Below are 55,367 nucleotides of genomic sequence, written 5' to 3'. Positions count from 1 at the left end.
CAGCTGCACGCCCTGCGCCAGGAGCTCGTTGCGGATTCGATCACCCTCGGCCCAGTTCTTGGCAGCGATAAACTTCAGCCGATCGGCGATCGCCTTGGCGATCGCTTCCTCGTCCACCTTGGCCGCGCCCGTATCGAAGCCGAGGAAGGCCAGCGCAGTCTTCAGCGAAGCGGCGGCAGTATTCTCATTGGCACCGGTGTGCTCAACCGCCTCGCCGGCGAGCTGCGTCAGCCGCTGGAAGGCGGTGTAGGTGGCGAGGTCGTCCGACAGCGCTTCCACCACCTCGGCCGGCAATTCTTCTGCCGCCACAGGCGCGAGGTCTGCCGCGCGCTTCCATTTGCGCAGCGTGTTTTCGGCTTCCTCAAGCTTGCGCACGGAGAAGTCGATCGGCTCGCGGTAATGCGTCATCAGCATCGCCAGCCTGAGCACCTCGCCCGGCCAGGCGCGGCCGCCGAAAGTCTCGGTCTCCAGCAGCTCGTGGATCGAGAAGAAGTTGCCGAGGCTCTTCGACATCTTCTGGCCCTCGACCTGCAGGAAGCCGTTGTGCATCCACACATTGGCCATGACCTTGGTGCCGTGGGCGCAGCGCGACTGGGCGATCTCGTTCTCGTGGTGGGGGAAAATCAGGTCCAGCCCGCCGCCATGAATGTCGAAGACCTCGCCAAGATAGGCGGCCGACATGGCCGAGCATTCGATGTGCCAGCCGGGCCGGCCCCTGCCCCACGGGCTCTCCCAGCCCGGCTCTTCGGGGCTCGACAGTTTCCACAGCACGAAATCGCCGGGGTTCTTCTTGTGCGCGTCGACAGCGATGCGCGCGCCCGCCTGCTGCTCGTCGAGATTGCGCTTCGAGAGCTCGCCATAGTCCGGCATCGAGGCGGTGTCGAACAGCACCTCGCCTGCGGCGACATAGGCGTGGCCGCGTTCGATCAGCTGCCGGATCAGCGAGAGCATGTCGGCCTTGCCGTCGGCACGCGGCGCGACAAACTCGGTGGCGCGCGGCTCGTAGGTCGGCTGCAGGCAGCCGAGTGCCGCGACATCCTTGTGGTACTGGCCGGCGGTCTTTTCTGTGACCTTGCGGATCGCATCGTTGAGCGACAGCTTTCCGGCCGCGATGTCGTCGCCGAAGTCGCGCAACGCCCTGGCATTTATCTTGTCGTCGACATCCGTGATGTTGCGCACATACGTGACATGGCTTTCGCCGTAGAGATGGCGCAACAGGCGGAAGAGCACGTCGAAGACGATCGCCGGACGCGCATTGCCGATATGGGCAAAGTCGTAGACGGTCGGGCCGCAGACATACATGCGCACGTTGTGCGGATCGATCGGAACGAAAAGTTCCTTCGCCCGCGTCAGCGTGTTGTAGAGGCTGAGGCCCTTCGATGCGTCCGACATGCGGTTCCCGGTCCTTAATTTGGGTTCACTGGAACCGGCTCTGCGCCGACGGCGCAAATCAGGCTCCAGCCTGCTGGCCGGGGCGTTTTTTCCGATCTGGGGAAAGATGAGGCGAAAACGTCCGGACCAGCGCGAGGCTAGCCAATAATGCAAATGCCACAAATGGCGAAAGACGTTTTCATGGGCGGCTTTATCGCGCCGGCGGGTGTTGCCGTCAAGTCGCTCCGCTCAGGAAACATGTCGTTGGGTCACAGGTAAAGACAGGCCGAAACATTTTATTAAACATGTCGGCACAGTGATGAAACATTCGCCGACTAGACCGCCAGAAGTCACGATTTGGTCGGAATCAGCCGACAAACGCTGAACACGAAACCGTTATCAGGGAGAGAATCATGGCTCGCACCAAGCAGGAACAGGACCGACAAACGCAGCCGGCTCTCGCCAGCCACTACCGCGCGATCGGCCCGGCGGCCATCGTCGCAGCGCTTCTTCACACCGCGAAGAAGAAGAAGCCGACGCAGAAGATCGTCTCGCCGCGCGCCGCCTGACAAGAACGACCGGCACGGTCCCCGACCATGGGGACGCCGGCGATGAGGGCGCAACAAGCGCCCTGGAGATGAAGGCCCCAAAGCAGCCTCTCGAGGCGAGCAGCCTTCGCTAAAAGAGCGTCATCTGGTTTTCGTCCGCGCCGGGCTTCTGGCGCCTGACCTTCTCGGCCTGTGGCCCGACGACGCCCCGTTCCTGAATCTCCGGCCCGGTGTTGGCGACCTTGTTGACCAGGTCTGAAACCGGAATCGCCTCGAAGAAATCGGGCTCGGCGGGCTTCAATAGGTCGAGCACGTCGCGCGGCTCCTGCATGCGGCAATCGAGCCAGCGGGCGAAGTCGCGCTCCTCGATCACCACGGGCATGCGGTCATGGATATGGGCAATGCCGGCATTGGCCTCGGTCGTGATGATCGCGCCGGTATCCATCTCGGAACCGCCAGGTTCGGAGTAAGTCTCGATCAGGCCCGCGAAGGCAATCACCCCACCTCGCTTCGGCCGGATCCAGTAGGGCTGGCCCTTTTTGCCGCCCGACTGCTGCCATTCGTAAAAGCCGGAGGCCGGCACCAGAGCACGGCGGTGGCGCATGGCGGCTTTGAACGAAGCCTTTTGCAGCACGCCTTCGGAGCGGGCGTTGATGAGCAGCGGAAACGCCTTTGTGTCCTCGACCCAGGTAGGAATCAGGCCCCAGCGCACCAGCATCGCCTGACGATCCGGCAGGTTCGAGCCCGGCTCCCGTTGCGGCCCGGCAAGCGCCATCAGCACCGGCTGCGTCGGCGCGATGTTGTAGCGCGCCGGAAATTCCTCCAGTTCGGCCAGGCCGAGCAAGGCGGCGGTCTGGTCCGGCGTGGCGGTCAGGGCAAAGCGTCCGCACATGGATCTGGGTTCTTCGATTGACGTGCCACGAAAGTGGCGATGGAACCGCCAGGCTGCAACGGCTAAAGCTGGATTCGCCCAATCGGTCCACAAAAGGCTGCAGAAAGATCGGCACGCATGGAACAGCGCAAGATCATACCGGCCGTTTCCGTCGCCGTCGTGCGCGGCGGCACCGTGCTTCTGGTCAAGCGCGCGCGGGCGCCGTCGCAAGGGCTCTATGCCTATCCCGGCGGCAAGGTCGAGCCGGGCGAAACGCTTGCGCAAGCCGCGGCGCGCGAGTTGCAGGAAGAGACCGGGCTCGAGGCAACAGGCTACCGGCCGCTACGCGACATCCATATCGACGGCCATGCTGAAAACCACGCGGTCGACTACCTGCTGACCGTGTTCGGCGCTGCCTATGCCGGCGGCGAGCCCGTTGCCAGCGACGATGCCGAGACCGCTGCGTTCTACACGCTGGCGGAAATGGCAGGAATGCCGCTGGCGGGCGACGTGTTCTCGGTCGCCGAGGAATTGCTTGGGTCAGCGCAAGGCACAAGGCGGTGAGCATCCAGAATGGCCTTGCAGGCGAGGAAATGTTTCGCCACAAAGCCCTGCCCTTTCACCGCAAGGCTTTGATGACCCGCGCTCCCGCTTTTCTCGCCGCGTGCCTCGCCGTCAGCATGACCGTCGCAGCGTCCCCGGCGCCCGCCGCCGAGGCGCCTTTCGAGCCCGGGCTGATGCGGCTGGCGGAAGTCCTGGGATCGCTGCACTTCCTGCGCAACCTGTGTGGCGAGAAGGGCGACAAGTGGCGGGTCGAGATGGAAAAGCTGCTCGAATCGGAAAATCCCGATCCTGACCGACGCGCCCGCTTCATCGCCTCGTTCAACCGCGGCTACCGCTCCTTCAGCGGCACCTACACGCGATGCACGCCTTCGGCGACCGAGGCCATCGCGCGTTACATGAAGGAAGGCGAGACGCTGTCGCGCGACATCGCCTCCCGCTACGGCAATTGAGCCCGGCTCGGCCGCTGCGCGTTTTGGGCAGATTTGTTGCGGGCAATCGGCACCAATGTGACGTGCCTTATTGTGTCCTGTCCCGCTCTGGTGCAATCATGTGTTGCACTTGCGCAACAGTATTAATGAAACGTTAGCGCGCACCTGTGGAATTAACTCAAACTGAAGGTTTCGATGCCCCAAGCCGGTCTAATCGGCTAAGCTTGGCATCAATTGAGGGCAGTCTCGCCCGGAATGTGGATTTCGACCGTAAAAATGTCGTATTTACAAAGACTTAATTGAGACTGCGGACGAACTGACAGACCAAGCCGGATCCCTCGTCGGATCGACGCTTGTAGAAAGTGGATATCGCAATGGAACATGGTGTCAGCGACATCGACGCTTTGGTCAGGGAAGAAAAGCGGCTGACTGCCGTGGAGAGCCACAGCGAAGCGTGGGCCGAGGGCCTGTCGGCCGGCATCGAACCGGAAATCATAGCCGAAGCGGCGCTGGAGACCGCTTTCGGCGAGATGTTGCGCGCCAATGGCGAGACCTCGGCGCTTGCCCTGCTCGACCGCATGCGGGAAAAAGTGATCGCCGGCGCGTTCGAGCCGGAACGGCTGAAGCACTAGCCACCCGTTTTGACAGCGACTTTTTGATAGTGACTTTTGACGCGCCGTTTGGGCATCATGTCCATGCGCTCGGACATTCAATGTGCCGGCCGGGCCGAGCCCGGGAACCATGGAGAGGCAAGCGGTGAGATTTTCGATGTCAGGTCGGCCGCGCGGGCTGGCCCTCAGCATCCTGATCGCCGCCTCCTGCCTGGCGCTGCCTCTGTGCCTTACCAGCACGCCTTCCTACGCGCTGAGCGAGATTCAGCGCGAGGACGTGCCTTCGCCGGTCACCCCGCCCGCCAATGGCGACAGCGCCGCGCCCGGCGCTGCCGTGCCGATGCCGGAGGCGCCCGGCACCAAGCCCGCGGACGGCCAGCCGGCCGACGACACCGACAAGTCGGAGCCGGAGACGCCGCCCGCCAATGGCGGCATCACCAGCCCGCGCGCAGACCCTGACGCGCCGCCGCCCGCGGTCGTCTACGACCTCAACACGCTTCCCGAACCAGTCAAGCGCATGCACGGGCTGCTCATCGAGGCCTGCCGGACCGGCGACATCGAGAAGCTGAGGCCGCTGATCGGCAAAGGCGATTCCATGACGCAACTGTCGCTGGGCGACATCGATGGGGACCCGGTCACCTTCCTCAAGAGCCTTTCGGGCGACGGCGGCGGCCAGGAAATCCTCGCCATCCTGGAAGAGGTGCTTTCGGCCGGCTACGTCCATGTCGACACCGGTACGCCGCAGGAACTCTATGTCTGGCCGTATTTCTTCGCGCTGCCGCTCGACAAGCTCGATGCCAGGCAGCGCGTCGAATTGTTCAAGCTGGTCACCGCCAGCGACTATGACGACATGAAGCAGTTCGGCGCCTACATCTTCTACCGCGTCGGCATCACCCCGACGGGACAGTGGCTGTTCTTCGTCGCCGGGGATTGAATTTCGCCCTTACTCGGTAAGGCTGGCGGGACAGCGCCCCCCTCTGTCCTGCCGGACAGAGGGGGGCGCGAAGAAACACGACCATAGCGGATCGTCCTATTGCCGAGGATTGTTGCGATGGCTCAGGCAGTGGTCAGAAGGATGCCGTGACCGAATTCGTCGGCCAATTTCATGATAAGCAGCTTCTCACGCGCCGTAAGGCGCTTTTGGTCGACAAAGCGCCAGTTGCGTTCGTAAAGCGCAAAGGCCTCTTTCGCGGGAATAGGGCGCGCGACATCGCGGTTCCAGGCGAGCGCCTGGAGCTCAGGAAACTCCGCAGGAATGATCGGCGCAATATTCGCGGTCATAGCCTACTCAAGATAATGCAGAGCGCTTAACAAATCCAATGTCGGCGGGATCAGGCCGGCAGCGCCTCGGAGAACTCCACCGCCCTGCCCTGGCCGGGTGTCGCGATCTCGCCTTCCCACATGACGCGCGTGCCGCGCACGATGGTGCCGACCGGCCAGCCGGTGACCTCTTTGCCGTCATAGGGCGTCCATCCGGCCCTGGAGCCGGCCTGCGCGTTGGTGATGGTCTCGCGCCGCTTCATGTCGACGATCGTGAAATCGGCATCGTAGCCGGCGGCGATGCGGCCTTTCCTGGCCATGCCGAAAATGCGCTGCGGACCATGGCTGGAAAGGTCGACAAAGCGCTGCAGGCTGAGCCGGCCGGCATTGACGTGGTCGAGCATGATCGGCACCAGCGTCTGCACGCCGGTCATGCCGGACGGCGAGGCCGGATAGGGCTTCGCCTTCTCGGCCAGCGTGTGCGGCGCGTGGTCGGAGCCAAGGACATCGACCATGCCCTGCGAAATGCCGTGCCAGACGCCTTCACGATGGCGTGGCGCCCGCACCGGCGGGTTCATCTGGATGAGCGTGCCAAGCCGCGCATAGTCGTCGGCGCTCAGCGTCAGATGATGCGGCGTGGCCTCGCAGGTCGCGACATCCTTGTGCTGCTCGAGGAAGACGATCTCCTCGGCCGTCGATATGTGCAGCACATGGATGCGCGCGCGTGTCTGCCTGGCGATGCGCACCAGTCGCTCCGTGCAACGCAGCGCCGCGATCTCGTCGCGCCAGACGGGATGCGACGACGGATCGCCCTCGACGCGCTCGCCGAGCCGTTCGCGCAGGCGGAACTCGTCCTCGGAATGAAAGGCGGAGCGGCGGCGGGTGTTGCGCAGGATCGAGGCGACGCCTTCGTCGTCCTCGACCAGAAGGTCGCCGGTGGACGAGCCCATGAACACTTTTATGCCGGCCGCGCCCGGCAGCCGTTCCAGTTCGCCGACATCACGAGCATTGTCGCGCGTCCCGCCGACCCAGAAGGCGAAGTCGCAATGCATGCGGCCGGTAGCGCGGCGCACCTTGTCGGCAAGTGCTGCCTCGCTGGTGGTCAGCGGATTGGTGTTGGGCATTTCGAAGACGGCGGTGACGCCGCCCAGCACCGCGGCGCGGGAGCCGGTTTCCAGATCCTCCTTGTGCTCCAGCCCCGGTTCGCGAAAATGCACCTGGCTGTCGACGACGCCCGGCAGGATGTGCAGGCCCGTGCAGTCAATGGTTTCGCCGGCCGAAGCCTGGCCGAGATCGCCGATCCGCGCGATGCGTCCGGCCTTCACGCCGATGTCGCGCCGTCCCCCGCCGTCATGGTTGACCACCGTGCCGCCTGTCAGGATGAGGTCGAAGGTGGTTGCCATGGGCAGGTCCAATCTCTTGCGGGGGGAGTGTGGCCGGCTTACGTAATGACCGGACGTTTTGCAAGACAGGCCGATTTCACGCTCATGCCCTTTGCCCAAATCAAAGACCGCGCGCTCATTTCCGTGTCGGGCCCCGATGCCGGGCATTTTTTGCAGAACATCCTCACCACCGATCTCGACATGCTTGCGCCCGGTGAGGCGAGACCCGGCGCACTGCTTTCGCCGCAGGGCAAGATCCTGTTCGATTTCCTGGTCTCGCGCGCCGGCGACGATGGCTTCCAACTGGAATGCCGGGCCGACATCGCCGACGACTTCGTGCGCAGGCTGATGCTTTACCGGCTAAGGGCAAAGGCCGAGATCGCCAAGCAGGATCAGGTGCTTGTCACAGTCGCATGGGGTGATGATTCAACCGCCTCACGTTCTGATTCAACAGCGCTCTCCGACACGCGGTTTCAAGATATCACGGTTACGCGCACTTATGGCGGCGAGGCGCGGGACGGCGGCGACCCGAATGGCTGGCTGAACATGCGCATCGGCAACGGCATTGCCGAAAGCGGCAGCGACTACCAGCTTGGCGATGCCTTCCCGCATGACGTTCTGCTCGACGAGACGGGCGGCGTCGGTTTCAAGAAGGGCTGCTATATCGGCCAGGAAGTGGTCTCGCGCATGCAGCATCGCGGCACCGCGCGGCGCCGTGTGCTGATCGCTTCGGCCGATAGCCCCCTGCCCGCCGCCGGGACCGAGCTCACCGTGGCCGGCCGACTGGTGGGCACGCTCGGGTCTGTCGGCCACCGGACCGGTCTCGCCATTGCCCGCATCGACCGCGTCAAGGCGGCGCTGGATGCCGGCGAGGCGATCACGGCGGGCGAGATTCCGGTAAGGCTCGCCATTCCCGCCTGGGTGAAGTACACCTTCCCTGAAGGTGCGGTCAGCGCGGAGGAGGCCTGATGGCGGCCGACCGGGCCGGCGCGCCGCCGCGCGCCTGGCAACGCATGCTGTCCGGCCGGCGGCTCGACCTGCTCGATCCCTCGCCGCTGGACATCGAGATCGCCGATATCGCGCACGGGCTCGCCCGCGTCGCGCGCTGGAACGGCCAGACCAGAGGCGACCATGCCTTCTCGGTGGCGCAGCATTCGCTGCTGGTCGAAGCTCTCTACGGTGAACTGGCGCCTGCAGCCCCGGCCGAGGCGCGGCTCGCAGCGCTGCTGCATGATGCGCCGGAATATGTCATCGGCGACATGATCTCGCCGTTCAAATCGGTGATGGGCGGTTCCTACAAGGATTGCGAGCTGCGCCTGCAGCGCGCGATCCATCTGCGTTTCTCGCTGCCGGCGGAACTCGCCGCCTCCTTGCGCAACGACATCAAGCGCGCCGACCAGATCGCCGCCTATTACGAGGCGACGCTACTGGCCGGCTTTTCGACCGCTGAGGCGACCGAGTATTTCGGCCGGCCGCGCGGCTTCTCCGCCGATAGCTTCGACTTCACACCAAAATCCGTGACTTGGGCGCAAACAGCTTTTCTCAGGCGTTTCAAGACGCTGGAAACCAGGCGCCAGTTTTCGCGCGCGGTCAATTCCACCCCTTAATAGAACGCTAAATTAACCGGCGAGCAGGACAGTATTTGCGTTCGGTTACGATCCGAAGGCGTGCTCATGCCCGGCGCACATGTCAAGACTGGTTCGTTCGCCGGCAAGCGAAGAGCGGCCGGTGTTGGCCCGGTGCGACGAATAGCCGAAGAACTTCGCGCGCAGAACGAGCGCTTCGCGGCGGCTGTCGAGAACATGTCGCATGGCCTGTGCATGTTCGACGCCGATGAGCGGATGATTATCTGCAACCGCAACTACATCGACCTCTTCCGCCTCGACGCCAAGGTGATGAAGCCCGGCATCCGCTTCTTCGACATCCTCCAGCACAGCGTCGATATCGGCATCGCCTCGCAAAGCGCCGAGGAGCTCTATGCCGTCCGCAAGCCCTATATCGACGGCGCGAAGCCCTCTACCTATGAGGAGGCTCTGGCTGATGGGCGCATCATCGTCATCTCGCACCGGCCGCTGGCTTCCGGCGGCTGGGTCTCTATCTACGAGGACGTGACGGTGCAACGGCGCGCCGAAAAGGAGCTGAAGGAGCAGCACCGCCGCTTCGACGCTGCCTTAGCCAACATGTCGCAAGGCCTGCTGATGTATGACGCCGGCGGCAAGATGATCGTGCGCAATCAGCGTTTTCTGGAGCTCTACAACGTAGCCGCGGCGGATTTCCCGTTCGGGACGACGCACCGGGACGCGCTCAAACGACTGCTGGAGCTCGGCATCTACACAAAGATCGATGTCGACAGCGAAGTCGCCAAGACCGAAGCTTGCCTGCGGGCGGGGCAGATGCATTCGACTTACCGGTATCTTGCCGACGGCAGGACATTTCTGGTTGTCCGTCAGCCGATGAGCGGCGGTGGCTGGGTGGTGACCTTCGACGACGTCACCGAGCGCCGGCGCACCGAAGAGCGTATGACGCATCTTGCGCATCACGACACGCTGACCAACCTGCCCAACCGGTCGATGTTTCGCGAAAAGCTGGACCAGGCGCTTGGCGAGGCAAAGCCGCTGGCAATCCTCTCGCTCGACCTCGACCGCTTCAAGGCCGTCAACGACACGTTCGGCCACCCGGCCGGCGACTGGCTGCTGAAATGCGTCGCCAAGCGGCTACAGCAGGCCGTGCGCAGCAGCAAGGACGTGGTGGCGCGCTTCGGCGGCGACGAATTCGCCATCATCCAGTCGGGCATCAAGAGCGTCGCCGACGCCGAAAAGCTCGCAAAGCGCATCGTCGAGATCGTCGGCAAGCCTTATCGCGACAAGGGGCGAGAGATGCATGTTGGCGTGAGCCTCGGCATCGCGCTCTATCCCGGCGACGGACACGACGCCGACACGCTGCTCACCAACGCCGACATGGCGCTCTACCGGGGCAAGAGCGAAGGGCGCAACGTCTACCGCTTCTTCGAGCAGGGCATGGATGCGCTGATGCGGGAGCGCCGGGCGCTCGAGGCCGATCTCGAGGCAGCGCTGTCCAGGCGCGAATTCGAACTCGACTTCCAGCCGATCCTCGACATCGGTTCCGGCAAAATTGTCGGCGCGGAAGCCCTGATGCGCTGGCGCTCGCGGTCGCGCGGCCTGGTATCGCCGGAAAACTTCATCGCCGCCGCCGAGGAAACCGGACTGATCGTGCAGCTCGGCGATTGGGCGTTGCGCAAGGCTTGCAACGTGGCGGCGAACTGGCCGCCGGAGATGCGCATGGCCGTCAATGTCTCGGCCGCGCAGATCAAGAGCGGCGGCTTCGCTCGCAGCGTGATCTCGGCGCTTGCCTTTTCCGGCCTGCCGGCCAACCGCCTGGAGCTCGAAATCACCGAGACGGTGATGATGGACGAAAGCGACGCGGTGCTGAAGGCGCTGAGCCAGTTGCGCGGTCTCGGCGTGCGCATCGCGCTCGACGATTTCGGCACCGGCTATTCCTCGCTTGGCTACCTTCGGCGCTTCCCCGTCGACAAGATCAAGATCGACCGCTCCTTCATCCGCGATCTCGACAAGCGCGACACGGCGGCGATCGTGCGCACGGTGATCAGGCTCGGCGCCGAGCTCGGCATCACCGTCACCGCCGAAGGGGTCGAGACCGAAGCGCAGCTCGATATGCTTCGCAAAGCCGGTTGCGGCGAGGCGCAAGGCTTTCTGATCGGCGTGCCGGCCAAGGCGTCCGACATTGGCAGGCTGCTGCGCTCGCAGGCGCAGCTGCGCCAATCAGGCTGAGTGACACCGTCCGTCAGCGTAGCGTCCCGACATATTTCGCATGGAAGCTGACATAGCCTGGCTCGACCACCTTGAGATGCCGCTCGATCAGGCGGTGAAATTCCGGCAGCTGATGGAAAGGCACGCCGGGATAGGCGTGGTGCTCGGCATGGTAAGGCATGTTCCAGGCGAGCTTGCGCACGAACCAGTTGGTCAGCGTCGTGCGGGTGTTTTCCAGCATGTTGGCGACGAAGGGACAGCGGCCGTGCTCGGCCAGCAGATAAAGCCTGAGGAACGGTTGGCCGAGCAGCGCCGGCACGATCCAGACATAGAGCAGCACCGAGGCCCTGAACCAGACCGCAAGCGCCAGCAGAACGACATAGAAGGCGATCATCACCCGCGCCTCGGCCTTCACTTTCGGCAAGCCCTTTGGCGGCACGTAAGTGTCGCGGCAGCGCCCCATCGCATTGGTGTAGAGCGTCTTGAAATGCCCCCACCACACCGGCAGGCCAGAGACGTGGACGATGTATTGCCGCATCGTCTCGGGCTTCGGGAAAGCCAGCTCCGGATCGTTTTCGGGATCCTGGGTGAAGCGGTGATGGGCGAAATGGAAGTAGCGGAACCAGTCGGCCGGCAGCGCGAGCGCCAGGCTGCAAAAGCGCGCGACGGTATCGTTCAAGCACTGCGTTTCGAACGCCGTCCTGTGCACCGTTTCATGCAACAGCGTGAACAGGAAGACGATCAGGATGCCCTGCGGCAGCATCAGGACCGGCCAGAAACGCACCTTGGCCGCGATCAGCGCGCCGAGGAGGATGATCGCGCCGAGATGGAGCGCCAACTGAACAAGGGCCGGCCCATCCGATTTGCCAGTCAGCCGGCTGCGCTCCTCATTCGTCAGCGAGGCTATCACGGAGCGATGGTCGATGGCTGCGTCGTGGTCGATTGCGTTCATGAGATCACGATACCCAGAAACAAACCTTTCGAAAAACGAGGATTTCTTCGAAATTGGTAAGGTAGTCTTATCTTTTGGATTGCCATGGCCGCCCTTCCCTCCTTGCGCGGACTTCAAGCCTTCGAAGCGGCGGCGCACGGGCAGCTTTGCCGCCGCGGCGTTGATGCCGCGAGGTACGCAGAATGGCTACTTTGTAGGGCTTTGGTGGTTATGTCACGATGTCTGACTTTTGGGCGCCAGCCATAACGTCACCACTTTCTGTCCCCACTGCGCTTTTGCGGCGTAGCACCAGCAATCCTGCTACTACAATTAAGACCATGCCCGAGATAGATGCCGCGCTGGGTGCTATCCCGAAGAACAAAATGTCCCAAACCGTGACAAATACCAAATAGCTGTACTCGAATGTGGAAACGACGGCAGGCGGCGCAGTCTGGTAGGCCCCTCCCAGCAACATTCCGTTGATAATCGCAAATCCGGCAAGCAGTGTCAGGACAAGCCAATCGTTCAGACCGACTTTTGACCAGGCGCCAAAAATGTACGGATAGGCGTCCGCAAATGTGCCTTGCGGTTGGAGCCAAAGCATCGACAAGCTGACAACTGTCCCGGCCAGCAACATGACGATATTCTGTGACAGCGATAGAGCTGCAAGGGGGACGTTCTGGCACCTCGCCCGTGTCGTGATATGCGCCAGAGCGTAGGATGCAGCCCCGATAATTGGAAGCAATGCCCATGGAGAGAAAGCGTCAGTTCCCGGCTGCAGCAAAACCACGACACCCGCAAATCCGAGGCAAACCCCCAGCCATCCCAGCGGTCCGACCGGTTCTCTAATCGCATATGCGGACAGCAACGTTATAAAAATGGGAGCTATGTAGTTGGCTGCTCCGACGGTCGATAAGCTTAAGAATGGAAGCGCCGCATAGAAAGCCAACAAGCTGGCCGTAATAAACATAGACCGCAGAAGCGGCCACTTACCCAAGGCGGCTTCCAGGATGCCCCGCTGTGCGCCGCTCACCCAGCAGGCTGCGAAGAGCATCGGGATAACCAAAACGCCACGCAAGCAAAATATTTGCCAGAGGGTCAGCTCGCCGCTGAAGGGCTTGAAAACGACGTCCTGGATGGAAATTGCAAGGGCCGCTGCGATAATCAGCGAAATACCACGCGCGATGTTTTGTGGCCGGAGTCCAACGACAGCTGTCAATTTTCCCCCTCTGCTGAAAGTCATTCGCCTCCAGCAAATTGCCGAATGGATGCGGTTTTGGTTATGCCTTGTATACTGAACTCATAATTAAGTATCGTTAAATTATGGAGCGCGTACCGGTCCACGGAATCGAAGTCTTTCTGGCTGGACGAAGGGTTAATGCGTGCAGCTGCAGATGCGCTCGGTGTGCGCGCGGTCGGATCGCCGGCGCTTGGCGCCGCAGCTCATCGCCGTCTTTGACCGAATTGGCCAGGGGCACGACGCGCCGGCTCGGGTATGATTGCCTGCCGAGCCGGTTCGGCACGCGGTCCGTGGGCAAATCCACCCGGCACGAACCCAAGCACTATTATCGCGGCGATGAAGCTGTATTGCAGGATGTCAAAGGCCGGCGGCGGAAGACTGCCGGGAAGAACTGAAATTGCAAGCTTCGGCGCAAGAACGCCGAACCCTACCGCGGCCGGCCAACCAATGTCGCGCACGCGGGCAAATACCATCCAAATGATCGCGACGATGGTGGCAAAGCCCATCGCCACAAGGATGGAGATATAGACCGTGCCGATGGCGGAACTCTTTGCCTCCATGGCGAGCCCTCTGGCGACCATGCCGGAAGCAAGTTGCTCGGCGGATTTCGGCTTATCGTGCATCCCATAGTCCGGCGTCCTCAGTTCCTCGACAAAGGCCTTTTGGCTCAGGGCCATACTGTTGCCGTCAGCCGCATAGATCTGCTTTTGAATGTTCTCCTTGGTTCCGACCAGAAAATGCTGGATAGGATCCTTGGCAAAATCAAACCCAATCAAGAAGACCAGAAGGACGAGGTAAAGAATTTGGCCGCAATTGCCCGATTGAAACAGCCTGATCATCTTTTTAGAGCCTCTGGGCAATCCACAATATAGGCGGAATAGCAAGCCGGGCTTAAGACGCAGTTAGGCAGTTCTGTGCAAATTGAAGAAACGGCGGGCCAGGATATTCGCCTAGAGATGCCCGGCCAGCGCGGTGACCATGTCCTTGCTCGTCGCTACCGGAACGATCTCGAACTCGACGAGGTCGTTCCACTCGATGGCCCAGCGCTGCAGGATCGTGACGTCGTCGGCCTCCACCAGCAGGAAGCAGCGGCTCATATCGGCCGCGATCCAGGAGTGGTGGACAACGAGCTCATCGGGCTTCAGCCGGCCTTTGTCGCGGAAGCGGCGATAGATCTCCTTGCGGTCCGCGCCATGAAAGTCCTCGATCACTAGGAACAGCATTTGTTTCCCTCGGTTTGAGTGATTGCGAATTGGGAATTGAGGAACTGGGGAACTGATGAACTGAGGAGATCAGGAACGAGGAGCTGAGAAAGCGAGGACGGATGGTTCCGCCAGACACTCCATTCTTCAATTCTTCAATTCTTCATTTTCAGTTCCTCAGTTCCTCAGTTCTTCAGTTCCTCTTCTCCCGCCGCTACTTCTCCGGCCTTTCCAGGCGCTCCAGGAACCACTGCGTCAGCCGCACCCAGAGCTCGTCCTTCTCGCCGGAATCCTCCCAGCCATGGTCGAGGTTGGGATTGTCATTGACCTCGATGACGAAGACCCCGTCCTTGGTCTCCTTGAGGTCGACGCCGTAGAGCCCGTCGCCGATGCATTTTGCCGCCCGCACCGCCGTCTCGACGACATGGGGCGGCGTCTGCTTCAGCGTGAACGTCTTGATGCCGCCCTGGTCGGGCTTGCCGCTGGCCTTGTGGTTGACGATCTGCCAGTGCTTCTTCGCCATCAGATAATGCACGGCAAACAGCGGCTGGCCGCCGAGCACGCCGACGCGCCAGTCATATTCGGTCGGGATGAATTTCTGCGCGATCAAGAGATCGGAATCGTCCAGCCATTCGGTCGCGAGCTTGGTCAGCTCCGCCATGTTCTCGCATTTCTTGACGCCGCGCGAGAAAGACGAATCCGGGATCTTCAGCACCAGCGGAAAACCCAGTGTCTGCGCCGCCAACTCGAAGTCGGACGTGCCGGCGATCATCACCGTCGGCGGCACCGGCACCTTGTTGTAGGTCATCAGCTCGTTGAGATAGACCTTGTTGGTGCAGCGGATCATCGACAGCGGATCGTCGATCACCGGCATGCCTTCCTGCTGGGCGCGGCGCGCGAAGCGGTAGGTGTGGTTGGAGATCGCCGTGGTCTCGCGGATAAACAGCGCGTCGTAGTTAGCGAGCTTGGCGAGGTCCTTCCTGGTGATCGGCTCGACTTCGACGCCCATCTTCTCAGCGATCCTCGCCCAATAGCGCAGCGAGGAAATCTCCGACGGCGGCAGTTCCTCATGCGGGTCGACCAGCGTCGCGAACGTGTAGCGCGCCGGCGTGCGGCCTTTGGTGTCGCGCCATTCGCGGTTGGTGTAGGTGTCCAGGCATTGCAGGAAGAACTCTTCCTCATCCTCGGACATGCGGGCAAGCGGCAGGAAGCCGATCTTGCGGATCGAGGCCCATTCGGCGCTGTCCTTGATGTGGACCTCGAGCGCCGGCGCGCGGAACCAGTCGAACAACAGCTTGGCGAAGCGATCCCATATCTTCGATGGACCGATGCCGAAGAAGATCGCTACCTTGGCCGGAAAAATCCCGCCGAGATCCTTGCGGCATTTGTTCAGGGCGAGCTCGAGCTCCGGCAGCGCGTGCTCGTAGAGCTTGCGCTCCGAAAGGTCGATCATGGTCTCGACGGTCGGGATCACCCTGTGGCCGCGCGAGCCGGCCAGCAGCGAGGCATAGTAGCCGCGGCTCTGATAGCCGTAGTTGTTCGACAGGTTGATCACCTTCGGCCGCTGGCCGCGGAACAGCGCCGGATGCGCGAGATAGTCGCGGTTGGTGATGATCTTGTGGGGTGTGGCCACCTGATCGAGATCGTTCTGCCTGCCTGTCAGGATAACCCAGGTCATTGTCTCAGCGTTTTCCCAGAGTGATGGCGGCGCGCAAACCGTCGCGGCCGAACTGCGCCATGTTCATGAAGATGTCGTAGGGTACCGGAATGTTCGCGGCATCGAGGATCGTTTCCTGCCTTTCATCCTCGACCCAGGGATCGTGGATCAGGATATGGTCGCCATCGTCGCCGATGGCCAGCACCCAATGCGGCACCTTCTTGCCGAACATCAGGAAGCCGCTGATCAGGACCACAACCAGCTTGCCCTCGGCAAGGGCGTCACGGATGTCGCCGATGCCGAACGGACGGTAATTGACAGGGATACCGTAGAGTTCGGCGCGACGGCGGAAATCGACTTGGGCAAGCTCCATCACCCGGCGCTTGTCCTCGCTCCTCACCGACTGCAGGAACAACGCGCCGTAAAAGGAGACGAATATCTCGGCCGCGAGTCCGCTCTCGTAGCCGGCGACCGCCAGGCCGAATGGCTCGCAGCCGCCAGGGCCGGACATCATGAAGACCGTGGTCGCCTCGCGCCACAGGCGGATTTCCATGACCGGATCGGGCACGAAGCCAGGATCGAAATTGGCCATCGCCATCATCAGGCAGCAAGGGCCGCAGGTGAACTCGCAGGTCTGCTGGTAGAACGGCACCCTGGTCGCGGTCGGGGTGTCGCCGCGCAGCGTCTTTTCGTAGCGCAGCGCCGTGGCGCCATCCTCGTAATAGTCGGGCTCGCGGCCCAGTTTTCGATAGCCGGCCTGCTCGTAGATACGAATGGCGCGATCGTTGTCCTCGCGCACTTCGAGACGCAGCAACAGCCGGTCGTGCTCGAAGGCCGCTTCCTCGGCGGCCGCCAGCAGAAGTCGGCCGATGCCGAGGCGGCCGAAGAAGGGTCCGACGGCGATGGAATAAAGCCGCGCGACGCCGCTGCCCTTGCGAAACAGCACCACCGCATAGCCGGCGACGCGGCCCTCGTTCTCGGCCACCAGCATCTCGGCGGTGTCGCGTTCGATGAACTGGCGGAAGGAGCGGCGCGAGAGCCTGTCGCCCGGAAAAACAGCCTTCTCGATGGCGGCGAGGTCATCGACGTCTGACGCGCGGGCCTTGCGGATCTCGGCAGGCATGCGGGCTAAGGAAAACCTCGATTGTTTAAGAAACGGCCCCGGTGGATGTGTCGCGAATACTGGCCGAAGCGCCAGTATTCATCAAGCGCTATCGCTCCTTGATTAGGGCTGAATTGTGACAGTTTCCGCGGCGGCGGCAAAGGGCCAAGCGTTTGAACAGAATTGCCGTTCAAAGGAACTGCCGGCCGACGAAAAAACGCAGCCGATTCAGCTCGATATGCCGGCCAGCAGCTGGCCGTAGGCGCTCTTTGCAACGTCCGACAGGCGCTCCGGCGGCAACGAGCCGACGACGGCGCAAGCATAGCCTTTATCCAGCCAGTAGACCGCCTCCGGTTCGCCCCCCTCGGCAGTATAGGTGCCCTTGGACGTCGCCGACGATTCGGCGGTGACGAAGAGCGAGATGCGCTCGCCCTTGGCGTCCTCGTAGAGCAGCATCGCCGCCTTGCCTTGGCCGCCGGCCGGCAGCAGCCGGCCACCGACCAGTTGGAAGCCCTCGGCCGCCAGGTCGGGCGCGACCAGCTTCAGCCCGACTCGGTTCGACAGCCAGGTCTGGAGATGGTCCTTGTCGCTTGCCGGGACCTCGACGGCATGGCGCTTCTCGGCGGCGTACAAGACATGGGCAGCGATCGCCTGCTCGGCGAGCTGGTCGTCGCCGTCGTCGCCGCGGCTGACGCTGTCGATGCCGGCGACATAGCCGCCGAGGCCGCCCACAGCGAGCACAACGGCGGCCGCGGCCGAGAGCCACCAGCGCGAGCGCCAGGGCGATGCTTTTGCAGGCGCCTCGCCAAGCACGACCTGCCGCAGCCTTGCCGGCACCGGCTCTTCCATCACGCCGGCCAGGGCGGCGCGCATGGCGGCGCGGTCGGCGATGTAGCGCGCGGACTTTGCCTTCATCTCGGGATTGCCCTCGAGCCAGGCTTCGTAAGCCATGCGCTCCTCGCCCGGCAGTTCGCCGTCGAGGGCCATATGGATATCGCGTTCGGAAAAATCGCTGCGGGTCATTTTTCGACGATCCTTATCGAGCGGCGGCGCGATGTGTCATCGAGCAATCCTCGCAATTCCTCGCGGCCGCGCGCAATGCGCGACATCAGCGTGCCGGCCGGCACGCCAAGGATGTTGGCGGCCTCGGCATAGGAAAAACCCTCGATGGCGACCATCACCAAGGCCGCGCGGCGATCGGGGCTGATCGCCTGCAAGGCATCCATGATCTCGCGCGAGGCGATGGTCTCGACCTGATCGGCGGGTGCGGCTTGGGCTTCACCGGCTTCGAGAGGCAGCATCGCCGCCTCGCCGCGCCGGTTGACCTTGCGCATCTGGTCGATGAACAAGTGATGCATGATCGTAAACAGCCACCTCCGGGGGCTCTCTCCAGTCTGCCAGTTGTCGAGCCGCACGAGCGCCCGCTCCAGGCAATCCTGGACCAGGTCGTCGGCGGAATCGCGCTCGCGCAGCAGCGAGCGCGCATAGCGCCGCAGCCGCGGTATTTCGCTCAGGATCGCTGCCTTCTTGTCGTCCATGACCGCTTGTTTCGAGGTCGCTTTCCATCCGGATAGAACGCGCCTTTGCGGCGCGGTGCAAGCAGTCAGCGCGAAGCGGCCCAACCGCTGCGGTTACCCAAGCATATTCAAAACGATGGCGCAGGCCGGTTTATTCCCGACTCAAAGTGCGCAGGACGGATTGTTTAATTACGTAATATAGGTATACTAGGTATATCACGTATGAGGTGACCAATGAAGCAATTCACCTTTTCAGATATGAACCGCGCGTCGGGCGAAATCCTCGAAACGGCGATGATTGAGCCCGTCGCTCTCACAAAACGCGGCAAGGAGAAGCTGATCATCCTATCGGCCAGACAATACCGGCAACTCGTCGGTTCGTCTCATGCCGCCGCTTACACGCTGGAGGGCGCACCGGACGAGGTCCACGACGAACTGATGTCGGGGTTGGAAGCCATCTTAGTCGGTGATGAGCCGGATGTTTAAACCCGGCGACCTGCTTCGATACTACTATTTGTGGGCGCGGCAGGCTGATGCTGGTGAAGAATCCGGCCGCAATGCGCGTCCTGTCTGCGTCGTGGTCAGAACTCCGACTACGCCGGCGGCGCTGTTCCTGTTCCCGCTTACGTCGCAGCAACCCGACGCATATTGCAGTCAGTGAGATCGAGTGTCGGAGGGGCGGCTTCGATTTTCCGTCATGGCTGATCCTCGACCAGTACAACCGGGTGCGGACCGACGAAGCTTACGACCTCGTCACGGTGAAACCCATCGGTTCTTTCAGTCCAGCATTCGTTCGAAAGATTGCTGGCCTCATCAAAGAGGCAGCCGACCAGCGCGGGCTGCGCGGGATCGTTCGAAAATAGCCGCAACGACCCAAGGAGCTCCAGCCTCTCACGCTTCCCTCGCCGCCCTTGTCAGCAGCCGCTGATAGAACAGCCCTATCCCGATCAGCACGGCACCCAGACCGATGAAGGACAGCGCGCGCAGCACGCCTTCGAGTTCCGACATGTCGAAGAGGAAGACTTTCAGCACCGCAACCGCGATCAGCGCCGCCGACGCGATGCGCAATACCTGCGATTTCAGCCGGACGCCGGCGGCGAGCAGCGCCACGCCGATAACCAGCCAGAGCGCGGAGTAGGTATAGGTCTCGAGCTGGCCGAGCCCGCTCCACAGGGCGATGAACTCGCCCTTGAACAGGCGGCGCACCGAGAGCGTGGCATAGGCGAAGGCAAGCAGCGCGGCGATCAGTGCGAGCATTGCCGCATACCATCGCGGGCGCTTGTCGCGGACATAGAGTGCCAGCGCCCCGGCGGCGACCGCCGGCAGCAGATAGGCGAGAAACAAAAGATTGAAGACGGGAACCGTGCCGGTCGACTCGTCCGTCAGCAGCGGGTTCAGCACGACGAAATGCTGGACGGCGATCAGGCCGGCCGAAACCACGCCGGCGGCCATCGAGCCATAACGCAGGACCGAGCTCGGCGAACGCATGTCGATGGCGACCAGTATGGCGCCGGCGCCGAGCGCGATCAGCGTGTAGATCGCCTGTTCGGCAAGAGTGACTGTGCCGGTGTCGATGACGCCGCCATGCATGGCATGGCGCACCAGCATGGCAATGGTGAGCAACGCGAACAGCGCGGAGGCCGCCTCCATCGCAAGACGCGGCCGGCCATTGGTGGTGCGGGCGAGCTGCCAGGCGGCGAAACCGAAGGCGAGCGCCGGCACGCCATAGCCCGGCAGCAGCCAGTTCAAGACCGGCGTCCTGGCGAGAGACGCCGCGCCGACGATGGTCGGATCGAAGGCGACGCGGCCGAGCACGGCGACCGCCGCGCCCACTGCGATCCAGCCCAGCACGGGGTAGGTGCGCCAGCGCGTTGCCAGCGCCGGGACGACAGCGGCGGCGCCGAGCAGCAGGGTCGTCCAGCCGGAGCCGAAGGCCATGTGCAGCATCAGCAGGCCTGCGACGCCGGCTCCGCCGAGCGCGAATGACACGGCCGGGCCGCCGGCCAGCGGCGGCTCCTCGGCGCGCGCGATCCATTCGCCGCCGGCGGCGAAGGCGAGCGCCAGCAACAGGGCCGGCAGCGCATAGCCGAGATCGCGGTCGATATCGCCGAAGGTCAGCCACAGCGACAGAAGCACCACCAGCGGTGCAATGACGCCCCAGGCCGCCCAGCAGGCCGCGCGCACTGGAGCGGCAGCGGCGAAGCGGCGTGCCGCCCAGAAACCGGCGGCGAGGAAGATCATGCCGAGCGCGACGCCGATGCGGAAAGTCAGCACGTCGGACGACGCCAAAGGCTGAGCGTCGAGCCCGACATCGAGCGCATTCGGGCCGATCGTGGCGGGCGGAATGATGCCCAGATAGATCATCACGGTCGCGATGCCGGCGGCAAAGACGAGCGGAAGCGCGCCCGGCCGGTAGAGCGCCACCGCGACCAGCGCGGCCAACAGGATCGCCCCGTGCAAGGCATCGCCGGCGCTGGCAAAGGCCGGATCGACGGACAGGCCGAGCGCGCTCAAGGCGATGAAGAAGCCGGGCAGGATCGAAGGCCAGTCGAAGCCGCGCGCCGTATCGTCGCGGCCAGTAACCAAAAAAAGGCCGAGCCAGACGAAAGCCAGCACGGCGAGCGTCGCCAGGCTGATGAACAGGACAGCGGCGAGGTTCACCTCCGGCGCGTCGACCATATAGAGAATGGTCCAGACGCCGGCGCCGGCAAAGGCCGCGGCCACCAGCGCCCTCCAGTCGCGGATGCGGGCGATTGCCGCCGTGGCGGCAAGCACGATCGCGAGATAGACGAACAAGGCCCAGGGATTGGGTGCTTCCGAGGCGACCAGCGCCGGCGTGACCATGGCGCCGACGAGGCCGATGCCGGCCAACGCCAGGCCATGTAGGAGCGAAGCGCCAATGGTCGCGACGCCGATGACACCAAGCAGCGCGAAAGCCGTCGCCGGACCGATGAAGCCATAGATGGTGTGCGCCGCGTAGACCGTGCCGAACAGGATGAAGGCGCCCGCCCCGGTCAAAATCGCGGGGATGTAGGCGCCGGCGGCGCCCTGCACCGGCACCCTGAAGCCGGTGCGGCGGATGAATTCGGCGCCGGCAATCAGCACCAGGCCGAGGATGCCGGCCATGGCGAGGCGCACGCCAGGGCCGAAAATGCCGGCCTCGATGGTGTAGCGGATCAGAAACAGGCCCCCCAGCGCCAGCGCGATGCCGCCGACCCAGACTGCCCAGCGAGTGCCCAGCGCTGTTTCGACATCGGTTTGGCGCGCCGCCTTGGGGGCCTCGGGGGATCCGGCCGCGGCCGTCTCGGCTACGGTGGCGGGTTGCGCCGGTTCGGCGGATTGCACCGGGGCCGCCTTGCCCTTCGTCCAGGGTCCGGCCACGGCCTCGCCTTCGGCAGTCTCGGGCGTCGCGACGACCTCCTCGGCCACGATCGCGCCATCCGCCAACGGCGCGGCAGGCGCCGCGGCTGCCTTGGTCTCCTCGGGAAGACTTTCCTGCGCGGCGTCCGCCGCGCTGGGCGCCGACAGCGAAGCTCCAGGCTGCACAAGGCCGCGCAGGATACCGAGCTCGCGCTCGACCAGCGCAATGCGGTTCTGCTGTCGTGACACGATGACGAAAAGAGCTATGACGGCGGCAATGGCGATCAGGCTGAAAAACATGGCGGTTTCCCTCAAAACCAGACCGGTCGTGGCCAGAGAATGCGGCAATGAGACGGCTGGTGCAAATCAGCGTCTTGCCGGCTAAAGGCGCCTCGCGCCGAAACGGAATCAGGCGACGCGCCTTTAGTCATTGTTTTGGTGCATGTCGTTCCCCCGAACCGCTGTGCATTTTTGGGCGACATGCACTGACAAGATCGAGCATGTTTCGTCGTCGATTGCCAGCAACTTGCCGGTTTATCCAATGTCGGGCCGCCGAGGCGTCGGCATTGCCGGCGAGATTACGTGACCTTTGCCGCGGAATACTCATGCTATTCTCGCGCGGGCGAAGCAAATGCCGCGAGGTGACGGATGCCGCAAAAAAGCGCTGGCCTGCTGATCCACAGGCGCACCGCCGGTGTGTTCGAATTCCTGCTCGTCCACCCGGGCGGGCCGTTCTGGGCAAGAAAGGATGAAGGCGCGTGGACCATCCCGAAAGGACTGATCGGCGATAACGAGGATGAGCTCGAGGCCGCCAAGCGGGAAGCCGAAGAAGAGCTCGGCGTCACCGTCGACGGCGATTTCCGGCCGCTCGGCAGCTACAAGCAGCCGGGCGGGAAGATCGTCATCGCATGGAGCGTCGAAGCGGACATCGATGCGGATGCCGTCAGGAGCAATATGTTCACGATGGAGTGGCCGCCAAAATCGGGGACCATGAAAGCGTTTCCTGAAGTCGACAAGGCCGGCTGGTTTTCGCTGCCCGAAGCCGGCGTCAAAATTCTCAAGGGCCAACGCCCCATACTCGACGATTTCCTGGAGCGACGTGGAGCCGAATAGGCGGCTGCCTCGCTATCCTGCCTCGCCCGCAATCGCCCTCACCGAGGCATGATGCCGGCGCAGCGCGGCGAGGAAGCCGGCGCGAGCATCGGGCGGCTCGAGGCCTCGTGGCTCGTAGACGTGACGGGTGAAGAAGAAGCCGCTCAGCCGGAACGCGTCCTCCAGGGCTGCCGCATCGGCGCGCAGGCCGGAGCCGCGCTGCAGGAAGGCGGGCAGCGCCAGCATCTTGTCGTGCCAAGGCGCGCCGGCTTCGCGCGACACGGCGCGCCCGGATTTCGGCGAGACATAGGCAAGATCCTGCCTGGTGCCGGTCGCCGCGCATTGGCTGAGATCGAGGCCGAAGCCCAGTTCATCGAGGATAAGCAGCTCGAAGCGCGCCACCAGCTCTCCCGCCGCGTCGGCATCGTCCAGGTGCGAAATCATCACGGCGAGCGCCTCATAAAGGCCGCCATGGGCGTCGCGCTCGGGCAGCAGCCTCAGATGCGCGGCCATGGTCTGCAGGCCGTAGACGGCGACGGCGCTGTCCATCAGCCGCGCAGCGTTCATCTCGATCGCTTCGGCCTGGAAGATGCCGAGATGCTCGTCGAGCCGCGCCCGCCACAGAAGATCGACGCGGTTGCCGGGCTGCAGCACCGGCTGCTGCTTGCGCGAGCGCCCTCCCCGCACTAGGCCGAGATGGCGGCCATGGGCACGCGTCATCACCTCGAGGATGGCGCTGGTTTCGCCATGCTTGCGAGTGCCGAGAACGATTCCCTCGTCGCGCCATTCCATAATACGAGCTTTTCACCCGTTGGGTCGCGAAATCAAGAGAGGGAAGAGTTGTGCGCATGATGTGCGTACGCTATATTTGACGTGAAGGAAGATACCCATGCCCAAAATAGCTACCGACAAATCCGAGCGTTTCAACATCCGCATACGGCCGGCGCAAAAGGCCATGATAGCTCGCGCGGCGGCGCTGTCGAACAAGGATATGACCGACTTCATCCTCGACAAAGTGCTGCCCGAGGCTGAGGCCGTGATCAAGGCGGTCGAGAAAATTGAGGTCTCCGAGCACGATTTCAAGCGTATTCTCGATTTGCTTGAGCATCCGCCTAAGCCCAACGCGAAGTTGCGGGCTGCCATCGCAGCGCTTCCTGACACCATATGACGCTGCCAGGTTGGCACGAGGAGCCGATTTCGAAATCGCATGATCGTGCGTCCTTCGACTGCGGCGACGAGCAGATGAACGATTTTCTGCGGCGCTTCGCCAGGCAGAGCCATGAGCAAAACGCATCGAAAACGTTTTGTGCTGTCGAGGGCGCAAATCCAAGCCGCATTCTTGGCTTCTATACGATCGCTCCGTCCGCCGTTGCCCACGAGCAAGTGCCAGCGACCCTGACCAAGGGGCTCGCCCGACATGAAGTGTCCGGTTTCAAGCTTGCCCGCCTTGCAACCGATCTGACCGTGACCGGACAAGGGCTCGGTGGCCAACTCCTCGCCGCAGCGGCCTTGCGCTGCCTGCGGGTTGCGGCCGAAAGCGGCGGCCTCCTGCTGATCATCGATGCCAAGAGCGAGCGCGCCGCTAGCTGGTACCGCGGATATGGAGCCGAGCCACTTTTGGAGCGGCCGCTGACGCTTGTGATGCCACTGGCGTCCTTTGCAGCTGATTTCAGCGGCAAAGGCCTATTGTAGTCCCGTCACCCAGCGCCGATGATCGGCAAGCACCGCGTCGATCACGCGACGCTGCCTTTCCGCCTCGGCCTGGTTGACGTCGTGCCCGGCGACGGTGATCAGCGCCTTCCATAGCGCCCAGCCGCGGCCGCGCGCCCAGGTGCCGTCATCGACGTCGATGCGGCCGCGAAACGCCTCGCGGCTTTCGCCTTCGAAGAATGTCCAGCTTATAGCAAGATCGCAGGACGGGTCGCCGACACCGGAGGTGCCGAAATCGATGACGGCGCTCAAGCTGCCGTCCTCGACCAGAAGATTGCCCGAGGCGACATCGCCATGAAACCACACCGGCGAGCCATGCCAGGTGGCGGCGAGCGCTGCTTCCCAGACGGCGGCTGCGGCTTGCGTGTCGATCCGGCCTTCGAGCGCGGCGATGGCCTGCCGCGCCTCGCCGTCATAGACACTCAGCGATCCACCGCGATGGAAATTGTGCTGGCCGGGCGTGGGCCCGTCCGTCGGTTCGATGCCCCTCAAAGCGACAAGGAAATCAGCGAGCGCGACGGCAAACGCGGGGAGATCGGCAATGCGTGCATTCCTCGCCGTCTCGCCCTCGATCCAGCGATAGACGGACCAATGCCAGGGATACCCCGCCGCCGGCTCGCCCATGGCCAACGGCGTCGGAATGGGCAGCGGCAGGAGCGGCGCAAGTTTCGGCAGCCAGCGATGCTCCTTCTCGACCTGCAGCGAATAGGGGGCCGCGCTTGGCAGCCTGATGGTCATCTCATCGCCAAGATGGAAGGTGCGGTTATCCCAGCCGCCGAACTCGACCGGGCTGACCGGCAGATGCCGCCATTGCGGAAACTGTGCATCAACCAGCCGGCGGACGAGATCGGTATCGATGGTTATCTTTGGATTATGCAATGTCGCTGGCCCGTTGCCGGGTTCTTCTACGCGGCAAGCATCAATGGGGAAACTCCAGCCCCATCTCGCGGTAGCGCTCGGGGTCGTCGCCCCAATTCTCGCGCACCTTCACGAACAGGAAGAGGTGCACCTTCTGCTCCAGAATGCCAGCGATCTCCATCCGCGCGGCTTGCCCGATGGCGCGGATCGTCTCGCCCTTGTGGCCGAGCACGATCTTCTTCTGGCTGTCGCGCTCGACATAGATGACCTGCTCGATGCGCACCGAGCCGTCCTTCTTCTCTTCCCATTTCTCGGTCTCGATATGCGAGGAATAGGGAAGCTCCTGATGCAGCCTCAGATAAAGTTTTTCGCGCGTGATCTCGGCCGCGAGCTGGCGCATCGGCAGGTCGGAGATCTGGTCCTCCGGATAGTACCAGGGACCGGCCGGAAGCGTCTCGGCGAGATAATCGAGCAGGTCCTTGCAGCCGGAGCCGGTCAGCGCGGAGACCATGAAAGTGCGCTTGAACGGCACGCGTTCGTTCGCGGTCGCGGCCAGGGCGAGAAGCGTTTCCGGCTTGACGCGGTCGACCTTGTTGAGAACCAGAAGCATCGGCTGCCTGACGTCCTTCAGCCGGTCGAGGATGGCATCGGCATCGCCCTTGATGCCGCGCTCGGCGTCAATCAGCAGCACTACGACATCGGCATCCTTGGCGCCGCCCCAGGCGGTGGTCACCATCGCCGTGTCCAGCCGCCGCTTCGGCTTGAAGATGCCCGGCGTGTCGACGAAGACGATCTGCGCGTTGTCATGCGTGGCAATGCCGCGCACGATGGCGCGGGTGGTCTGCACCTTGTGGGTGACGATCGACACCTTGGCGCCGACGAGCTGGTTGACCAGCGTCGACTTGCCGGCATTTGGCGCGCCGATCAGCGCTACGAAACCGGAGCGCGTCGCGGGGACTTGAGTGGTTTCCGTTTCTGTCATGCCGCGCTCCATACGCCTTCGCGCAGCAAAAGAGTAGCCGCCGCGGCCTGCTCGGCCTCGCGCTTGGAGCGGCCGCTGCCGACGGCGGGCGCGAAAGAGCCGACTTTTACGCTGACCGTGAACACCGGGTCGTGGTCCGGTCCGTCACGGCCGTCGATATGGTAGGCGGGCACGGCGCCGGCGGCGGCCTGATGCGCCCATTCCTGCAATTCGGTCTTGGCATCGCGGCGGGCAGCGCCCATCGCCTGCGAGCGCGGCTGCCAGTAGCGGTGGATGAACGCGCGCGCCGCGTCCATCCCGCCGTCGAGATAGAGCACGGCGATCAGCGATTCCAGCGCATCGGCGCGCAGATTGGTGCGCTTGCGGCCCTCGAGATTGCGCACATCGGAACCGGCGCGCACCAATTCCGGCAGGCCGATCTGTTCGGAGATTTCCGACAGCGCCTCGGCATTGACCAGCGCGTTGAGGCGCAGCGAAAGCTCGCCTTCGGCGGCATCGGGAAAGGAGGCGAGCAGCATGTCGGCCACGACGAGGCCGAGAACACGGTCCCCAAGGAATTCGAACCGCTCATAGTCAACGCCGGCATGGGTCGAACGAGCGCTGGCATGGGTCAGCGCCCGCTGCAGGCGCTGGCGGTCGGCGAAGACATGGCCGGTGCGCTCGACAAGCGCTTCGGCAAGGGCATCGGCGGTCAAACGCTTGCTGGCCGCCATCGCTCTAGTGGACGAAATGGAACAGGCGCCCGGCGCGCATCAACGACGGCCATTTCCATATCTCGAGCGGGCTCGCCTTGCCGGCGATCGAGAAGAAGATGAGGTTGGCGCGGCCGACAAGGTTCTCGGCCGGCACATAGCCGACGGCAAAGCGGCTGTCGGAGGAATTGTCGCGATTGTCGCCCATCATGAAATAGTGCCCAGGCGGCACGACGAATTCGCGCGTGTTGTCGCCGATCGAATCGGAATTGATGTCGAGCGTGTCGTAACTGACGCCGTTCGGCAGCGTTTCGCGGTAGACATCGATCGGCCGGTTTTCTTCGGTGACATCGGGATTGTCGATCTCGCCGGTCTTCACGCGCGGCACGCCGACGTCATTGATGAAAAGCTGGCCGTCCTTCACCTGAATCTTGTCGCCGGGCAGGCCGACGACGCGCTTGATGTAATCGACCGACGGATCCGGCGGGAACTTGAATACCACCACGTCGCCGCGCTTGGGCTCGGAACCCCAGATGCGGCCCGAGAAGAGATCGGGACCGAAGGGCAACGAGTAACGCGAATAGCCATAGGCCCATTTGGTGACGAAGAGATAGTCGCCTTCGAGCAGCGTCGGCCGCATCGAGCCGGACGGAATGGAGAAAGGCTGGAAGAGCAGCGTGCGGATGACGAGCGCGAGCAGCAGAGCCTGGATGATGACGGAAAAGGTCTCACCAAGCCCGCCGGATTTCTTCTGCGATTTTTCAGCCACGCTCATGTCGTCCTCGATTGTGCGATGTTGGTATAGAGTCTCGGCGGGCGCTGGGCAACGTCATGCCGCTCGTGGTCAGATGGAATCAATGTGGCGCTTGTTCGGCGGGCACTGCCTCGATGATCACAAAGGCTTGAGCAAGCGGGAAATCGTCGGTGATGGTGAGATGGATGAGGGCGCGGTGGCCTTTCGGCAGGATTTTCTCCAGCCTGGCCGCGGCGCCGCCGGTCAGCGCCATGGTCGGCGCGCCGCTCGGCAGGTTGACCACGCCCATGTCGCGCCAGAACACGCCCTCGGCCATGCCGGTACCCAACGCCTTGGCACAGGCTTCCTTGGCGGCGAAGCGCTTGGCATAGGAAGCCGCGCGGGCGGCACGCTTTTCCGACTTGGCCTGCTCGACCTCGGTATAGATGCGCTGGACGAAGCGCTGGCCGTGCCGCTCCAGCGATTTCTCGATACGTCTGATGTCGATCAGGTCGCTGCCGATGCCGATGATCATTCCGCCGGCACTTCCCGTCGGCCCTGCCGCGTTTTCTTCTCGGCACGCTCGGCCATGCGCTTCCGGCGCTGCTCGCGAAACACCGTCATGCCCCAGCGGGTGATGGCGTAGAACACGAGCCCGAAGACCAGGCCGAGCGGCACCGCGCCGATCAGCATCGGCTCCAGAATGGGGTGCCAGAGCTTGGCGAAGGAAAGCTTGTGCATCATTTCGCCCAGATGCTCGGGCGGGCCGTGCTTCGGCAGATGCTCATGCAGCAGCAGCTTCCCGGTCTCCCAGGACGCGCCCCACAAAAGCGGGAAGGTCAGCGGATTGCCGAAGAACACCGCGCCGAGTGCTGCCGCGACCAGATTGCCGGCGATGATCCAGCACAGCACGGCGGCGACGATGAAGTGGAAGCCAAGCGGGAAGAAGGAGGCGAAAACGCCCGCGGCGACACCGGCGGCGACGGAATGCGGCGTCGCCTTCAGCCGCAGGATGCGTTTGGAGAAATACTGCACGGAACGCGAGAACGAGCGGCGCGGCCAAAGATAAGTACGCACCTGTTCCAGGAAGCCATCAGGCTCTCGGCGTCGAAAAAGCACTCTGTTCCAGTTCCCGGTCCAATACGCGCTGCCCCTACCCGCCGGGTTGCGCAAACACATCTTGCGCTTCGAGGGCGCAGAAAGGCAACAAGCTTTGATATAGCGACGACCGGGCCGCGCAACAACGAACGCCGCCGCGATGGTCTGCCGCAGGCTGTAACAACAGCGTCATTCTGGCGAAACTGAGGAAAACGACCGGGATGCAGAGCCGATGATCACCATTCGACCGGCGCGGGCCGAGGACGCCGGGGCGCTGCCGCGGATCGAACAGTCCGCCGGACTGGCGTTCCGCGCCATTGCGGAACTGGCGTGGCTCGCCGACGGCGACAATATCAGCGTCGAGCGGCACCGCGCGCTGATCGCCGCCGGCGCATGCTGGATTGCCGCAGACGAGCAGGACCGGCCGGTCGGCTTCCTGAGCGCCGGGATCGAGGGCGACACGCTGCATATCTGGGAGTTGGACGTGCGCCTCGACCGGCAGGGCCACGGCATCGGCCGCGCCCTGCTCGAACAGGCGGTCGCGGACGCCGGGCGGCGCGGCCTGGCCGCGGTGACGCTGACCACGTTTCGCGCCGTCGCCTGGAACGCGCCCTTCTATCGCAAGGCCGGATTTCGCATCCTGGAAGACGCCGAGATCGACGAACGGCTGGCAAGCCTGCTCGACGACGAGGCCAGGCACGGCATGGCTTCGGACCAGCGCTGCGCCATGCGGCTCGATCTCAGCCGGGTTGATACTCGCTGACCTCGACCAGATTGCCGTCCGGATCGCGGAAATAGACCGACATCATCTTGCCGCGCGCGCCGGTGCGTTCGACCGGACCGACTTCGATCGCCACGCCATTGGCCTCGAGGCTGGCCTGGACCTCGGCAAGCGGCACTGCCGCCACGAGGCAGAAATCGCCGGAACCCGGCGTCGGCGCCTTCGCCTTCGGCTCGAAGGTGCGACCGACTTCGTGCAGGTTGATCTTCTGCGAGCCGAACAGAAGCGCGGTCGGCCGGTTCGGTTCGTCGAGCCGCCGCATGCCGAGCACCCGCCGGTAGAAATCGCAGGTCGCTTCCCGCGAGCGGACCGTCAGCACGAAATGGTCGATCCCGGCGATCATTGTCGCCTCGGCGCGTGTCTCCGACAAAGAGATTCAAGCGACGCGCTCAAGTGCCTGTTTTCATACATCGCGATGTCAGATGTTGCGGCTTCCCGGCTTAACGGCTGGAATCGCGGCAAGTTCCGGCGGCAGGCGGTCGGCGGGATAGGCCGGCACTTCATATTCGGCAAGCGCGATCAAAGGCACGCCGACATCGGTCTTGCCGGCCGAACGGTCGATGATGCAGGCAGCCGCCGCGACGTCGGCGCCAAGCTCGCGCAGGCAGTCGATGGTCTCGCGGATCGACAGGCCGGTGGTGACGATGTCCTCGACGATGACGACGCGCGAGCCCTTGGCAATCTCGAAGCGGCGCAACCTGAATTCGCCCCCTTCCCGCTCGACCCAGATCGCCGGGACGCCGAGATGGCGCGAGGTCTCATAGGCCGGGATCAGGCCGCCGATGGCCGGGCCAACGACGTAGTCTATCCCGCCCGGCACCGCCTTGCGGATCTTCTCGGCCAGCGCCTTGCACAGGCGCTCGGTTTTGTCGGCATGCATGAACACGCGGGCCTTCTGCAGGAAGACCGGACTGCGCAGTCCGGACGTCAGGATGAAATGCCCTTCGAGCACGGCGCCGGCCTCGCGGAAAATGTCCAGCACTTCGTCGGTGTTCATTGTTCGGTCCCCCTTGGCGAGTGGTGAAGGGTGAATGGTGAATGGCAGTGAGAGCACCTTCTATTCATCCATTCACACGCCGCGCATCGCTGACACTCGAATTGTCCTTGAGCTGCGACAGCAGCCGGTTGAGGTGCTTCAGGTCCCAGACCTCGAGATCGATCAGCATCTCGGTGAAATCGGGTGCGGTGCGTATCATCGACAGCGTGTGGATGTTGGCATCGTTGGATGCGACGACCTGAGCGATGTCGGCCAACGAACCGGGCGCATTGATGGCGGTGACCGAGATGCGCGCCGGAAAACGTTCCTTGGTGCGCTCGTCGATGTCCCAGCGCACGTCGATCCAACGCTCGGGCTGGTCGTCGAAGGCCTGCAAAGCCGGCGACTGGATCGGATAGATGGTGATGCCGGTGCCGGGCTGGATGATGCCGACGATGCGATCGCCGGGCACAGCGCCCTCCGGCGCGAAACGCACCGGCAGGTCGCCGCGCACGCCGCGGATCGGCACCGCGCCGTCGCGCTGCTGGTCCTTGTCCTTCTTGGCGGCGCGTGTGCCCGGCATCTGGAAGAGCATGCCGGCGGCGTTGCGGATCTTCGACCAGCCCTCCTCGCGCTGCTTGGGCGCCGCGACGGTGACACGCTCATCTTTATAATCGGGGAAGACGGCTTTCATGACATCGGTGGAGCTCAGCTCGCCGCGGCCGACCGAGGCCAGCACGTCCTCGATGTCCTTGCGCGCCAGCCGGTGCAGCACCGGTTTCAGGCTCTCCTTGGTGAATGTCTTGCCGGCGCGCTCGAAGGCGCGCTCCAGGATGCGGGCGCCGAGGCCGGAATATTGCTTGCGGATCGCATTCTTGGTGGCGCGGCGGATGGCGGCGCGCGCCTTGCCGGTGACCACGACCGATTCCCAGGCGGCGGGCGGCACCTGCGCCTTGGAGCGGATGATCTCGACCTCGTCGCCGTTCTTGAGCTCGGTCATCAACGGCATGATGCGGCCATTGACCTTGGCGCCGACGCAGGTGTCGCCGACATCGGTGTGGACGGCATAGGCGAAGTCGATCGGGGTGGCGCCGCGCGGCAGCGCGATCAGCATGCCCTTGGGCGTGAAGCAGAACACCTGGTCCTGGAACAGCTCCAGCTTGGTGTTCTCGAGGAAATCCTCGGGATTGTCGCCTTCGGCCAGTTGCTCGATGGTGCGCCGCAGCCAGGCATAGGCGTTGGTCTCCCTGGAGATCGCATGGCCCGCGCCGTTCATCTTGCCGCCAGTATCCTTGTAGATCGAATGCGCGGCGACGCCATATTCGGCGATCTTGTTCATCTCCCTGGTGCGGATCTGCAATTCGACGCGCTGGCGCGACGGGCCGACGATGGTGGTGTGGATCGAACGGTAGTCGTTCTGCTTGGGCGTCGAGATGTAATCCTTGAAGCGGCCGGGCACCATCGACCAGGTGGTGTGGATGGCGCCAAGCGCGCGGTAGCAGTCGTCGACCGAATCGACCACGACGCGGAAACCGAAGATGTCGGAGAGCTGCTCGAAGGAGAGCGCCTTGGCCTCCATCTTGCGGAACACCGACCACGGCTTCTTCTGCCGGCTCTTCACGCTCGCCTTGATGTCGTGTTTTTCGAACAGGCCCGACAGCGCCGTCTCGATCTCCTGCAGGACGCCCCTGTTGCGCTCGAAAATCTCGGCAAGCCTTGCGGTAACAGCGCGGTAAGCCTCCGGATTGATGTAGCGAAAGGCTATTTCCTCCAGCTCCTCGCGCATGCCCTGCATGCCCATGCGCCCGGCCAGCGGCGCATAGATCTCCATCGTCTCCTCGGCGATGCGCAGGCGCTTGGCTTCCGGCATATGGTCGAGGGTGCGCATGTTGTGCAGGCGGTCGGCGAGCTTGACGAGCAGAACGCGGACGTCCTCGGAGATCGCGAGCAGGAGCTTGCGCAGGTTCTCCGCCTGCTCGGCTTTTTTCGAGACCAGATCGAGCTTCTTCAGCTTGGTGAGGCCCTCGACCAGCTTGCCCATCTCGGGGCCGAATAGCTCGTCGATCTCAGCGCGGGTCGCGGTCGTATCCTCGATCGTGTCATGCAGCAGGGCAACGGCGATGGTCGCTTCGTCCATATGCATGTCGGTGAGGATGGCGGCGACTTCGAGCGGATGCGAGAAATAGGGATCGCCCGAGGCGCGCTTCTGATGGCCATGCTTCTGCATGGCATAGACGTAGGCCTTGTTGAGCAGCGCCTCGTTGACGTCAGGCTTGTAGCGCTGGACGCGCTCGACAAGCTCATACTGACGCATCATGGGCGGGATCTCGCGGTGCTGAAATGATTGATGCGCCGCACCGACGTGCGACGCATCTCATAGATAGCCACGAAACCTAAGATACGGAAGTCCTGGATGGTTGATCCAACCCGGACAAAAGCACTTAGTAGTCGTCGCTCTTTTCCGGCGGCACCAGACCTTCGATGCCGGCGAGCAAGTCTTCCTCGCTCATGCGGTCGAAAGTGACGTTCTCCTCGGCGTCGTCGGCGTCGGCGGCAACGGCGGTCGCGCCGGTCTGGTCGGCGATCGCCTCGCCCTCGGCTTCCGGCTCGTCGACCTCGACATGCTTCTGCAGCGAGTGGATCAGGTCTTCCTTGAGGTCGTCGGGAGACAACGTCTCGTCTGCGATCTCGCGCAGTGCGATGACCGGGTTCTTGTCATTGTCGCGCGGAACGGTGATCTGCGCGCCCTGGCTGATCTGGCGGGCGCGATGGCCGGCGAGCAGCACGAGTTCAAAACGGTTGTCGACCTTGTCGATGCAATCTTCAACGGTTACGCGGGCCATGGACTGCCCCTTTCATGCGATGGATTTGATGGAAAGCTGGCGCGCTCCATAACGCGGGCGCGGCCGAAATACAAGCTTTATGGCGCCAGCGCCGGCTTGGCGGGCCGTTGCCCGGCTCATCATCGCGCCACGCCGTGAAGCTACCCACATAGTGGCGATCACAATTGCTTGCAACACAGGGCCATGCCCTTGGATATCCACAAATTGCGCGTTATCTCGGAGGTGACGGTACAAAGGTCCATTTGCCGGACCTATTCGTCAAGCGCTTTTAGACGACAAAAATTTTCGAAAGGAATGTTTTTCAATGTTCGATCCCCGTGAAAAGATCGCTCTTTTCATCGACGGCGCCAATCTCTATGCCACGTCCCGCGCGCTGGGCTTCGACATCGACTACCGCAAGCTCCTGTCGAGCTTCCAGAAGCGCGGCTACCTGCTGCGCGCCTATTATTACACCGCGCTGGTCGAGGATCAGGAATATTCGTCGATCCGGCCGCTGATCGACTGGCTGGATTATAACGGCTTCAAGGTGGTGACGAAGCCCGCCAAGGAATTCACCGACTCGACCGGCCGCCGCAAGATCAAGGGCAATATGGACATCGAGTTGACCGTCGATGCGCTAGAGCTCGCCGATGTCGTCGACCATTATGTCATCTTCTCCGGCGACGGCGACTTCCGCACGCTGGTCGAAGCGCTGCAGCGGCGCGGCCGCAAGGTGTCGATCATCTCGACCATGGCCTCGCAGCCGCCGATGATCTCCGACGATCTGCGCCGCCAGGCCGATCATTTCATCGACCTGATGACGCTGAAGAGCGAGGTCGGCCGCGATCCGTCCGAGCGGCCGGCGCGCCGGCCGGAACCCGCCGAAGTCGACGAGGAAGATTATTGACGGCGGCGGCCTTGACCGCCGTGCCCTCCCCCGAACCCAGCCGTGACTGCCCGCTTTGCCCGCGGCTGCATGATTTCATCGCCGCCTGGCGCGAGCGTGAGCCCGGCTGGTTCAACGCGCCAGTGCCGACCTTCCTGCCGCCGGAGGGTGAAGATTCAGTCCGGCTCCTGATCGTCGGGCTGGCGCCCGGCCTGCGCGGCGCCAACCGCACGGGGCGCCCCTTCACCGGCGACTATGCCGGCGACCTGCTCTATGGCACGCTGATCGCCCACGGTTTTGCGCGTGGCGAGTTCAAGGCAAGGCCGGATGACGGCTTGCAACTCGTCGGCACGGCCATAACCAATGCGGTGCGCTGCGTGCCGCCGGAGAACAAGCCGGTGGGCGCCGAGATCGCCACCTGCCGGACCTTTCTCAAGCCGACCATCGCGCGCTTTCCCAACCTGCGCGCTATCCTGACGCTGGGTGCGATCGCGCATCAGTCGACGGTGCGGGCGCTGGGCGAGCGCGTCGCGGCCTTTCCGTTCCGCCATGGCGGGAGGCAGCAAGCTGGCGGCATCGCGCTGTTTTCCAGCTACCACTGCTCACGCTACAACACCAATACGGGCGTGCTGACGCAGGAGATGTTCGTCAGCGTGTTCAAGGAGATTGCGGCGTTCCTGAAGAGCTAGATTCAGGCGGCTTCCTGTCGGTCTGAGACCCACTCATACCGGCAGCAGCGCATCCGGCTTCACGTCGCCGATGGAGGTATAAGTGTGCGTCTCCTTCACTCCCGGCAGTGCGAGAATGACCCGCGTCAGGAAATCCTGATAGGCGGCCATTTCCGAGATGCGCGCCTTTACCAGATAGTCGAAGCCGCCGACCACCATGTGGCACTCGAGAACCTCGGGCGCCTTGGTCACCGCCTCGGCGAAGCGCTCGAAAATATGCGGCGCCGTGTGATCGAGACGCACCTCGATGAAGACGAGCGTACCGCGTCCGATCTTTGCCGGATTGAGCACGGCCCTGACCGCGGTGATGTAGCCTTCCCGAAACAGCCGCTTCACCCGTAGGCTGGTGCCGGTCGGCGAGAGGCCGACACGCGCCGCCAGATCAAGTGTGGTGCGACGCCCATCTTCTTGCAGCAATCGCAGGAGATTGCGGTCGACGCCGTCGAGGTCGCTTGCTTCAGCATTCACGCTAGATCTGCCTCCAATCTGCGAGTTTCGCTCGAATTTCGAGAAAAGAGCGTATTTTGCCGCGGGCTTTTTGGCAATAGCCTGCGCTTTCATCGCTTTGTGCGGAGATGATCTTCGATGGCGATGTCACGACGGCGGCGGAACATGGCGGACGCGCGAGACTCAGGAAACTCCAGGCTGGCGATCATCGCGGGTCTCATTATGATCGGCATCTACGCCATCCAATTCGTCGCCGCCCGCTTCAGCCTCAGGGAGCATCTGACGGCGACGGATCTGGCCGCCTTGCGCTTTGGCGGCGCGGGGGTGGTCTTTCTGCCGATCGTCTGGCACGGCGGCTTTGTAAGCATGAGGGCGCTCGGTTGGCGCCGGGCCCTGGCATTGGCGGCGCTGGCCGGATTGCCTTATCCGCTGATTATCAATTGGGGCCTGACCTATGCCCCTGCCGTCCATGCGGCCGCGCTTTGTCCAGCGTCGATCGTCTTCTTTTCGTTCCTGCTGTCACGCATCGTCTTCAATGACGGCGCTTCGCGGCAACGGACCATCGGTGTCCTCGCGATTGTCGCCGGCCTGTCGCTGTTCATCGCGCCGGCGCGCGACGGCACCGGCGGCGTTCTCTTCGGCGATATGCTTTTCATCGGATCGGGCCTGATGTTTTCGGCCTATGCCGTTCTTGTCAGGCGCTGGCGTGCCGATCCCGTCACGGCCACGGCCGCGGTAGTGCTCCTGTCCTGCCTGCCGCTGCCGGTTCTCTACTTCGTCGCACCAAGCCATATCCATGCCGCGGCCGCCACGGAAATCATCAGCCAGATCGTGATCCAGGGGATTCTGGCCGGCGCGGCAGCCATGTTCCTCTATACTTATGTCGTCGGGCAGTTGGGGCCGCAGACGGCATCGCTGTTTCTGCCCGGCATACCCATCGCCACCGTGGCTGTCGGCATGGCGGTACTCGGCGAAACGCCGATGACGATCCAGGTCGCAGCCATTGCCATCATGGCCGCCGGGATGGGCTTGTCAGCGATCGGAGGGCGGATTGCCAATAAACGCCTTAATGCACCGGCGCCGGGAGGATCGTAAGCCTTCGGCGGTACGGCAAGCGATTCAAGGACCGGCAATTCAAGGCGTCGGCGCAAACAACTTCGCCAGCGTCTCGCGGCCGCCCTTCAGGACATTGAGATCGACATCGCCTTCGATGCCGTCGACGCGACCCATATTGTGATACTGCCAGTAGATCCAGTCGTTCTCGCGCGGCCTCATCGCCAGCGAACGCAACCAGCGCCGGCGGTTAAGAATGCTGCCGGAATAGGCGTCTGCCGCCTCGTCGGTCAGATAGAAATCGCCTGCTTGCCGAATGCCGTCTCGACCGGACCGAGGAATGCGGCAAGCTCGGTGTTCAGTTGCTCGGGCGACGGGCGCTGCGGGCAATTGCCGCCGAACTCGATGTCGACCACCGGCGGCAGAAGCGGCTCGCCGCGCGGCACCACCGAGATGAAGTTCTTCGCCTGGTCGGCGCCAGGGCGGCAGAAGGTGAAGAAGTGATAGGCGCCGACCGCCAGGCCGGCCGCCCGCGCCTCGCGCAGATTGGTCGCGAACAGGGTATCGACATGGGTGCCGCCTTCGGTCGCCTTGATGATGGCGAAGGCGACATCGTCGGCGGCGACGCGGGGCCAGTCGATCTTTCCCTGATGATGCGAGACGTCGATGCCCCGGATCGGAAACTCCTCGCGATCCGGGGAAAAGCCGCGGAACCAGAAGAAGGCGCCCGCCACGACGGCACTGGCGACAACCGCGACGGCAAGGCCCCAGAAAACAATCCGCTTCCCCAAGACCATCCCCTGCCGCAAAGGCTCGTGCGCGCCTGACCGGAGAACCGGCCGGTGGCTTTTTTCAGGCGGCCGGCGCTGCCAGCCCTGGAGGCTCAGCCGCGCTCCTTCAGCAGCCGGCCCTTCTCGCGCGACCAGTCGCGCTGTTTCTCGGTCTCGCGCTTGTCGTGCAGCTTCTTGCCTCGCGCAACGGCGAGCAGCAGCTTGGCGCGGCCGCGGTCGTTGAAATAGATTTTCAGCGGCACCAGCGTCATGCCTTCACGCTCGACGCTTTGCGAGAGCTTTGCCATCTCGCGCTTGGAGACCAGCAACTTACGACGGCGGCGCGGCTCGTGGTTGAAGCGGTTGGCCTGCAGATATTCCGGCAGATAGGAATTGATCAGCCAGATCTCGCCGCCCTCAGCCGAGGCGTAGCTTTCCTGGATGTTGGCCTGGCCTTGGCGCAGCGACTTGACCTCGGTGCCGGTCAGCACCAAGCCGGCCTCGATCGTGTCGAGCACCTCGTAGGAAAAGCGCGCCTTGCGGTTTTCCGCAACGGTCTTGTTGTTGGGATCGGCTTTCTTGACTTGATTCATGACGTCCAGAGTCCGTTTCGAAACTCGCTCCTGCGAGTCAGGTGAAGGTGTCAACAGAGCGCCGCGCGTTTTCTAAACGCGCAAAGGACGCTCTGCAGCCCGACTTTGCGCATGGTCCTTTCCGAAAGCGGATGCTTTCGGGGCCATGCGCGGAACCGGAGCGGAGCGTACATATAGTAGGTCACCACCGGAAGCGCAGGTGGCGCCTTCAGATGGCCGCAGGAGTAGAGTTTCCAAACGGGCTCGCTAATTAATCAAGCCGGCGTGCTTGAGCGCCGCGTCGAGCTTCTCGGCGGTCGAGGACTCCACCGTCACCAGCGGCGAACGGACCACGTTCTCGACCTTGCCCAGCTTCGACAGCGCGTATTTGGCGCCGGATACGCCAGGCTCGATGAAGATCGCCCTGTGCAACGGCAGAAGCCGGTCCTGCAGCTCGAGCGCCTTGGCGCTGTCGCCGGAAAGCGTCGCTTCCTGGAACTCGGAGCAAAGGCGCGGCGCGACATTCGAGGTGACCGAAATACAGCCGACGCCGCCATGAGCGTTGAAGCCGAGCGCGGAGGCATCCTCGCCGGAAAGCTGGATGAAATCCTTGCCGCAGGTCATGCGCTGCTCGGAGACGCGCTCGACCTTGCCGGTCGCGTCCTTGACGCCGGCAATGTTCTTGAAGTCGTGGCGCAGCCTGCCCATCGTCTCCGGCGTCATGTCGATCACCGAACGCGGCGGGATGTTGTAGATGATGATCGGCAACTTGGTCGCCCTGGCGACGGCCGCGAAATGCTCATAGAGGCCGCGCTGCGTCGGCTTGTTGTAGTAAGGCGTGACCACAAGGGCGGCATCGGCGCCGGCCTGTTCGGCATACTTCACCAGGCCGACCGCTTCCTCGGTGTTGTTGGAGCCCGCGCCGGCCACCACCGGCACCCTGCCCTTGGCTACCTCGATGGCGACCTTGACGACATGGCGGTGCTCCTCATGCGACAGCGTCGGCGACTCGCCGGTGGTGCCGACGGGAACGAGACCCTTGGTGCCCTCGGCGATCTGCCATTCGACAAACGAGCGAAAGGCTTTCTCGTCGAAGCGCCCGCTCTTTTCGAACGGTGTCACGAGCGCAGTCAGCGAGCCTCTCAGCATGTCGTCCAAACTCCTTGGAACTTTGTCGGTTTATGCATGTCGTCTTCCCAAAACCGGTTTCCGCTTCTGGGCGACATGCATCGATGTTTCATCAGATCGGTCAGTTGCGCGCCTTCTACCCGAAAGCGAAGCCGCGCACCATAGTCTCGACATGGTTCAGCGGCAAGCATCGGCGTAATGCCAAGTGTCGTGGTTTTCGATGTTCGCTAGACGTTGATATCAGGCTCGCGGCGAACATCGAAAACCAAAACGACACTGGATTCGACAGTTTGCTGGTGTCCTGCGATTCTGAAATTCGCGCCGCGCCCGATATCAAGGTCATGCGAATTTCAGAATCGGGACACCAGCAAGCGCCATTCGAACGGCCTCGATAACCTTTTGTTTACGAGCCCTTCACGACCTAAGTCTAGGCTTCGCATCGGGTTCTCAATGCCCGCGCCTGCTGGCGATGTGCTAGGATCATAAAATGCCGACGAGGCGGCCCCATCTTTTCGCGCTGTTGGGCGCGATCGTCGCGCTGACGCCTACCATGGCGATCGGTGGCAGCGTCGACGCGCGCGCGACGGCCTCGATTCCGGCGCCAGATGCGCCGCAGGCGCCGGGCCAGACGCCGATTGCCCCCGATATAGCGCAACTGAAGAGCGGGCTCGATGCGCTTGCCGCCAACAACATCGTCGGCGCGCGCAATGCGCGCGACACGCTGCCCGCCACCTCGCTCGACAGGCATATCCTCGCCTGGGCGATCGCGCTTTACGGCGGCGACCAGGTGCCGAGCGGCGAGATTGCCGACGCGGCCAAGATGCTGCCTGGATGGCCGGGCACGATCGCGCTGCGCAAGAATAGCGAGCGTGCGCTCTATCGCGAAAACCCGCCGCCGCAGGTGGTCGTGCAGGCCTTCGGCCGCAGCCAGCCGCTGACGCCGGAGGGCGTCGTCATCCTCGCCCGCTCGCAAGTGGCGCTTGGCAACCAGGCCGCGGCGCGGTCGGTGCTGGTACCCTTTTGGCGCACGGAAAAACTGGAAGCGAAGGATGAGGCAGCCGTCATCAAGGAGTTCGGCACGCTGATCCCGGCGGCCGACCATCGCTACCGCATGGAGCGCATGTTCTATGCCGACCGGCCGTCGTCGGCGCTGCGGGTCGCCGGCCTCGCCGGCGCACAGCCGCTGGCGGATGCCTGGGCGGCGGTCGACAAGGGCGACAAGAACGCCGCCAAGCTGTTGAAGGCAGTGCCCGCAGTGCTGCGCTCCGCCGGCTATTTCTTTGCCGAGGCGGAATATCTACGAAAGCAGCAGAAATTCGCCGAAGCCGCTGCTGCCGTGATGAAAGCGCCGACGAACCGCGATTCGCTGGTCGACCCCGATGCCTGGTGGGTCGAACGCCGCGTGCTCTCGCGCGAGCTGGTCGACCGGGGCGACATGAAGACCGCCTACAAGATTGTCTCCATGCATGCGGCCGAAAGCCCGGCAAATGCCGCCGAGGCCGAATTCCACGCCGGCTGGTACGCGCTGCGCGGCCTCAACGATCCGGCGACCGCGGCCACTCACTTCAAGCGCATCACCGAGCTCGCCCAGGGACCGGTGTCGCTGTCGCGCGCCTATTACTGGCTCGGCCGGGCGGCGGAAGTCGGCGGTCCGGGCAGCGCCAAGGATTATTTCACGCGCGCGGCCAGCTACGGCACGACCTTCTATGGCCAGCTCGCCGGCGAGCGCGTGGGCTTGAGGACCCTCAACATCGCCTATCCGAAGCCGAGCGCGGCCGACCGCCAGAGTTTCGACGGCCGCGAAGCGGTGAGCGCGATCAAGCGGCTGCAGGAAGCGGGCTATGACCGCTACGCCGAGACGCTCTACCGCGACCTTGCCGGCCAGCTGACCAGCCCGGGCGAGCTGGCGCTGCTAGCCGTGCTGGCCGAAAAGCAGGGCAACCATTTCATGGCGCTGAAGGTCGGCAAGATCGCCGCCCAGCGCGGCATCGATGTCGGCGCGCTTTCGCATCCGCTGGGCGTCATTCCCGATTCGGCCAACGTTTCCGGATCCGGCAAGGCGCTCGCCTATGCCATCGCCCGCCAGGAAAGCGAGTTCAATATCGGCGCCGTTTCCAGCGCCGGCGCGCGCGGCCTGCTGCAGTTGATGCCGGGCACCGCCAAGCAGTTGGCAAAAAAGGCCGGCATGAATTTCTCGCAGGCGCGGCTGACGAGCGATGCCGGCTATAACGCGACGCTGGGCTCGGCCTTCCTCGGCGAGCAGCTCGACCGTTTCGGCGGCTCCTATGTGCTGACCTTCGCCGGCTACAATGCCGGCCCGAACCGCGCCGCCCAATGGGTGGCGAAATACGGCGACCCGCGCGGCAAGGACGTGGACGCCGTCGTCGACTGGATCGAGCGGATTCCCTTCACGGAAACAAGGAGTTACGTGCAGCGTGTGATGGAGAATTACGAGGTCTACAAGATGCGTATTTCAGGCAAATACGACATCGTGGGGGATCTCGTGAACGGACGAAGCTGAGGGGGCGTCTCTTCCTTCTCCCCTTGTGGGAGAAGGTGGCCGCGAAGCGGCCGGATGAGGGGTGTTCCAGCGGAGTGAGACGACGGCGTTCCCTGGAACACCCCTCATCCGTCTCGGCGCTACGCGCCGATCCACCTTCTCCCACAAGGGGAGAAGGAAGAGTGTTTGACGACCCTTGCCCTCGTCTGTAGCTGTCGGTCACCTCAACGAGGAGCAGCGTTCCGATGGCGAGCGGCGAAGGTTTCTCCGACTTCTTCTACGCCGCGCCAGACGGCCTGAAACTCCACGCCCAGATTTACGGCGAAGCGAATGCCGGCAGCTGGCCGGTCGTCTGCCTGCCCGGACTCACCCGTAACGCCCGCGATTTCCACGAACTGGCACTCCACCTCTCAAGCAAGGCGGAAAGGCCGCGAAAAGTCCTCGCCTTTGACTATCGCGGTCGCGGCCAATCCGACCACGACCCCGATATCAGCCATTATAATGTCGGCGTCGAAGCCGGGGACGTGCTCGCGGGGCTGTCGGCGCTCGGCATCGAGCAGGCTGCTTTCATCGGCACCTCGCGCGGCGGCCTGATCATCCATGTGCTCGGCGCATTGAAGCCGGCCGTCCTGAAGGCCATCGTGCTGAACGATATCGGCCCGGTGATCGAGGCGGCGGGCCTCGCCCATATCCGCTCCTATCTCGACCGCGCGCCGAAGCCGAAGACACTCGCCGAGGCGGTGGATACCCAGCGGCGCGTGCATGGCGCCGATTTCCCGGGGCTGACCGACGCCGACTGGGCGCGGATGGTCCGGGCAATCTGCCGCGAGACGGCGACCGGCTGGGTGGCGGATTTCGATCCGGCCCTGGTCGACACCCTGGCCGGCGCCGACTTCAGCAAGCCGCTACCGGATCTGTGGCCGCAATTCGACACGCTCGCCGCTGTGCCGCTGCTTGTCATTCGCGGCGGCAATTCAAAGCTATTATCCGCTGCGACCGTCGAGGAGATGGGAAGGCGTCATCCCGGCATGGAGACGATCACCGTCGAAAGTCAGGGACACGCGCCCTTTCTGGAAACCGGCACTCTGCCGCGGGAGATTGCGGATTTCCTCGATCGGGCAGAGCGCAAATCAAAATAAAGTAAAAGCCCGAGACTAACTCAATCTCGGGCTTGTCGATAAAATATAGATTCTCCGGCACGCGGCGCGTGCCTACTTGCCTTTGGAGCTCTTGCGCCGCGCCTTTGCCGGCTCCAGTCCGCTCTCCTTGCGAGCGGCTTTGCCAGGTGATGGCGCGGTCAAGGGGGAGGCAAAGACGGAGTTCTCCGCGGCGCTCGGCGCCTGGTCGCCGCGTGGCTTCTCGAGAACGACGACGCAGCCATCGAGATCGTTGGTGGCGAGGTGCGCGTAACGCATGGTCATCGACAGCGTCTGGTGGCCGAGCCACATCTGCACGCGCCTTATGTCGATACCGCCCTGGACAAGGCGCGAAGCGCAGGTGTGGCGCAGGATATGCGGTACCACCTGTTCATCGGCGCCAAGACCGACTTCCGCTTTCGCTTCGTTCCAGATGGCGCGGTACTGCGCCTGGCTGAGCTTGGTGAACGGACCCTTCGGCCGGCGACCCTCGGTGGTCGGCGGCAGCTTGATCACCTCCTTGACCCGTTCGGTCATCGGGATGGTGCGGCTGCGGCCGGATTTCGTGATCCAAAATGAGACGCGGTGCTCCTGGATGTCGTTCCAGATCAGGCCGAGCGCCTCGCCTAGACGGCAGCCGGTGTCGACCAGGAAAACGGAAAGTCTGTAAGCATCCTCGCTGCGGCTCTTGATGGCAGCGAACAGCCTTGTCTCTTCGTCCCTTTCGAGGAAACGAATCCGTCCCGCCCGCTCCTTCTGGCGGCGGAACTCGGGCAGGCTGTGGATATCTCCCATCTTCTGAGCCTTGCGCAGCAGCTTGCTGAGTGCAGCCATCTTGCGATTGATGGTTGCGTTGCTGTTCCCGCGCTGGCGCAAGGTACCGATAAGATTGTCCAAGGTGTTCTGGTCAAAGGTGCTGAAACGTTCTCCGAGAAGGATCTCGTCTATTTCACCGATGAACGAGCTGACATTGTATTTATGCCGCCCATCATCCCAGAGTATATCCCGGTATGCTGCAAAGAGTTCCCCGATCTTGTGCGATTTTACTTCCCGGATCTTGTCGTAGGTGTACCTAAACTTCGAATTCTGAGAAGAAAATACCGCAAAATGACCAGAGGGTTCCCCCTCTTGAATCGCTTCGTTCGACATTTTAGCCACACCCCCTGTGGTTAAGCTTTCAGCCCTAACCGTTCGGAGATGTCCTTTCAAGAGTTTTCGAATCTTGCAGCCGACCCCATCCGCCAGTGGCGGATCCCACAAAGTCGCTCCACAGACCCGATCAGCTTACCGTTTCACCCCCATCCTTTCGTTTGCTTCGACCAATCGCGAAAACAAAACGGCCCGGGCATTTGACGCCCGGGCCGGATTTCAGTTGTTGCAGTCCGGCCCTTAGAAGGAGCGCTGGAAGCGGAGCATGCCGCCGATGGCGTCGTCGTCGCCAGCAGCAATACCGGTCCAGTTGTGATTCGTGCCAAGGGTATCGGCTTCGTCGATTTTGCCTGCATTGACGTAGTCGACTTCAGCCGTAATCGTGAAGCCGGGAACGATGTCGTAGGCGATGTTGGCGGCGATACCGAGGTTCTCACCTTCGTCATACGACACCTGAGCGTTGAACGAGGTCTTCTCGTTGAACTTGTAGGTGCCACCGCCCCAGATTGCCCAGTTTTCGTCCCACTGCTTGTAGAAGCCGCGGCCACCAGCCGGGAGCGTATACGTCGGGTCACTGTAATTGTCATCGGTGCCGTAGCCGGCCATGATGAACAGCGAGAGCGCGTCATTGACATTCACGTCCAAGCGGACCTTGCCGGCAACTTCTTCATAGTTGCTGTCATAGGCAATGACGCCCGTGATGGCGCCCCACCCTTGAGTCCACTTCACGCCGCCGACGACATGCGGAACATAGCTGTCGATCGTGCCCACGCCGTAGTTACCAGGGGGAACGCTGCCGCGGCCCGAACCTTCTTCGAGCGAGACCACTGCCGAGAAGCCGTTGCCAGCGTCGAAATAGTACTGAACGACGTTGGTGTCGAAGTCACCGTAGGGAACCAGCGTATCCTGGATGACGTTGCCGGCGTAGCCGATGAACGTGTTGAAGGCCGATTCGTCCTTACCGACGCGCAGGCCACCGAGCTGGATCCAGGCGAAGTTCAGCGAGGCACCGCTGTTGCCAGCGGGATTGCCATAGGTGGTAGCGTAGCGGTTGTTGTTCTGGAAGTTGAAGCGGGTCTCGGTGTAGGTCTTCAACGTGCCGAGCTCGGTTTCCTGGCCGGTCCAGGTCTTCAGCGTGAAGCGCGCCTTCTTATAGAAAGTGTCCTGCGGATCGCCATCCCTCACATCACGGGACTCCGCGCCGTCGAACGAACCGACGTCGCCGACGCCGATGTCGTAACGGACATAGCCGCCGATGCGCAGGCAGGTCTCGGTGCCGGGGATATAGAAGTAGCCCGAGCCGTACACGTCGCAGATCTTGACGTATTCAGCCGGTTCCGGCTCGGCGACGGTCACCGCGTCGGCGGCGCGGGCACCGGAAACTGCGATCAAGGCCGCAGCTGAGCCGAGAAGAAGGCTCTTGATGTTCATTTTCTGACCTCCAGTCAAAAGTTAAAAAACGGGTCTGGGTATTTTTTGCTGAAGGACAGCGTTCCCTGCCCCATCCCCACTACCGAAAAAGATGCGCACCGCGCCGCTCCTTCGAACATGACCTTTACCCAGGCGGCGGCGGCGTTCAACCACGATCGTATCGGCAGAAGCCCCATCCGGACGCTATACCCGGACGTTGTTGCACAAATGACACGATTTGGCCTCACTCTGAAAGCTCTCGTTAACCATCGAGGCCCGCGAGACGATCGAATCCGGGCGAATCCGGCGATCGGCCGGCTGAATTGCGGCGCCCCGGCGAGTCGCCCTGTCCGGTTCTTGCCGCAGAATCGTCTTGCGAAGGGAGGCTTTCGCGCACAGCGCAGGGGAGTATGGCGGAGAGGATGGGATTCGAACCCACGAGAAGCTTTTGACCTCTACTCCCTTAGCAGGGGAGCGCCTTCGACCACTCGGCCACCTCTCCGTCGCGCCGCTGGATAAAGAAAAGCGTGGGCACAATCAACAAGCCGGCGCCATAATCGCCGAAAAATCGTCTGGCCGGCAACCTCGGAAAGCGGTGGAGCATCGGCATCGCATCGGCCCAGACGTGGCGAATCGTGACTTATGCCGCCTTTTCGAGCCCGCAGAGGCGCCTTCATTGGAGCGCCATCGTAGACCGGAAACCGGACACGCAATCACCGGCAGACGCCCTTCGCGCCGCTGCGCGGGGACGAAAAAGGGCGCAATAACAAGGCATTGCCCATAATCTTGATCGAAGGTTCGCGTCGCCTCCGTTCGATTCTGACTGGAGGTCAGAAAATGAACATCAAGAGCCTTCTTCTCGGCTCAGCTGCGGCCCTGATCGCAGTTTCCGGTGCCCGCGCCGCCGACGCGGTGACCGTCGCCGAGCCGGAACCGGCTGAATACGTCAAGATCTGCGACGTCTACGGCTCGGGCTACTTCTACATCCCCGGCACCGAAACCTGCCTGCGCATCGGCGGCTATGTCCGTTACGACATCGGCCTCGGAGACGTCGGCTCGTTCGACGGCGCGAAGAACGTCGACCACCAGGACGGCGACATCCACAGCACCTGGTACAAGAACACCCGCTTCACGCTGAAGACGTGGACGGGCCAGGAGACCGAGCTCGGCACGTTGAAGACCTACACCGAGACCCGCTTCAACTTCGGCAACAACAATCGCGGCGCCTCCGTTTCACGCACCGGTGGTGGCGCCATCACCGGCTTCACCGACAATCCTGCGGGCAACAAAGGCGTCACCCTAAACTTCGCCTGGATCCAGCTCGGTGGTCTCCGCGTCGGTAAGGACGAATCGGCCTTCGACACGTTCATCGGCTATGCCGGCAACGTCATCCAGGATACGCTGGTTCCCTATGGCGACTTCGACACCAACGTCGTCCAGTACTACTTCGACGCCGGCAACGGCTTCTCGGCCGTGGTCTCGCTCGAAGAAGGCGAAGGCACTGTCGGCACCATCGACAGCTATGTTCCGCACGTCGTCGGCGGCGTGAAGTGGACGCAGGGCTGGGGCGCCATCACCGGCGTCGTGGCCTACGATAGCAACTACGAGGAAGTCGCCGGCAAGGTCCGCTTGGACGTGAATGTCACCAATGAACTGTCGCTGTTCGGTATGTTCGGCTACGGCAGCGACAACAATCTGAGCGACCCGACCAACGTCATCGACGCCCGTGGTCGCGGCTTCTACAAGATCTGGGGCGGCAACTGGGCATTCTGGGCCGGCGGCACCTACAAGTTCAACGAGAAGACCTCGTTCAACCTCCAGGTGTCGGGCGACGAGGACAAGAACTACGGCGTGGCGGCGAACGTCGCCTACGACATCGTTCCCGGCTTCACGGTCACCGCCGAAGTCGACTACGATCACTTTGGCAAGTTTGACCAGTGGAGGGCCGATCCCACCTCGACCGTCAACTTCACCGGTGCGGACAAGAAGAACAGCGTCGGCGGCCTGCTCCGCTTCCAGCGTTCGTTCTAACAGGCATTGCCTGATCGAAATCGATAACCCGGCGGGCAACCGCCGGGTTTTTCTTTCTCCCTTCCAGCACCCCGGCACCGTTTTGCACAAAGCGCTGCATTCGGCGCGATCGCCGGAATTGCACGCTATCGGAGCCTTGGAGACTGAGCACTCAGCGCAGAGAGCGCTATGGCTCGACGCGAATTGCTACTGATCAAACCTCAGCTAGATCTCCCAACGCGTCGATCAGCGGCTGGATCTCGCTCTCGTAGTTCTTCCATCGCTTGACGGATGACTTGTAAATCGGCTGGCGAACCTGCCAAAGGCTGTAAGTATTTACCGAGCGATCCTTGTCAAAAAAGCGCAGGCAGGCATCGTCCCAAGGCAGCCCGAGATAATCGATGAGGCGTCGCGACTGCGCCTCTTGGCTTTCAATCAAAGTCTCGTAACGGTTCTCGAATATGCGACCCGGAAAAACCTTGTTCCAATGCCGCATCAGGCGGTCATACTCTCTGTAGTAAAGTCCTAATGTCCGAAGATCAGCGCTGTAGCTGTGCGCTTCATTGAACTGCAGGACAAAGCATGAGACGCAATTGTCGATGGCATCGCGCCGGCAATGAATGATGTGCGCGTTCGGAAAGAGGATGCCGATCAGACCGATCAGTTCGAAATTGTGGGGCATCTTGTCGACGATTCGAAGCGAATCGGGAGCCCGCTCGCGCAGATAGGCAAGATGCTCTGCTGCTAGCGTCTTGGTCAGTTCGGGGGTAATCGTCGCGATCGATTTGCCGAGGTCTGTGTCGGAGTTGCCTTTGAGACCGATCCCATTGGCCATTCGGCTGAGCTTGCTGAGCTCGCCGGCACCGTGAACACCAGGATGGCTGGCACAGATCTGCTCGGTCAGCGTCGTACCCGAGCGAGGCATGCCGACAACGAATACAGGCACCTCCGAGGGATTGCCTTGAGCGGCCATTGAAGCCACCAGCTCCGGTGTGAAGGTTTCGATCATGACATCGACCCAGCGACGGTAGTTTTCCAGATCGAATTTATGGCCCCCGGCTTGATTTCCCTTCTTGAAGTGATCCATCGCCTCCCTGTAGCGACGGAGGTCGTTAAGCAGCTTCCCTGCAGCGTGATGGAGCGCTGCCGCTCCTTCCGCTCCATGGGCCGGGTCTCGAAGCTCCGCTAGAATTGCCGCGAGCTCCGGCGGCTCTTCCGTGAATTTACGCGTCTGCACCAATGCACTGTAGGCAGCCGGTACCGCGATCCGCCGCTCTATCGCCTCTTTCAAATGAACCGCGGCTTCGTCCATACGGCCGAGGCTTGCGAGCGCGCGGGGCAACCCCAACAGGGCCAGAGGATGATCCCGGTCGATCTTGAGCGCCTTCTCAAACAGCGGCAGCGCCATTTCTCCCTTGTCAAATGAGTTGTAGGCATCGCCCAAGGCGCAAAGAGCTTCCACAAGGTCAGGCTTCAACGCCAAGGCCTGCTGAATGTGCCTGATTGCCGGCGTAAATTCGCTGAGCTGCAAATAGGCTTCGCCGAGGCTAAGGTGGTAATAAGGATTTCGCGGGTCCTCTGCGACCGCACGGGCAAAATATCGCAGTGCCTTCTCGTTATCGTATCCGATGCCGAGGGTTCCCAGGATGTAGAAAGCCAAAGGGTGGTTTGGTGTACGCGCCAGAACCTTCAGGCAGAGTTCCTCGGCCTCCGGCAATTGCTCGGCTTTTTGCAGCTCAAGCGCCTGCCTCAACAGCATATCGTCGGCCTGATTGCGGGGCGGGCCGGCCTTCGGCTGGGCTTTGGGTGCTACAGCTTTCGGCGATACCGCTCTCGCCGAGGGCTGCGTCTTGAGATGCTTTGCCCAAGCGGGCGGCAATCGGTTGCTCATCCTGCCTCGCTAGCAAAAGCGGCAGGCAGAATCCAGCGATACGTCGTCCGCATCGAACTCGAGGCCAACAGCAGCGCCTGCCGCTGCGTCCACCAGCCCCATGCAAGCGGGAAACCTCGCAAGAGCTGACGCCGGCTGCCGGTCAAGCCAGTCAATTTCAGCTTGCCATCCAACTTGCACCCTTCCCCCGCTCACGCTAGCAAGAACGCCATTTCCACGTGAGCCTGTGCCATGCTTCGTCGCCCTTCCCTCACGCCAATCATCGGCGCGCTTCCCACAACGGTGCCGTTCGTTGGCCCGGAGGCGCAGGAGCGCGAGCGCGGGCGGCCGTTCCGGGCCCGCATCGGCGCCAATGAAAGCAGCTTCGGGCCTTCGCCGCGCGTCATCGCGCGTATGGGGAGCGTTGCCCGCGACCAGTGGATGTATTGCGATCCCGACAATTACGAGCTGAAGGTGGCGGCCGCGGCGCATCACGGCGTGGCGATCGAAAACGTGGTCGTGGGCGAAGGCATTGACGGCCTGCTCGGGCTGGTGGCGCGCATGTATGTCGGCCCTGGCGATGCGGTGGTCACCTCGCGCGGCGCCTATCCCACTTTCAATTTCCATATCGCCGGCGTCGGCGGCCGCTTGGTGACGGTGCCCTATGCCAATGACAAGGAAGACCTGGACGGCCTTCTCGCCAAGGTCGCGAGCGAAAAGGCGCCGCTGGTCTATCTTTCGAACCCCGACAATCCGATGGGAAGCTGGTGGGAGGCGCCGGATGTCGTCCGCTTCATCGAAACGCTGCCGGAAACCACCATGCTGGTGCTCGACGAGGCCTATGGCGAACTGGGACCGGCCTCGGCGCTGCCGGCGATCGATGTCGCACGGCCGAACGTCATCCGCATGCGCACTTTCTCGAAGGCTTACGGCCTGGCCGGCATACGCTGCGGCTACGCCGTGGCGGAGGCAGAGGTGATCCGCGATTTCGAGAAGATCCGCAACCATTACGGCGTCAGCCGCATGGCGCAGGTCGCCGGCCTCGAGGCGCTTGCCGACCAGGACTATCTGCGCTCGGTGGTGGCGCGCGTTGCGGCAGGCCGTGAGCGTATTTCAGCCATTGCCAGGCAGAACGGCCTGAAACCGTTGCTGTCTGCAACCAATTTCGTCACCATCGACTGCGGCCGCGACGGCGCCTTCGCGCTGAAGGTGATGCAGGGCCTCCTGTCGCGCGACGTGTTCATCCGCAAGCCGATGGTGCCGGTGCTCGACCGCTGCATCAGGGTCAGCGTCGGGCTCGACCATGAGCTCGACATCTTCGCCGAGGAGCTGCCGGGCGCCTTGGCGTCGGCGCGAGGGAACTAGGATGTGTTGATATTCAGGTGATGCCAGCCTGCAAATGCTGGCTTTCTGCGCTTCCGGTGCTCACGGACCCGAATGTCCGCTCCGCTCCGGTTCTCGAAAGCCGCCATTTTCGGCTTGGCCTGACCTGAATCTCAACACACCCTACCCCAAGCCCCTGTTGCCTTTGCCCTTTGCTGTGCCAGATTCCGCCAAGCGCAACGCGGAGCACAGGCAATGCAAGGCGAGCACAGAATCGTTCGGGCGCGCGTTTCCGGTACGGTTCAAGGTGTGAGTTACCGCGTCTGGGCACGCGCAGAAGCAATGCGTCTCGGGCTGACGGGTTGGGTGCACAACGAGCGTGACGGCTCGGTCACCGCACTGATCGCCGGCGCCGATGCCGCTGTCACGGCGATGATCGAACGCCTGTGGCAAGGGCCGCGGGGCGCGCTCGTCTCGAAGGTCGAGATCGAGGAAGCGGCCGAAGAGGCGCCGGTGGATTTCAGGATCATCGTGTAGGCCAGGTAGCTTCCCCTGAGAGAGGGGCAATCGCATATGGCTTTGGGAGTTCGGATAGCCGGCATGCCTTGATTGGCGTCATCCTCGGGCTTGTCCCGAGGATGACGGCGTTGCGTTGGACTTCGTCGATAAACTCATATGCGACAGCCGTACCTGGAGGGGAATTTGGAAGCTTGAATTAATTGAACGTTCGTTTTATTATTGCCGTCAGAGGCAAACATGGCACGCACCGCAGGTTCCGACGGGGAAAAGACCGAAGCGGCCGTTCGCGAGGCGGCGGTCAGCCTGATCGCGCGCCTCGGCTACGAGGCGATGTCGATGCGGCAGCTGGCGGCCGAGGTCGGGGTGCAGGCGGCAGCGCTCTATCGCTACTTCCCGACCAAGGAAGATCTGCTTTTCACCTTGATGCGAGAGCATATGGAAGGCCTGCTCGAGACTTGGGAAGCGACGCGACCGGCGAGCGTCGATCCGGTGGGCCGGCTCACCGCCTATGTCGAAAACCACATCGCTTTCCACATCGGGCGGCGTCACGCCACTCATGTCTCCAACATGGAATTGCGCAGCCTTTCGCATGAAAGGCTGACGCAGATTCTCAAAATGCGCACGGCCTATGAGAAGGAACTGCGCACGATCCTGCGCGACGGCGCCGAGGCCGGCGTCTTTCAGGTCGACGACACCGGGCTCACTGCCATGGCGCTGATCCAGATGATGACCGGCGTCATCGTCTGGTTCCGGCCGGGCGAGCGGCTGTCGATCGCCGAAGTCACGGCATCATATCTTTCGATGACAATGCGCCTGGTCGGCGCGACAATCAGCCATGGCAGCGCGCGTCCCTCGGGGCGCGCCAGGGACGCCGTGGCACTCTGATACGGCGCGATCTCCGCGAAGACCGGGGCAGGGAGGAACGGCATGTACACGAATACGCTGAACTTCGGACTTGATAGCGACATCGAGGGGCTGCGCGATACCGTGAGGCGCTTCGCCCAGGACAGGATCGCACCGATCGCGGCCGAGATCGACCGTTGCAACGAATTTCCCGCGCATCTTTGGGGCGAGCTCGGCGCGCTCGGCCTGCTCGGGATCACCGCCGATCCGGACTTCGGCGGCAGCGGCATGGGCTACCTCGCGCATGTCGTGGCGATGGAGGAGATTTCGCGCGCGTCCGCCTCGGTCGGCCTTTCCTACGGCGCGCACTCGAACCTCTGCGTCAACCAGATCAACCGCTGGGCCACGCCGGCGCAGAAGGAGAAGTACCTGCCTGCCCTTTGCTCGGGCGAGGCGGTCGGCGCGTTGGCGATGTCGGAACCAGGCGCCGGCTCGGACGTGGTGTCGCTTCGCCTGCGCGCCGAAAAGCGCAACGACCGCTACGTGCTCAACGGCTCGAAAATGTGGATCACCAACGGCCCGGACGCCGGGACGATGGTGGTCTATGCCAAGACCGATTTGGAACGCCATGCGCGCGGCATCACGGCTTTCATCGTCGAGAAGACGATGGCCGGCTTTTCGGTGGCGCAAAAACTCGACAAGCTCGGCATGCGCGGCTCCAATACCGGCGAGCTCGTGTTCGAGGATGTCGAGGTGCCGTTCGAGAACGTGCTGCATGAGGAAGGGCGCGGCGTCGAGGTGCTGATGTCGGGGCTCGACTACGAGCGCGCGGTGCTGTCCGGGGGCCCGATCGGGCTGATGGCGGCCTGCCTCGACGTCGCTGTGCCCTATGTGCATGAGCGCAAGCAGTTCGGCCAGCCGATCGGCACCTTCCAGCTGGTGCAGGGCAAGCTCGCCGACATGTACTCGACGATGAACGCCGCGCGGGCCTACGTCTATGCGGTTGCGGCCGCCTGCGACCGCGGCGAGACCTCGCGAAAAGACGCCGCCGGCTGTGTGCTGTTCGCCGCCGAGAAAGCGACGCAGATGGCGCTCGACGCTATCCAGCTGCTCGGCGGCAACGGCTACATCAACGACTATCCGACGGGGCGGCTGCTGCGCGACGCCAAGCTCTACGAGATCGGCGCCGGCACCAGCGAGATCCGCCGCTGGCTGATCGGACGCGAGATCATGGCGGAGGGGGTTTAACGTGGCCACACTGCAAACTCAAATTTCCCCCTCCTCCGACACCTTTCGCGCCAATGCGGAGCGCATGCGGGCACTGGTCGCCGACATCGCCGAGAAGGCGGCAAGCGTCGAGCGCGGCGGCTCGGACGAAGCCCGCGAACGCCACGTCTCACGCGGCAAGCTGTTGCCGCGCGAGCGGCTGGCGCAACTGCTCGACACCGGCTCCCCCTTCCTTGAGGTCGGGCAGTTCGCGGCATGGTCGATGTATGGCGAGGACATTTCCTCGGCCGGCATCATCACCGGCGTCGGCCGCGTCGAGGGCACCGAAGTCATGGTCGTCGTAAACGACGCCACGGTGAAGGGCGGCACCTATTATCCGCTGACGGTGAAGAAGCATCTCAGGGCGCAGGAGATCGCGCTGCAGAACAACTTGCCTTGCGTCTATCTGGTCGACAGCGGCGGCGCCAACCTGCCCAACCAGGACGAGGTCTTCCCGGACCGCGAGCATTTCGGCCGCATCTTTTATAACCAAGCCAATATGTCGGCCGCCGGCATCCCGCAGATCGCCTGCGTCATGGGTTCCTGCACGGCGGGCGGCGCCTATGTGCCGGCGATGTCGGACGAGACGATCATGGTGCGCGACCAGGCGACGATCTTCCTCGGCGGCCCGCCGCTGGTGAAGGCCGCCACCGGAGAAGATGTCAGCGCCGAGGAGCTCGGCGGCGCCGATGTCCACACCAGGCTCTCCGGGGTCGCCGACCACTATGCGATGGACGATGAACACGCCTTGGCCATTTGCCGGCGCATCATCAAGAACCTGAATCGGAACAAGGCTCTAAAGCTCAGTCTGCAGAAACCGGTGCCGCCGCTTCATGACCCGAGCGAACTTTACGGCATCGTGCCGACGGACCTGCGCCAGCCTTATGACGTGCGCGAGGTGATTGCCCGGCTCGTTGATGGCTCGGAGTTCGACGAGTTCAAGCAAAACTATGGCGCCACGTTGGTTACTGGTTTTGCCCATCTGCACGGTATGCCGGTCGGCATCATCGGCAACAACGGCGTGCTGTTTTCCGAAAGCGCGCTGAAGGGGGCGCATTTCATCGAGCTCTGTTGCCAGCGCGGCATTCCGCTCGTCTTCCTGCAGAACATCACCGGCTTCATGGTCGGCCGAAAATACGAGGCCGGCGGCATCGCCAAGGACGGCGCCAAGCTGGTGATGGCGGTCGCCACCGCAAGGGTGCCGAAGCTCACGGTGATCATCGGCGGCTCGTTCGGCGCCGGCAATTACGGCATGTGCGGCCGCGCCTATTCGCCTCGCTTCCTGTGGATGTGGCCGAACGCGCGCATTTCGGTGATGGGTGGCGAGCAGGCGGCGACGGTGCTTGCCATGGTCAAGCGCGAGGGCATCGAGCGCAAGGGCGGTGAGTGGAGCGCCGAGGAGGAGGCGAAGTTCAGGAAGCCGATCCTGATGAAATACGAGCATGAGGGTCACCCGCTCTATTCGTCTGCACGGCTCTGGGACGACGGCATCATCGATCCAGCCAGGACCCGCGACGTGCTGGCGCTGAGCCTTTCGGCGGCGCTCAATGCCGGAATAGAGGCGACGAAATTCGGCGTGTTCAGGATGTGACGATGAGCGCTCTCGGCGACAGGATCCGTATCCACACCGGCGACATAACCAGGCTCGCGGTCGACGCGATCGTCAATGCCGCCAATTCTTCGCTGCTGGGCGGCGGCGGCGTCGACGGCGCCATTCATCGCGCGGCTGGGCCGGAGCTGCTCGCCGAGTGCCGCACGCTTCACGGCTGCAAGACCGGCGACGCCAAGCTGACCAAGGGCTATCGGCTGCCGGCGCGCTACGTCATCCATACGGTCGGTCCGGTCTGGCAGGGCGGCGGCAAGGGCGAAGCCGAGCTGCTCGCCTCCTGCTATCGGCGCTCGCTCGAAATCGCGCTCGGCCATGATTGTCGAACCATCGCTTTCCCGGCGATCTCGACCGGCATCTACGGCTATCCGAAAGACCAGGCGACGGAGATCGCTGTTGGTGCCGTAAGCGCCTTCCTGGGGCAAAATGCGCTGCCGGATACGGTTACTTTCTGCTGCTTCGACGAGCAGACGGCGGAGCTATATCGGCAGGCCGTTGCGGCCATTGGGGAGAGCTGATCTTGGAGCAAAAGGCTCAGTACAGGCAAATTCAGATGATCAGCTGGAGAGGCTGGC

At 63.1% G+C, this 55,367-nt stretch carries 59 protein-coding genes and 1 tRNA gene (1 of these 60 running past the window's edge); 27 read left to right on the top strand and 33 right to left on the bottom strand.

Annotated features, from left to right (window positions below; all coding sequences use genetic code 11):
* Positions 1-1,392 carry the 5' portion of a cysteine--tRNA ligase gene (gene cysS / locus LB520_RS25570; RefSeq protein ID WP_224639798.1) on the bottom strand. 60 nt of this gene lie to the left of the window's left edge, so 1,392 of the gene's 1,452 nt are visible here — the first part of the coding sequence; its start codon is at positions 1,390-1,392; its stop codon lies beyond the left edge, outside the window.
* A gap of 392 nt (positions 1,393-1,784) precedes the next feature.
* On the opposite strand from cysS, the gene LB520_RS25565 reads away from it, so the two are divergent.
* The gene (locus LB520_RS25565) at positions 1,785-1,940 is read left to right on the top strand and encodes a hypothetical protein (RefSeq protein WP_095766957.1); all 156 of its coding nucleotides are present in this window, start codon (positions 1,785-1,787) and stop codon (positions 1,938-1,940) included.
* A 109-nt stretch (positions 1,941-2,049) separates the two neighbouring features.
* Here LB520_RS25565 and LB520_RS25560 read toward each other — a convergent pair whose 3' ends face one another.
* Positions 2,050-2,811 (bottom strand): SOS response-associated peptidase, encoded by a 762-nt coding sequence (locus LB520_RS25560; protein WP_224639797.1) that lies wholly within the window; start codon positions 2,809-2,811, stop codon positions 2,050-2,052.
* Positions 2,812-2,928: 117 nt separating this feature from the next.
* On the opposite strand from LB520_RS25560, the gene LB520_RS25555 reads away from it, so the two are divergent.
* The 4 genes from LB520_RS25555 to LB520_RS25540 all read left to right on the top strand — a co-directional run bounded on the left by LB520_RS25555 (position 2,929) and on the right by LB520_RS25540 (position 5,327).
* Positions 2,929-3,354, top strand: a complete 426-nt coding sequence (locus LB520_RS25555; RefSeq protein ID WP_140842471.1) for an NUDIX hydrolase — start codon at positions 2,929-2,931, stop codon at positions 3,352-3,354.
* 71 nt (positions 3,355-3,425) lie between these two features.
* A complete protein-coding gene (locus tag LB520_RS25550) occupies positions 3,426-3,803 on the top strand; it encodes a TIGR02301 family protein (protein WP_224525208.1) in 378 nt (125 codons plus the stop codon).
* A 353-nt stretch (positions 3,804-4,156) separates the two neighbouring features.
* Positions 4,157-4,414 (top strand): hypothetical protein, encoded by a 258-nt coding sequence (locus LB520_RS25545; RefSeq protein WP_040984202.1) that lies wholly within the window; start codon positions 4,157-4,159, stop codon positions 4,412-4,414.
* Positions 4,415-4,538: 124 nt separating this feature from the next.
* Positions 4,539-5,327, top strand: coding sequence for a hypothetical protein (locus tag LB520_RS25540; protein WP_224639796.1), 789 nt, complete (start codon positions 4,539-4,541; stop codon positions 5,325-5,327).
* A 122-nt stretch (positions 5,328-5,449) separates the two neighbouring features.
* Here LB520_RS25540 and LB520_RS25535 read toward each other — a convergent pair whose 3' ends face one another.
* Positions 5,450-5,674 carry a hypothetical protein gene (locus tag LB520_RS25535; RefSeq protein WP_095766953.1) on the bottom strand — a complete coding sequence of 75 codons (225 nt, stop codon included), beginning with the start codon at positions 5,672-5,674 and terminating at the stop codon, positions 5,450-5,452.
* 50 nt (positions 5,675-5,724) lie between these two features.
* The gene (locus tag LB520_RS25530; RefSeq protein ID WP_224639795.1) at positions 5,725-7,056 is read right to left on the bottom strand and encodes a dihydroorotase; all 1,332 of its coding nucleotides are present in this window, start codon (positions 7,054-7,056) and stop codon (positions 5,725-5,727) included.
* Positions 7,057-7,140: 84 nt separating this feature from the next.
* Between LB520_RS25530 and LB520_RS25525 the strand changes: the two genes are divergently transcribed.
* The 3 genes from LB520_RS25525 (at position 7,141) to LB520_RS25515 (ending at position 10,844) form a co-directional block, all read left to right on the top strand.
* Positions 7,141-8,004, top strand: coding sequence for a YgfZ/GcvT domain-containing protein (locus tag LB520_RS25525; protein WP_224639827.1), 864 nt, complete (start codon positions 7,141-7,143; stop codon positions 8,002-8,004).
* Entirely contained in the window at positions 8,004-8,642 is a 639-nt protein-coding gene (locus LB520_RS25520) for a YfbR-like 5'-deoxynucleotidase (RefSeq protein WP_224639794.1), read from the top strand. Before LB520_RS25525 ends, LB520_RS25520 begins: the two co-directional genes overlap by 1 nt.
* Positions 8,643-8,708: 66 nt before the next feature.
* Positions 8,709-10,844: a putative bifunctional diguanylate cyclase/phosphodiesterase gene (locus LB520_RS25515; RefSeq protein ID WP_224639793.1), complete on the top strand. Its 2,136-nt coding sequence runs from the start codon at positions 8,709-8,711 to the stop codon at positions 10,842-10,844.
* A 13-nt stretch (positions 10,845-10,857) separates the two neighbouring features.
* On the opposite strand, the gene LB520_RS25510 is transcribed toward LB520_RS25515, so the two are convergent.
* The 8 genes from LB520_RS25510 to LB520_RS25475 form a co-directional block, all read right to left on the bottom strand.
* Positions 10,858-11,748, bottom strand: a complete 891-nt coding sequence (locus LB520_RS25510) for a fatty acid desaturase family protein (RefSeq protein WP_318012143.1) — start codon at positions 11,746-11,748, stop codon at positions 10,858-10,860.
* A gap of 235 nt (positions 11,749-11,983) precedes the next feature.
* Positions 11,984-12,973, bottom strand: a complete 990-nt coding sequence (locus LB520_RS25505) for a DMT family transporter (protein WP_224639791.1) — start codon at positions 12,971-12,973, stop codon at positions 11,984-11,986.
* Between the two features lie 224 nt (positions 12,974-13,197).
* Positions 13,198-13,833 (bottom strand): hypothetical protein, encoded by a 636-nt coding sequence (locus LB520_RS25500; protein ID WP_224639790.1) that lies wholly within the window; start codon positions 13,831-13,833, stop codon positions 13,198-13,200.
* A 111-nt stretch (positions 13,834-13,944) separates the two neighbouring features.
* Positions 13,945-14,217, bottom strand: a complete 273-nt coding sequence (locus LB520_RS25495; RefSeq protein ID WP_224639789.1) for a DUF3303 domain-containing protein — start codon at positions 14,215-14,217, stop codon at positions 13,945-13,947.
* 193 nt (positions 14,218-14,410) lie between these two features.
* Positions 14,411-15,874, bottom strand: a complete 1,464-nt coding sequence (locus LB520_RS25490; protein WP_224639788.1) for a RimK family protein — start codon at positions 15,872-15,874, stop codon at positions 14,411-14,413.
* Between the two features lie 4 nt (positions 15,875-15,878).
* Positions 15,879-16,976 (bottom strand): GNAT family N-acetyltransferase/peptidase C39 family protein, encoded by a 1,098-nt coding sequence (locus tag LB520_RS25485; RefSeq protein ID WP_224525147.1) that lies wholly within the window; start codon positions 16,974-16,976, stop codon positions 15,879-15,881.
* 207 nt (positions 16,977-17,183) lie between these two features.
* Entirely contained in the window at positions 17,184-17,978 is a 795-nt protein-coding gene (locus LB520_RS25480) for an anti-sigma factor family protein (RefSeq protein ID WP_224639787.1), read from the bottom strand.
* On the bottom strand, positions 17,975-18,493 hold the full coding sequence (locus LB520_RS25475; protein ID WP_040984221.1) for an RNA polymerase sigma factor: 519 nt from the start codon (positions 18,491-18,493) through the stop codon (positions 17,975-17,977). The genes LB520_RS25480 and LB520_RS25475 overlap by 4 nt, the downstream gene beginning before the upstream one ends.
* 213 nt (positions 18,494-18,706) lie before the next feature.
* Here LB520_RS25475 and LB520_RS25470 point away from each other — a divergent pair, with 213 nt between their 5' ends.
* Both LB520_RS25470 and LB520_RS25465 read left to right on the top strand, forming a co-directional pair.
* Positions 18,707-18,958 carry a prevent-host-death protein gene (locus LB520_RS25470; protein WP_224639786.1) on the top strand — a complete coding sequence of 84 codons (252 nt, stop codon included), beginning with the start codon at positions 18,707-18,709 and terminating at the stop codon, positions 18,956-18,958.
* 47 nt (positions 18,959-19,005) lie between these two features.
* Positions 19,006-19,335: a hypothetical protein gene (locus LB520_RS25465; protein ID WP_224639785.1), complete on the top strand. Its 330-nt coding sequence runs from the start codon at positions 19,006-19,008 to the stop codon at positions 19,333-19,335.
* Positions 19,336-19,363: 28 nt separating this feature from the next.
* Here LB520_RS25465 and LB520_RS25460 read toward each other — a convergent pair whose 3' ends face one another.
* A complete protein-coding gene (locus LB520_RS25460; protein WP_224639784.1) occupies positions 19,364-22,132 on the bottom strand; it encodes a DUF2339 domain-containing protein in 2,769 nt (922 codons plus the stop codon).
* Positions 22,133-22,480: 348 nt separating this feature from the next.
* Between LB520_RS25460 and LB520_RS25455 the strand changes: the two genes are divergently transcribed.
* Complete coding sequence (locus LB520_RS25455) at positions 22,481-22,945, top strand: NUDIX domain-containing protein (protein WP_224639783.1); 465 nt, start codon at positions 22,481-22,483, stop codon at positions 22,943-22,945.
* A gap of 12 nt (positions 22,946-22,957) precedes the next feature.
* Here the strand turns inward: LB520_RS25455 and recO are convergent, their stop codons facing one another.
* Positions 22,958-23,716, bottom strand: coding sequence for a DNA repair protein RecO (recO, locus tag LB520_RS25450; protein ID WP_224639782.1), 759 nt, complete (start codon positions 23,714-23,716; stop codon positions 22,958-22,960).
* A gap of 97 nt (positions 23,717-23,813) precedes the next feature.
* Here recO and LB520_RS25445 point away from each other — a divergent pair, with 97 nt between their 5' ends.
* Together LB520_RS25445 and LB520_RS25440 are read left to right on the top strand one after the other, a co-directional pair.
* On the top strand, positions 23,814-24,092 hold the full coding sequence (locus LB520_RS25445; protein ID WP_224525163.1) for a DUF1778 domain-containing protein: 279 nt from the start codon (positions 23,814-23,816) through the stop codon (positions 24,090-24,092).
* A complete protein-coding gene (locus LB520_RS25440; RefSeq protein ID WP_224639781.1) occupies positions 24,089-24,616 on the top strand; it encodes a GNAT family N-acetyltransferase in 528 nt (175 codons plus the stop codon). Before LB520_RS25445 ends, LB520_RS25440 begins: the two co-directional genes overlap by 4 nt.
* Here the strand turns inward: LB520_RS25440 and LB520_RS25435 are convergent.
* The 6 genes from LB520_RS25435 to LB520_RS25410 all read right to left on the bottom strand — a co-directional run bounded on the left by LB520_RS25435 (position 24,608) and on the right by LB520_RS25410 (position 29,018).
* The gene (locus tag LB520_RS25435; protein WP_224639780.1) at positions 24,608-25,513 is read right to left on the bottom strand and encodes an aminoglycoside phosphotransferase family protein; all 906 of its coding nucleotides are present in this window, start codon (positions 25,511-25,513) and stop codon (positions 24,608-24,610) included. The two genes, LB520_RS25440 and LB520_RS25435, sit on opposite strands and share 9 nt — an antisense overlap.
* A gap of 40 nt (positions 25,514-25,553) precedes the next feature.
* Positions 25,554-26,486 carry a GTPase Era gene (gene era, locus LB520_RS25430; protein WP_224525172.1) on the bottom strand — a complete coding sequence of 311 codons (933 nt, stop codon included), beginning with the start codon at positions 26,484-26,486 and terminating at the stop codon, positions 25,554-25,556.
* Positions 26,471-27,205, bottom strand: a complete 735-nt coding sequence (gene rnc, locus LB520_RS25425; RefSeq protein ID WP_411909030.1) for a ribonuclease III — start codon at positions 27,203-27,205, stop codon at positions 26,471-26,473. The genes era and rnc overlap by 16 nt, the downstream gene beginning before the upstream one ends.
* Positions 27,192-27,941, bottom strand: coding sequence for a signal peptidase I (lepB, locus tag LB520_RS25420; RefSeq protein WP_224639779.1), 750 nt, complete (start codon positions 27,939-27,941; stop codon positions 27,192-27,194). Before lepB ends, rnc begins: the two co-directional genes overlap by 14 nt.
* 79 nt (positions 27,942-28,020) lie before the next feature.
* Positions 28,021-28,434 carry a holo-ACP synthase gene (acpS, locus tag LB520_RS25415; protein WP_041009542.1) on the bottom strand — a complete coding sequence of 138 codons (414 nt, stop codon included), beginning with the start codon at positions 28,432-28,434 and terminating at the stop codon, positions 28,021-28,023.
* Positions 28,431-29,018 (bottom strand): DUF2062 domain-containing protein, encoded by a 588-nt coding sequence (locus LB520_RS25410; RefSeq protein WP_224639778.1) that lies wholly within the window; start codon positions 29,016-29,018, stop codon positions 28,431-28,433. The genes acpS and LB520_RS25410 overlap by 4 nt, the downstream gene beginning before the upstream one ends.
* Positions 29,019-29,229: 211 nt before the next feature.
* Here LB520_RS25410 and LB520_RS25405 point away from each other — a divergent pair, with 211 nt between their 5' ends.
* Positions 29,230-29,760 (top strand): GNAT family N-acetyltransferase, encoded by a 531-nt coding sequence (locus LB520_RS25405; RefSeq protein ID WP_224639777.1) that lies wholly within the window; start codon positions 29,230-29,232, stop codon positions 29,758-29,760.
* Here the strand turns inward: LB520_RS25405 and LB520_RS25400 are convergent.
* The 4 genes from LB520_RS25400 to rpoZ form a co-directional block, all read right to left on the bottom strand.
* On the bottom strand, positions 29,738-30,121 hold the full coding sequence (locus LB520_RS25400; RefSeq protein WP_224639776.1) for a VOC family protein: 384 nt from the start codon (positions 30,119-30,121) through the stop codon (positions 29,738-29,740). The genes LB520_RS25405 and LB520_RS25400 overlap by 23 nt on opposite strands.
* A gap of 75 nt (positions 30,122-30,196) precedes the next feature.
* Complete coding sequence (gene pyrE, locus LB520_RS25395) at positions 30,197-30,775, bottom strand: orotate phosphoribosyltransferase (RefSeq protein WP_224607536.1); 579 nt, start codon at positions 30,773-30,775, stop codon at positions 30,197-30,199.
* A 64-nt stretch (positions 30,776-30,839) separates the two neighbouring features.
* Entirely contained in the window at positions 30,840-33,071 is a 2,232-nt protein-coding gene (locus LB520_RS25390) for a RelA/SpoT family protein (RefSeq protein WP_095766930.1), read from the bottom strand.
* Between the two features lie 124 nt (positions 33,072-33,195).
* Positions 33,196-33,597 carry a DNA-directed RNA polymerase subunit omega gene (rpoZ, locus tag LB520_RS25385; protein WP_095766929.1) on the bottom strand — a complete coding sequence of 134 codons (402 nt, stop codon included), beginning with the start codon at positions 33,595-33,597 and terminating at the stop codon, positions 33,196-33,198.
* Between the two features lie 304 nt (positions 33,598-33,901).
* Between rpoZ and LB520_RS25380 the strand changes: the two genes are divergently transcribed.
* Positions 33,902-34,483, top strand: coding sequence for an NYN domain-containing protein (locus tag LB520_RS25380; protein WP_095766928.1), 582 nt, complete (start codon positions 33,902-33,904; stop codon positions 34,481-34,483).
* On the top strand, positions 34,480-35,151 hold the full coding sequence (locus LB520_RS25375; RefSeq protein WP_411909024.1) for a uracil-DNA glycosylase: 672 nt from the start codon (positions 34,480-34,482) through the stop codon (positions 35,149-35,151). The genes LB520_RS25380 and LB520_RS25375 overlap by 4 nt, the downstream gene beginning before the upstream one ends.
* Positions 35,152-35,184: 33 nt before the next feature.
* On the opposite strand, the gene LB520_RS25370 is transcribed toward LB520_RS25375, so the two are convergent.
* Positions 35,185-35,658, bottom strand: a complete 474-nt coding sequence (locus LB520_RS25370; RefSeq protein ID WP_224525181.1) for an Lrp/AsnC ligand binding domain-containing protein — start codon at positions 35,656-35,658, stop codon at positions 35,185-35,187.
* A gap of 117 nt (positions 35,659-35,775) precedes the next feature.
* Here LB520_RS25370 and LB520_RS25365 point away from each other — a divergent pair, with 117 nt between their 5' ends.
* Positions 35,776-36,732 (top strand): DMT family transporter, encoded by a 957-nt coding sequence (locus tag LB520_RS25365; RefSeq protein WP_318012141.1) that lies wholly within the window; start codon positions 35,776-35,778, stop codon positions 36,730-36,732.
* 39 nt (positions 36,733-36,771) lie between these two features.
* Here LB520_RS25365 and LB520_RS29425 read toward each other — a convergent pair whose 3' ends face one another.
* From LB520_RS29425 to dapA, 4 genes are all read right to left on the bottom strand, one after another.
* On the bottom strand, positions 36,772-36,912 hold the full coding sequence (locus LB520_RS29425) for a hypothetical protein (protein ID WP_411969949.1): 141 nt from the start codon (positions 36,910-36,912) through the stop codon (positions 36,772-36,774).
* Positions 36,913-36,980: 68 nt separating this feature from the next.
* The gene (locus LB520_RS25360) at positions 36,981-37,481 is read right to left on the bottom strand and encodes a GH25 family lysozyme (protein ID WP_411969948.1); all 501 of its coding nucleotides are present in this window, start codon (positions 37,479-37,481) and stop codon (positions 36,981-36,983) included.
* A 92-nt stretch (positions 37,482-37,573) separates the two neighbouring features.
* Positions 37,574-38,053, bottom strand: coding sequence for an SsrA-binding protein SmpB (smpB, locus tag LB520_RS25355; RefSeq protein ID WP_224633085.1), 480 nt, complete (start codon positions 38,051-38,053; stop codon positions 37,574-37,576).
* A 246-nt stretch (positions 38,054-38,299) separates the two neighbouring features.
* Positions 38,300-39,181: a 4-hydroxy-tetrahydrodipicolinate synthase gene (dapA, locus tag LB520_RS25350; RefSeq protein WP_224639774.1), complete on the bottom strand. Its 882-nt coding sequence runs from the start codon at positions 39,179-39,181 to the stop codon at positions 38,300-38,302.
* A gap of 83 nt (positions 39,182-39,264) precedes the next feature.
* On the opposite strand from dapA, the gene LB520_RS25345 reads away from it, so the two are divergent.
* The 3 genes from LB520_RS25345 (at position 39,265) to LB520_RS25335 (ending at position 42,799) form a co-directional block, all read left to right on the top strand.
* Positions 39,265-39,555, top strand: a complete 291-nt coding sequence (locus LB520_RS25345; RefSeq protein WP_224639773.1) for a hypothetical protein — start codon at positions 39,265-39,267, stop codon at positions 39,553-39,555.
* Positions 39,556-39,647: 92 nt separating this feature from the next.
* Positions 39,648-41,681: a lytic transglycosylase domain-containing protein gene (locus LB520_RS25340; RefSeq protein ID WP_224639772.1), complete on the top strand. Its 2,034-nt coding sequence runs from the start codon at positions 39,648-39,650 to the stop codon at positions 41,679-41,681.
* A gap of 224 nt (positions 41,682-41,905) precedes the next feature.
* Complete coding sequence (locus LB520_RS25335) at positions 41,906-42,799, top strand: alpha/beta fold hydrolase (RefSeq protein WP_224639771.1); 894 nt, start codon at positions 41,906-41,908, stop codon at positions 42,797-42,799.
* Between the two features lie 72 nt (positions 42,800-42,871).
* Here the strand turns inward: LB520_RS25335 and LB520_RS25330 are convergent, their stop codons facing one another.
* The 3 genes from LB520_RS25330 to LB520_RS25320 all read right to left on the bottom strand — a co-directional run bounded on the left by LB520_RS25330 (position 42,872) and on the right by LB520_RS25320 (position 45,857).
* Positions 42,872-43,945 (bottom strand): tyrosine-type recombinase/integrase, encoded by a 1,074-nt coding sequence (locus tag LB520_RS25330; protein WP_224639770.1) that lies wholly within the window; start codon positions 43,943-43,945, stop codon positions 42,872-42,874.
* A gap of 240 nt (positions 43,946-44,185) precedes the next feature.
* The gene (locus tag LB520_RS25325; RefSeq protein WP_224639769.1) at positions 44,186-45,376 is read right to left on the bottom strand and encodes a porin; all 1,191 of its coding nucleotides are present in this window, start codon (positions 45,374-45,376) and stop codon (positions 44,186-44,188) included.
* Between the two features lie 390 nt (positions 45,377-45,766).
* Positions 45,767-45,857: transfer RNA gene (locus LB520_RS25320), tRNA-Ser, on the bottom strand.
* 335 nt (positions 45,858-46,192) lie between these two features.
* Between LB520_RS25320 and LB520_RS25315 the strand changes: the two genes are divergently transcribed.
* Positions 46,193-47,386, top strand: coding sequence for a porin (locus tag LB520_RS25315; RefSeq protein WP_224639768.1), 1,194 nt, complete (start codon positions 46,193-46,195; stop codon positions 47,384-47,386).
* A 193-nt stretch (positions 47,387-47,579) separates the two neighbouring features.
* On the opposite strand, the gene LB520_RS25310 is transcribed toward LB520_RS25315, so the two are convergent.
* Positions 47,580-49,256 carry a tetratricopeptide repeat-containing sulfotransferase family protein gene (locus LB520_RS25310; protein WP_224639767.1) on the bottom strand — a complete coding sequence of 559 codons (1,677 nt, stop codon included), beginning with the start codon at positions 49,254-49,256 and terminating at the stop codon, positions 47,580-47,582.
* 231 nt (positions 49,257-49,487) lie between these two features.
* On the opposite strand from LB520_RS25310, the gene LB520_RS25305 reads away from it, so the two are divergent.
* From LB520_RS25305 to LB520_RS25280, 6 genes are all read left to right on the top strand, one after another.
* A complete protein-coding gene (locus tag LB520_RS25305; RefSeq protein ID WP_224639766.1) occupies positions 49,488-50,600 on the top strand; it encodes a pyridoxal phosphate-dependent aminotransferase in 1,113 nt (370 codons plus the stop codon).
* Between the two features lie 213 nt (positions 50,601-50,813).
* Entirely contained in the window at positions 50,814-51,095 is a 282-nt protein-coding gene (locus tag LB520_RS25300) for an acylphosphatase (protein ID WP_140842544.1), read from the top strand.
* Between the two features lie 219 nt (positions 51,096-51,314).
* Positions 51,315-51,962, top strand: a complete 648-nt coding sequence (locus LB520_RS25295; RefSeq protein ID WP_140842546.1) for a TetR/AcrR family transcriptional regulator — start codon at positions 51,315-51,317, stop codon at positions 51,960-51,962.
* A 42-nt stretch (positions 51,963-52,004) separates the two neighbouring features.
* Positions 52,005-53,168 carry an isovaleryl-CoA dehydrogenase gene (locus LB520_RS25290; RefSeq protein WP_224639765.1) on the top strand — a complete coding sequence of 388 codons (1,164 nt, stop codon included), beginning with the start codon at positions 52,005-52,007 and terminating at the stop codon, positions 53,166-53,168.
* Position 53,169: 1 nt separating this feature from the next.
* Positions 53,170-54,777 (top strand): carboxyl transferase domain-containing protein, encoded by a 1,608-nt coding sequence (locus tag LB520_RS25285; protein ID WP_224639764.1) that lies wholly within the window; start codon positions 53,170-53,172, stop codon positions 54,775-54,777.
* Between the two features lie 2 nt (positions 54,778-54,779).
* The gene (locus LB520_RS25280) at positions 54,780-55,310 is read left to right on the top strand and encodes an O-acetyl-ADP-ribose deacetylase (RefSeq protein ID WP_224639763.1); all 531 of its coding nucleotides are present in this window, start codon (positions 54,780-54,782) and stop codon (positions 55,308-55,310) included.
* Positions 55,311-55,367 lie beyond the last annotated feature (57 nt).

Origin of the sequence: Mesorhizobium sp. CA12, from assembly GCF_020165255.1 — a bacterium.
GTDB lineage: Bacteria > Pseudomonadota > Alphaproteobacteria > Rhizobiales > Rhizobiaceae > Mesorhizobium.
This window is presented reverse-complemented; position numbering and strand designations above follow the sequence as displayed.

Coding starts and splice junctions, on each gene's coding strand:
- LB520_RS25520 (WP_224639794.1), top strand. CDS start 8,004: ATGGCGGCCGACCGGGCCGGCGCGCCGCCGCGCGCCTGGCAACGCATG.
- LB520_RS25525 (WP_224639827.1), top strand. CDS start 7,141: ATGCCCTTTGCCCAAATCAAAGACCGCGCGCTCATTTCCGTGTCGGGC.
- LB520_RS25440 (WP_224639781.1), top strand. CDS start 24,089: ATGACGCTGCCAGGTTGGCACGAGGAGCCGATTTCGAAATCGCATGAT.
- LB520_RS25535 (WP_095766953.1), bottom strand. CDS start 5,674: ATGACCGCGAATATTGCGCCGATCATTCCTGCGGAGTTTCCTGAGCTC.
- LB520_RS25495 (WP_224639789.1), bottom strand. CDS start 14,217: ATGCTGTTCCTAGTGATCGAGGACTTTCATGGCGCGGACCGCAAGGAG.
- era (WP_224525172.1), bottom strand. CDS start 26,486: ATGGAGCGCGGCATGACAGAAACGGAAACCACTCAAGTCCCCGCGACG.
- LB520_RS25470 (WP_224639786.1), top strand. CDS start 18,707: ATGAAGCAATTCACCTTTTCAGATATGAACCGCGCGTCGGGCGAAATC.
- LB520_RS25560 (WP_224639797.1), bottom strand. CDS start 2,811: ATGTGCGGACGCTTTGCCCTGACCGCCACGCCGGACCAGACCGCCGCC.
- LB520_RS25300 (WP_140842544.1), top strand. CDS start 50,814: ATGCAAGGCGAGCACAGAATCGTTCGGGCGCGCGTTTCCGGTACGGTT.
- LB520_RS25295 (WP_140842546.1), top strand. CDS start 51,315: ATGGCACGCACCGCAGGTTCCGACGGGGAAAAGACCGAAGCGGCCGTT.
- LB520_RS25315 (WP_224639768.1), top strand. CDS start 46,193: ATGAACATCAAGAGCCTTCTTCTCGGCTCAGCTGCGGCCCTGATCGCA.
- smpB (WP_224633085.1), bottom strand. CDS start 38,053: ATGAATCAAGTCAAGAAAGCCGATCCCAACAACAAGACCGTTGCGGAA.
- LB520_RS25465 (WP_224639785.1), top strand. CDS start 19,006: ATGCTGGTGAAGAATCCGGCCGCAATGCGCGTCCTGTCTGCGTCGTGG.
- LB520_RS25565 (WP_095766957.1), top strand. CDS start 1,785: ATGGCTCGCACCAAGCAGGAACAGGACCGACAAACGCAGCCGGCTCTC.
- acpS (WP_041009542.1), bottom strand. CDS start 28,434: ATGATCATCGGCATCGGCAGCGACCTGATCGACATCAGACGTATCGAG.
- LB520_RS25335 (WP_224639771.1), top strand. CDS start 41,906: ATGGCGAGCGGCGAAGGTTTCTCCGACTTCTTCTACGCCGCGCCAGAC.
- LB520_RS25485 (WP_224525147.1), bottom strand. CDS start 16,976: ATGCCTGCCGAGATCCGCAAGGCCCGCGCGTCAGACGTCGATGACCTC.
- LB520_RS25515 (WP_224639793.1), top strand. CDS start 8,709: ATGCCCGGCGCACATGTCAAGACTGGTTCGTTCGCCGGCAAGCGAAGA.
- LB520_RS25390 (WP_095766930.1), bottom strand. CDS start 33,071: ATGATGCGTCAGTATGAGCTTGTCGAGCGCGTCCAGCGCTACAAGCCT.
- LB520_RS25445 (WP_224525163.1), top strand. CDS start 23,814: ATGCCCAAAATAGCTACCGACAAATCCGAGCGTTTCAACATCCGCATA.
- LB520_RS25530 (WP_224639795.1), bottom strand. CDS start 7,056: ATGGCAACCACCTTCGACCTCATCCTGACAGGCGGCACGGTGGTCAAC.
- rpoZ (WP_095766929.1), bottom strand. CDS start 33,597: ATGGCCCGCGTAACCGTTGAAGATTGCATCGACAAGGTCGACAACCGT.
- LB520_RS25340 (WP_224639772.1), top strand. CDS start 39,648: ATGCCGACGAGGCGGCCCCATCTTTTCGCGCTGTTGGGCGCGATCGTC.
- LB520_RS25405 (WP_224639777.1), top strand. CDS start 29,230: ATGATCACCATTCGACCGGCGCGGGCCGAGGACGCCGGGGCGCTGCCG.
- LB520_RS25500 (WP_224639790.1), bottom strand. CDS start 13,833: ATGATCAGGCTGTTTCAATCGGGCAATTGCGGCCAAATTCTTTACCTC.
- LB520_RS25475 (WP_040984221.1), bottom strand. CDS start 18,493: ATGGACGACAAGAAGGCAGCGATCCTGAGCGAAATACCGCGGCTGCGG.
- pyrE (WP_224607536.1), bottom strand. CDS start 30,775: ATGAACACCGACGAAGTGCTGGACATTTTCCGCGAGGCCGGCGCCGTG.
- LB520_RS29425 (WP_411969949.1), bottom strand. CDS start 36,912: ATGAGGCCGCGCGAGAACGACTGGATCTACTGGCAGTATCACAATATG.
- recO (WP_224639782.1), bottom strand. CDS start 23,716: ATGGAATGGCGCGACGAGGGAATCGTTCTCGGCACTCGCAAGCATGGC.
- LB520_RS25380 (WP_095766928.1), top strand. CDS start 33,902: ATGTTCGATCCCCGTGAAAAGATCGCTCTTTTCATCGACGGCGCCAAT.
- LB520_RS25455 (WP_224639783.1), top strand. CDS start 22,481: ATGCCGCAAAAAAGCGCTGGCCTGCTGATCCACAGGCGCACCGCCGGT.
- LB520_RS25280 (WP_224639763.1), top strand. CDS start 54,780: ATGAGCGCTCTCGGCGACAGGATCCGTATCCACACCGGCGACATAACC.
- LB520_RS25365 (WP_318012141.1), top strand. CDS start 35,776: ATGGCGATGTCACGACGGCGGCGGAACATGGCGGACGCGCGAGACTCA.
- LB520_RS25325 (WP_224639769.1), bottom strand. CDS start 45,376: ATGAACATCAAGAGCCTTCTTCTCGGCTCAGCTGCGGCCTTGATCGCA.
- LB520_RS25545 (WP_040984202.1), top strand. CDS start 4,157: ATGGAACATGGTGTCAGCGACATCGACGCTTTGGTCAGGGAAGAAAAG.
- LB520_RS25550 (WP_224525208.1), top strand. CDS start 3,426: ATGACCCGCGCTCCCGCTTTTCTCGCCGCGTGCCTCGCCGTCAGCATG.
- lepB (WP_224639779.1), bottom strand. CDS start 27,941: ATGAGCGTGGCTGAAAAATCGCAGAAGAAATCCGGCGGGCTTGGTGAG.
- LB520_RS25490 (WP_224639788.1), bottom strand. CDS start 15,874: ATGACCTGGGTTATCCTGACAGGCAGGCAGAACGATCTCGATCAGGTG.
- LB520_RS25555 (WP_140842471.1), top strand. CDS start 2,929: ATGGAACAGCGCAAGATCATACCGGCCGTTTCCGTCGCCGTCGTGCGC.
- LB520_RS25310 (WP_224639767.1), bottom strand. CDS start 49,256: ATGAGCAACCGATTGCCGCCCGCTTGGGCAAAGCATCTCAAGACGCAG.
- LB520_RS25480 (WP_224639787.1), bottom strand. CDS start 17,978: ATGACCCGCAGCGATTTTTCCGAACGCGATATCCATATGGCCCTCGAC.
- LB520_RS25460 (WP_224639784.1), bottom strand. CDS start 22,132: ATGTTTTTCAGCCTGATCGCCATTGCCGCCGTCATAGCTCTTTTCGTC.
- LB520_RS25330 (WP_224639770.1), bottom strand. CDS start 43,945: ATGTCGAACGAAGCGATTCAAGAGGGGGAACCCTCTGGTCATTTTGCG.
- LB520_RS25305 (WP_224639766.1), top strand. CDS start 49,488: ATGCTTCGTCGCCCTTCCCTCACGCCAATCATCGGCGCGCTTCCCACA.
- LB520_RS25345 (WP_224639773.1), top strand. CDS start 39,265: ATGTTTCATCAGATCGGTCAGTTGCGCGCCTTCTACCCGAAAGCGAAG.
- LB520_RS25400 (WP_224639776.1), bottom strand. CDS start 30,121: ATGATCGCCGGGATCGACCATTTCGTGCTGACGGTCCGCTCGCGGGAA.
- LB520_RS25290 (WP_224639765.1), top strand. CDS start 52,005: ATGTACACGAATACGCTGAACTTCGGACTTGATAGCGACATCGAGGGG.
- dapA (WP_224639774.1), bottom strand. CDS start 39,181: ATGCTGAGAGGCTCGCTGACTGCGCTCGTGACACCGTTCGAAAAGAGC.